We start from the raw sequence: 57,671 nt of genomic DNA on the forward strand, positions 1-57,671 counted from the left end.
CTCTCCTTCCCCCCCCGACGCTCTGCCGCTCGGGGGTGGGTGGGGCGGACCCCGTCGCGCTACCCCCCCCGGCGTACGCCGGGGGTCTTCGCGAGGACGTCGGGTCAGACGCTTACGCCGCGGGCGCGCAGATACGCGATCGGGTTCATGTCGGAGCCGTACTCCGGCGAGGTCCGGGCCTCGAAGTGGAGGTGCGGTCCGGTCGAGTTGCCGGTCGAGCCCGCTAGGCCGATCTGCTGGCCGGGCATCACCCGCTGGCCGACCGAGACGTTGATCGACGACAGGTGGCCGTACTGGGTGTACGTGCCGTCGTTCATGCGCAGCACGATGTTGTTGCCGTACGCGCCGCCCCAGCCGGCCTCGACGACGGTGCCGGCGCCCACGGCCACGACCGACGTGCCGGACGCGGCGCGGAAGTCGACGCCGGAGTGGCTGCCGGAGGACCACAGGGACCCGCCGGCCTGGTAACCGGTGGTCACGAACGAGCCGGCGACGGGCAGCCGGAAGGAGTTCAGGCGGCGGCGCTCGGCCTCACGGGCGGCGCGCTCCTTGGCCTCGCGGGCCTCCTTCGCGCGCGCCTCGGCCTTGCGCTTCGCCTCGGCCTTCGCCTTCGCCCGGGCCTTGGCGGCCGCCTCGGCGGCCTCCTGCTTCTGGACGGCGGCCTGGTCGGCGATCTCGTCGGCGATGGACCCCATGGAGACGATCTGAGTGAGGCCGGTGTCCTCGACCGAGGGCTCGGCGTCGGCGGCGAGCGCCGGGGAGGCGAGGCTTCCGATGACGCCGGTGGTGGCCAGAGTCGCGACGCCGGCGATGTTCCGGCTCCTGCGCGTCAGACGGCTCGGGGCACGGTGCTTCCCGGTGGCACGGGTGAACGCCATGAAAAGGCTGGTCCTTTCCTTCCTTCTCGCCTACCGGGTTAGCTGACGGGTTCGGAGCAGGAAGGTCTCCTACGGGCCCCTCCGCGCGGGCGAAGGCGTCCGATTCACCCCAGGGGACTGGGTCCCCGGCTCCCCGGGCTCGCGCCTGAAGGGGACTCGGCGATGACTGTCCGATGCCGCGGGTGCGGCGTGATCCAGGCGGACAGCCGGACCGACGCTAGGCAGTTCATCCGTCGATCACCAAACGGACAGCGCCTTTTGTAGCGCATGCCACAGGGCAGACAGGCCACCTCCCCAACAAACCGGACATAGGACGGAACCCCGGCATACAGCTCGAAGCCGGGGTTCCGTTTGGATGCATCGCACCCGTTCTGCGCGCTTCTTCTGATGCGCGGCTTTCGATCAGCCCGTGACGACGGTCACTTCACCGATCCCGAGCGCCCTGACCGGAGCCTCGATCTGCGCCGCGTCGCCGACCAGCACCGTGACCAGACGGTCCACGGGGAACGCGCTGACCACCGCCGCGGTCGCCTCCACCGTGCCCGTCGCAGCCAGGCGGGCGTACAACTGCGCCTGGTAGTCGTCCGGGAGGTGCTGCTCGACCTGGTCGGCGAGCGTGGCCGCGACCGACGCCGCGGTCTCGTACTTCAGGGGGGCGACGCCGACCAGGTTCTGCACGGCGACGTCGCGCTCGGCGTCGGTGAGCCCCTCCGCCGCCAGCGTGCGCAGCACCGTCCACAGGTCCTGCAGCGCGGGGCCGGTGTTCGGCGTGTCCACGGAGCCGCTGATGGCCAGCATCGAGGCGCCTGAGCCGTCCGGGGCGGACAGCAGCACCTGGCCGAAGGCCCGGACGCCGTAGGTGTAACCCTTCTCCTCGCGCAGGACGCGGTCGAGCCGGGAGGTCAGCGTGCCGCCCAGACAGTACGTGCCGAGCACCTGGGCGGGCCAGACGCTGTCGTGGCGGTCGGGGCCGGTACGGCCGATCAGCAGCTGCGTCTGCACGGCGCCGGGGCGGTCGACGATGAACACCCGGCCGGTGTCGTCGGCCGTGATCGCCGGCACGGGCCGGGTGGCCGCCTTGTCGCCCGTCCAGGCCCCGAGGGTCTCCGCGAGGACGGCGTCCACATCGATGCCGGAGAGGTCGCCGACGATCACGACGGTCGACGTGGACGGCCGAACGTGCGCCTCGTAGAAGGCCCGTACGGCCGCGGAGTCGATCCTCGCCACCGTCTCCTCGGTGCCCTGGCGTGGCCGGGACACCCGCAGGGACGACGGGAAGAGCTCCTTGGAGAGCTGCTTGGCTGCGCGGCGGGCCGGGTTGGCCATCTCGTGCGGGATCTCGTCGAGGCGGTTGCGGACGAGCCGGTCGACCTCGCCCGCCGCGAAGGCGGGGGCGCGCAGGGCGTCGGCGAGCAGACCGAGCCCCTTGGGCAGCCGGGAGGCGGGGACCTCCAGCGAGACACGGACACCGGGGTGGTCGGCGAGCGAGTCGAGCGTGGCGCCGCAGCGCTCCAGCTCGGCGGCGAAGTCCTCGGCGCTGTGCTTGTCGGTGCCCTCCGAAAAGGCGCGGGCCATGATCGTGGCGACGCCGTCGAGGCCCTCGGGCTCCGCCTCCAGGGGCGCGCCGAGGAGGATCTCCACGGCGACGACCTTCTGGCCGGGGCGGTCGCAGCGCAGCACGGTCAGCCCATTGTCCAGGGTGCCGCGCTCGGGGGCCGGGAAGGCCCAGGGCCGGGCTGTGCCGGGGGTGGGCTGCGGGTGGAAGTCCATGGTCACGGCAGCGTCGCTCACTGGTCCGCCCCCTTGTGCTCGTCGTCGTCGGCCGCCGCGGTCTCGTCGCTGATGTCGCTGTCGTCGGCGGAGATGGGCTCGTAGACCAGGACGGCCCTGTTGCGCGGGTGCAGCCTGGCCTCGGCGACCGCCTGCACCTCCTCGGCGGTGACGTCGAGGACGCGCTGCACGGCGGTCAGCGCCAGCTGCGGGTCGCCGAACAGGACGGCGTAACGGCACAGTTCGTCGGCACGGCCGGCAACGGTGCCCAGCCGGTCGAGCCATTCGCGCTCGAGCTGGGCCTGGGCGCGCTCCATCTCCTCGGGCGTCGGGCCCTCGGCCGCGAACCGCGCGAGCTCCTCGTCGACGGCGGCCTCGATCTGCGGGACCTCGACGCCGCCGGACGTCTTGACGTCCAGCCAGCCGAGCGACGGGGCACCGGCCAGGCGCAGCAGCCCGAACCCGGCGGCCACGGCCGTCTGGTCGCGGCGCACCAGGCGGTTGTGCAGCCGCGAGGACTCGCCGCCGCCGAGGACGGTGAGCGCCAGGTCGGCGGCGTCGCACTCGCGGGTGCCGTCGTGCGGGAGGCGGTAGGCGGCCATCAGGGCGCGGGCGGGGACCTCCTCGACGATCTCCTCGCGCAGCTGCTCGCCGATGACGTCCGGCAGGGAGCCGTCGCGCGGGGGCTGCTTGCCGTCGTGGGACGGGATGGAGCCGAAGTACTTCTCGATCCATGCGAGCGTCTGCTGCGGATCGATGTCACCGACGACCGAAAGCACCGCGTTGTTCGGCGCGTAGTAGGTGCGGAAGAAGGCGCGGGCGTCCTCGAGGGTCGCCGCGTCGAGGTCGGCCATCGAGCCGATCGGCGTGTGGTGGTACGGGTGGCCCTCGGGGTAGGCGAGGGCGGTCAGCCTCTCGAACGCCGTGCCGTACGGCACGTTGTCGTAGCGCTGGCGGCGCTCGTTCTTGACGACGTCGCGCTGGTTCTCCATCGACTCGTCGTCGAGCGCGGCCAGCAGCGAGCCCATGCGGTCGGCCTCCAGCCAGAGCGCCAGCTCCAGCTGGTGGGCGGGCATGGTCTCGAAGTAGTTGGTGCGCTCGAAGCTGGTCGTGCCGTTCAGCGAGCCGCCGGCGCCCTGGACGAGCTCGAAGTGGCCGTTCCCCTTCACCTGGGCCGAGCCCTGGAACATGAGGTGCTCGAAGAGGTGGGCGAGTCCTGTACGGCCCTTGACCTCGTGACGGGAGCCGACGTCGTACCAGAGGCAGACCGCGGCGACCGGGGTCAGGTGGTCCTCCGAGAGCACGACGCGCAGGCCGTTGGCCAGGCGGTGCTCGGTCGCTGTCAGGCCGCCGGAGTCGGCCTGAGCTGTGGCCGTGTGACCCATGGGCATGTACGTCCCTTCGATCGCGATGCTGAATGTGCTGCCAGACCTGCCACTGTATGCAAGCGTGCTGACACCTGGCGAAGTTCCCGGCCGCCGGTCGGCGTTGTTCGCCCGCTCGAGGGGGACGCGGCCGCGGGGCCGCGGCGGGCCCTGTGCCCGGGTCGCGGTCCACGCTGTCAGCGGGACGGTCCACAATGGTCGGCGTCAGATCCAGCCTGGTACGTGAAGGAGCAGCAGCCGCGATGGCCCGCCGCAGCACGAAGACCCCACCGCCGGACGATTTCGAGGAGAGGATCCTCGACATCGACGTCGTGGACGAAATGCAGGGCTCCTTCCTCGAGTACGCGTACTCGGTGATCTACTCCCGCGCCCTGCCCGACGCCCGCGACGGCATGAAGCCGGTGCACCGCCGCATCGTCTACCAGATGAACGAGATGGGCCTGCGCCCCGACCGCGGCTACGTGAAGTGCGCCCGCGTCGTCGGCGAGGTCATGGGCAAGCTGCACCCGCACGGCGACGCGTCGATCTACGACGCCCTGGTGCGCATGGCGCAGCCGTTCTCGATGCGCCTGCCGCTCGTCGACGGCCACGGGAACTTCGGCTCATTGGGCAACGACGACCCGCCGGCCGCCATGCGGTACACCGAGTGCCGCATGGCGGACGCCACCAGTCTCATGACGGAGTCGATCGACGAGGACACGGTCGACTTCCAGTCGAACTACGACGGCCAGGAGCGGGAGCCGGTCGCCCTGCCCGCCGCCTACCCGAACCTCCTGGTCAACGGGGCCTCCGGCATCGCGGTCGGCATGGCGACCAACATGCCCCCGCACAATCTGGGCGAGGTCATCGCCGCGGCGCGGCACCTGATCAGATATCCCCACGCCGACCTCGAAGCGCTGATGCGCCATGTGCCCGGCCCCGACCTGCCGACCGGCGGCCGGATCGTCGGCCTCGGCGGGATCAAGGACGCCTACGAGACCGGCCGCGGCACGTTCAAGATCCGCGCCACGGTGTCCGTCGAGACGGTCACCGCCCGCCGCAAGGGCCTGGTCGTCACCGAACTGCCCTTCTCGGTCGGTCCCGAGAAGGTGATCTCCAAGATCAAGGACCTGGTCTCGGCGAAGAAGCTGCAGGGCATCGCCGACGTCAAGGACCTCACGGACCGGCAGCACGGCCTGCGCCTGGTCATCGAGATCAAGAACGGCTTCATCCCCGAGGCCGTCCTGGAGCAGCTGTACAAGCTGACCCCCATGGAGGAGTCCTTCGGCATCAACAACGTGGCGCTGGTGGACGGCCAGCCGCTCACGCTGGGGCTGAAGGAACTGCTGGAGGTCTACCTGGACCACCGGTTCGACGTGGTGCGCCGGCGCAGCGAGTTCCGCCGCACCAAGCGCCGCGACCGGCTCCACCTGGTCGAGGGACTTCTCGTCGCCCTGCTCGACATCGACGAGGTCATCCGCCTGATCCGCTCCAGCGACAACTCCGCCCAGGCCAAGGAACGCCTGATCGAGCACTTCTCGCTGAGCGAGATCCAGACGCAGTACATCCTCGACACTCCGCTGCGGCGCCTGACCAGGTTCGACCGGATCGAGCTCGAGAGCGAGCGCGACCGGCTCAACAGCGAGATCGAGGAGCTCACCCGGATCCTGGAGTCGGACTCCGAGCTGCGCAAGCTGGTCTCCGCCGAACTCGCCGCGGTGGCCAAGAAGTTCGGCACCCCGCGGCGCACGGTGCTGCTGGAGTCCGCGGGCGTGCCCGCGCCCGCCGCGTCGCTCCAGGTCGCGGACGACCCGTGCCGCGTGCTGCTGTCCTCGACGGGCCTGCTGGCGCGCACCGCCACCGGTGAGCCGCTGGAGGACCACGGCACCAAGCGCACCAAGCACGACGTGATCGTCTCGGCGGTGCTCACGACGCAGCGCGGCGAGGTGGGTGCGGTGACGTCTGCCGGACGGCTGCTGCGCCTGTCCGTGATCGAGCTCCCGCAGCTGCCGGACACGGCGTCCGACCCCAACCTCGCGGGGGGTGCGCCGGTCGCGGAGTTCCTGACGCTGGAGGCGGACGAGCAGGTCGTCTGCCTCACCACGCTGGAGGAGTCCTCGCCGGGCCTCGCGCTCGGCACCGCGCAGGGCGTGGTCAAGAGGGTGGTCCCCGACTATCCGTCCAACAAGGACGAGTTGGAGGTCTTCGCGCTCAGGGACGGGGACCGGATCGTGGGCGGCACGGAGCTGCGTACGGGCGAGGAGGACCTGGTCTTCATCACCTCCGACGCGCAGTTGCTGCGCTTCCCCGCCGCGCAGGTGCGGCCGCAGGGCCGGGCGGCAGGCGGTATGACCGGTATCAAGCTGGCGGAGGGTGCCGAGGTGATCTCGTTCACCGCGGTCGACCCGGCCGGGGACGCGGTGGTGTTCACGGTGGCCGGCTCGCAGGGCACGCTGGACGAGGCTCCGACGACGGCGAAGCTCACGCCGTTCGACCAGTACCCGCGCAAGGGGCGCGCCACCGGAGGTGTGCGCTGCCAGCGCTTCCTGAAGGGCGAGGACATGCTGGTCCTGGCCTGGGCCGGCGCAGCCCCGGCGCGCGCGGCGCAGAAGAACGGCGCACCGGCGCAGTTGCCGGAGCTCGACCCGCGCCGTGACGGCTCGGGCACGCCGCTGACGTCACCGGTCGCGGTCCTGGCGGGTCCCGCGAGCTAGAGCACCTGGTCGGGGGTGCCGGTCCCGTCCGGCTCCCCCGGCTCGTCCACCCCGTCCGGCTCAGTGGGCACGTAGCGCAGGACGCCCCACATGCTGCGCTCGTCGGGGCGGTCCTCGGGTCCCCTCAGCGCGCAGGCCTCGACCTCCTTGCGGAGCCACGCGGCGTCGATGCCGGAGCCGATGAGCACGAGCTGCGTCATGGGCGGCTCACCGGCCGGCCAGGGCTGCGGGGAGAAGCGCAGGAAGCGCCCGACCGCGTGGACGGCGTACCGGTTGCGCGGATCCGCCGCGCCGAAGTCGACGAAGCCCTTGATCCGGTACAGCCCGGCGGGCCTGGAGTCGAGGAACGCCATGAGCCGTCGCGGGTGCACCGGTGCGTCGAGGGCGACGGAGACACTGTCGTACGCGGCGTGCAGATGCCCCTCGTGCCCGTGGCCGTGCTCGCGGTCGTACGCCTCCGCGTACAGGTCCTCGAAGGAGAGCTGGCGGACCTTCTCCTCCTGTTCGGGCCGTACGGCAGGGTCCAGGAGCAGGGCGGGGTCGACCCGTCCGTACTGCGCGGAGACGACGGGTGTGGCCCCGGCGAGCTCGGCGAGCGTGTCCAGCAGCCGCTCCTGTCCGGCTTCGTCCACGCGGTCGGTCTTGTTGAGGACGACGAGGTCGGCGACGGCGAGGTGCCGGTCGAGCTCGGGATGCCGGGCCCTGGTGTCGTCGAACTCGGCGGCGTCGACGACCTCGACGAGCCCTCCGTACACGATCCGCGGATTGTCGCTGGCGAGAATCATCCGCACGAGCTCCTGCGGCTCGGCCAGCCCGGAGGCCTCGACGACGATGACGTCGATCCGCGCCGAGGGGCGGGTGAGCTTGTCCAGATAGTCGTCCAGCTCGCTCGCGTCGACGGCGCAGCACAGGCAGCCGTTGCCGAGGGAGATCGTGGAACCGACCTGACCGGCGACGGTCATGGCGTCGATCTCGATCGACCCGAAGTCGTTGACGACGACACCGATGCGATTGCCGCCGTTGCGGCGCAGCAGGTGGTTGAGCAGCGTGGTCTTTCCTGATCCGAGGAAGCCCGCGAGGACGACGACGGGGATCTGGGACCTGCTCGGGCTCACTGCTGCACCTCGGACGGTTGGACTGCTCCGGCGGCCCAGGATAAGGGCGCACGTGAAGTGAACGATTGTTAGCAGCGCGCACCGGGCACACATTCGACACGGTCCCGGAAGGAACGCCTCGGCGTTCCCTCCGTGCGCCGTCGTCTCCGCCTCCCCGCCGGTCAGAGCCGCTCGGCACTCTGGGAGTCAGCAGTCATGCAGTCGACGACCGCTCACCGGTGCGCTGCGCCCGCACTCCGCCCGGTCCGGTGTCCGGTCGCCTGTCTCGGGGGTTGACATGAGCACACAGGGAAATCGGCACCAGCGGGGGGTGGCGGCGGGTATCGCGCTGGTCATCGCCTCCGCGACCGGCGTGGTGGGACTGGTCGCCGCGCTCAGCCTCGCCATCAGTTCGACGATGGAGGCGCTCGCACCCGACACCGACGTCTCCGCCGCGAACGCCGTCTTCTCCGGCCTGGCCTTCGGCGCCGTCCTCGTCGCCCTGATCATCCAGCACGGCCAGCTCCGCCGGCAGAACTCCAGCCTCGCCACCCAGCTTCAGCACATGGAGGCCGCCAACGGCTACCAGCGGCGCGCCGACATCACGAGCCAGCACCGGCTCCAGTTCGAGCTGCTGTCCAAAGCGATGGACGATCCGGATCTCGCCGAGGTGCTCAACGCGTACGGTGACCACGTCCCGCCGGTGCGCCGGCGGCAGTATCTGTACGCCAACGCTCTCTACGGCAACCTGCTGCACGCCTACCGGATCGGCTCGACCAGCGAGCGGGACCTGAACGGTCATGTGAAGGTGATCTGCCGCAGCCCTCTCTTCCGCGAGTACTGGCGAGAGACCCGTCAGCATCGCGCCGAGCTGCCGTACGAGTCGGACGAGGCGAAACTGGGGCGGATGGTCGACCGGGTGATCGACGAACGCCCGGCGGGGTGACCGAGGAGCAAAGCCGTCGTTTCACCTGTGTGTAAACGGAGGCCGCAGTGGTCCGGTCGTGGCACACTGCGCCCCAGCCGTGTCACCCCTCTCCCACACACAAGGATCGGCGCCAGTGAAGATCGTTCGTAGGATCGGAGCGTCCCCTCGCGAGCGCGGAAGCCTGTCCGGGCAGACCTGCCCGGACATTTTCGAGCTCAGCGACGGCCGCTTCGCCGTGATCGGCACCGAGGCCACGGAAGACCTCGACAAGGAGCTTCCCGCCGACGCCGCCCGCGCGGACTACGAGCGCATCGTGATCATCAGTCGCGAAACGCTCATCAGAGCCAAGGCCGACATCCCCGACGCGTAACGGCCGGCGGGGACCGCACGTGCTCGGCACCGACCGGTGCCGAGCACGTCGTCGTTCCGGCCCCGTGAACCGCCTCGGCGTTCCTAGCCTGCCGAGGCCCCCGGGGCGCGGAGAGGCTCGTGCGGGAATCGCGTCGTGCGGAGGCGTCGTGTGCGGGCCGGGTGCCGAATCGTCCATTTCGAAAAGCGGGCCGCGCCGTTTACCGTTCGTAGGCATGAGCCCCGTACCGACCGCCCCCGCCCGGCGACGGCGGTTCGGCTGGCCGCAGCGGGTCTTCTCCCAGGTCCTGCTCATGCAGCTGGCCATCGCCACCGGCGTCACCGCGCTGGCCACCGGCCTTTTCCTCGCGCCGCTCAGCTCCCAGCTCGACGACCAGGCGATGCGGCGCGCCCTGGCCATCGCGCAGACCACCGCCTCCCCCGAGCTCGCCGACGAGGTGACCGGCACCCGCCCGTCCGCCGACGGCCCGGTGCAGAAGGAGGCCGAGCGGATCCGGGTCTCCACCGGCGCCGAGTACATCGTCGTCATGGACGACAACGGCGTGCGCTGGTCGCACACGTCACCCTCCGAGATCGGGCGCATCGTCTCGACCGACCCGAGCGAGGCTCTCGCCGGCCGCGAGGTGATGGAGATCGACAGCGGCACCCTGGGACGCTCCGCGCGAGGCAAGGTGCCGCTCAAGGACGACGAGGGCCGGATCGTCGGGGCCGTGTCGGTCGGCATCGAGTACGACAGCGTCCGCGCCAGGCTGCTCGCCGCCATCCCGGGACTCATCGCGTACGCGGGCGGTGCGCTGGCCGTCGGCGCGCTGGCGGCCTACCTGATCTCCCGCAGGCTCCAGCGACAGACCCACGACCTCGCCTTCTCCGACATCTCCGCCCTGCTCGCCGAACGCGAGGCCATGCTCCACGGCATCCGTGAAGGCGTCGTGGCCCTCGACCGGACCGGCAGGATCCGGCTGCTCAACGACGAGGCGCAGCGCCTGCTGGGGGTCGGCCCCGACGTCACCGGCCGGCCGCTGGACGAGGTGCTGGGCGAAGGCCGTACCACCGAGGTGCTCGCGGGCCGCGTCAGCGGCGAGGACCTGTTGACCGTACGGGGCAGCCGGGTACTGATCGCGAACCGGATGCCGACCGACGACGGAGGCGCCGTGGTCACTCTGCGCGACCGCACCGAGCTGGAACAGCTGGGCCGGGAACTCGACTCGACCCGAGGCCTGATCGACGCCCTGCGCGCCCAGGACCACGAGCACGCGAACCGGATGCACACCCTCCTCGGCCTGCTCGAACTGGAGATGCACGAGGAGGCCGTGGAGTTCGTCACCGAGGTCGTCGGCGTGCACCGGGCCACCGCGGAGCAGGTCACGGAGAAGATCCACGACCCGCTGCTGGCGGCGTTGCTCGTGGGCAAGGCGACCGTGGCGGCCGAGCGCGGGGTGTCACTGCGCATCGCGCCCGAGACGCTGCTGCCCGACCGGCTGGTCGATCCGCGCGGACTCGTGACCGTCGTCGGCAATCTCGTCGACAACGCGCTGGACGCGGCAGCGGGCACGCCGGACGCGACGGTCGAGGTGGAGCTGCACGCGGAGGACCGCACCGTCGTCCTGCGCATCGCGGACAGCGGGCCCGGGGTCCCGCCCGAGCGGCGTGAGCTGATCTTCACCGAGGGCTGGTCGACCAAGGAGCTGCCCGCGCACGGCAAGCGCGGGCTGGGGCTGGCGCTGGTGCGCAGGTTCGCCGAGCGGCAGGGCGGCGCGGCGGTGGTGAGCGAATCCGCCGCGGGCGGCGCCGAGTTCACCGTCGTCCTGCCGGAGGCACTGACCGAGCAGCCGCTCGCGGCCATGGGAGCGGCGGAGGTGCCGACGGCCGTCGCCGGGACGATGCGAGAGACACGATGATCGACGTACTGGTCGTGGACGACGACGTCCGGGTCGCGGAGATCAACGCGGCCTACGTCGCCAAGGTGCCGGGCTTCCGGGTCGCCGCCATCGCCCACTCGGCCGCCGAGGCACTGACCCGTATCGCCGAGACGCCCGTGGATCTGATCCTGCTCGACCACTATCTGCCGGACGAGAACGGCCTCGCCGTGGTCCGGGAGCTGCGTCGTCTCGGCCATCAGACCGATGTGATCATGGTGACGGCGGCCCGTGACGTGGCGACGGTCCAGGACGCCATGCGTCATGGCGCCCTCCAGTACCTGGTGAAGCCGTTCAACTTCGCCGGGCTGCGCACCAAGCTGGAGGCGTACGCGGCGCTGCGGCGCACCCTCGAGGGAGGCGGCGAGGCGGAGCAGGCGGAGGTGGACCGCATCTTCGGCACCCTGTCGGCGCGGTCGGTCGCGCCCGAACTGCCCAAGGGGCACTCACCGACGACGGCCGAAGTGGTGCGCCAGGTCCTGCTGGCCGCCGAGGGCCCGCTCTCGGCCCAGGAGATCGCGGAACGGGCGGGGATGAGCCGACAGACCGCACAGCGCTACCTGAAGCTGCTGGAACGGGCGGACCGCGTGCGGCTGAGCCTCAAGTACGGCGAGACGGGCCGTCCCGAACACCGCTACTCCTGGACGACCAGCGGCTGAACCTGCCCCCGGTGTGCGGTACGGGCAGGCTCGGACGCCACGTCACACCGCTTCGACCGGAGGCCGGTTGATCGACAGCTCGGCTGCCGGCGGGACCGCCGGCAGGCCGCACAGGCGGCCCGCTACGCGGCACCGGCCCCGGTCAGCGCCCGTACCTCGGTCTCGGCATGCCGGGCCAAGTCCGGCGGCTCCGACGACGTGACAGTGCCGATCCAGCCCGCGAGGAAGCCGAGCGGGATCGAGACGAGCCCTGGGTTCTCCAGCGGGAAGACGTGGAAGTCCATGCCCGGGAAGAGCGCCTGCGGGCTCCCGGACACCACCGGCGACAGCACCACGAGCAGCACCGAAGGGATGAGACCTCCGTAGACCGACCACACCGCCCCGCGGGTGGTGAACTTCCGCCAGAACAGCGAGTAGAGCAGGACGGGCAGGTTCGCGGACGCGGCGACCGCGAACGCCAGCCCCACCAGGAAGGCCACGTTCAGGTCGCGGGCCAGCAGTCCGAGCCCGATGGCGACGGCGCCGATCCCGACCGCCGCGATCCTGGCGACCGCCACCTCGCTGGACCCTCCGCCCTCGCGGTCGGCCGGGCGTCGCAGGGTTGCGTACAGGTCGTGCGCGACCGAGGCAGAGGACGCCAGCGTGATGCCCGCGACGACCGCGAGGATCGTCGCGAAGGCCACGGCGGCGACCACCGCGAAGAGCACGGTGCCCCCGGTCGAGCCCGCTCCCCCGCCGAGGTCGAGGGCGAGCAGCGGCACGGCGGTGTTCCCGGCGGCGCTCGACGCCCGTACCTCGTCCGCGCCCACCACGGCCGCGGCGCCGAAGCCGAGCACGATCGTCATCAGATAGAAGCTGCCGATGAGGCCGATGGCCCAGACGACCGAGTGGCGGGCGGCTCGCGCGGTCGGCACGGTGTAGAAGCGCGACAGGATGTGCGGCAGTCCTGCCGTGCCCAGCACCAGTGCCAGGCCGAGGCTGATGAAGTCGAGACGCGCGGTCCAGTCGCCCCCGTACCGGAGCCCGGGTGAGAGGAACTCCTTGCCGTGTCCGCTGCGCTCGGCAGCGGAGTCGAGCAACTGGCCGATGTCACCGCCGAACCGCATCAGTACGAGCACGGTCATCGCGATCGCGCCCGCCATCAGCAGCACGGCCTTCACGATCTGGATCCAGGTGGTGGCTCGCATCCCTCCCATCGACACATAGATCACCATCAGGGCGCCCACGCCGACGACAGTCCACGAGCGCGCGGCTTCGCTCGTCCCGCCCAGCAGCAGCGCGACGAGGGACCCGGCTCCCACCATCTGCGCCACCAGATAGAGAACGGACACGGTGATCGAGGAAGTTCCCGACGCGATGCGCACGCGTCGCTCCTTCATCCGGGAGGCGACCACATCGGCGAGAGTGAACCGGCCGCAGTTGCGCACCAGTTCCGCCACGAGGAAGAGAACGACGAGCCAGGCGACCAGGAACCCGACGGAGTAGAGCATTCCGTCGTAGCCGAACAGGGCGATGAGTCCGGAGATGCCGAGGAAGGAAGCGGCCGACATGTAGTCGCCCGCGATGGCGAAACCGTTCTCCATCGGGGAGAAGAGCCGCCCGCCCGCGTAGAACTCCTCGGCCGACCCGTGCCTGTGGCGGCTCACCCATGTCGTGATGCCGAGGGTGACGGCGACGAACGCGCTGAACAGCAGCAGCGCCAGTGCCTGGTGGTCGCCGCTCAACGCCCGGCCCCCCGGGTCATCTCCTGGGTGTCCCACCGCAGTTCGAGCGCCGCACCGTCGCGCCGCCGACAGGCATGGCGGGCATACGCCCAAGTCAGCAGAAACGTGGTGAGGAACTGGCCGAGTCCTGCCACCATCGCCACGTTGACCGCGCCCGCGACCGGGCGGGCCATGAGATCCGGAGCGGTGGTCGCGGCCACCACGTAGGCGAGGTACCACAGGAGGAAGGCGAGGGAGGCAGGCACGACGAACCGCCGGTAGCGGCGGCGTACTTCCTGGAAAGCGGCGCTGCGCTGCACCTCCAGATAGATCTCGGCAGCGCTCGGACCGGTCTCGCCCTGCTGCGCGGACACCGGCGGGGTCACGGGGACCCGCCCACCGGTGCCGTCCACATCGCCCCAGCCGGAGGCCGGCGTGTCGTACCACGGGTCCTCGACCCGAACCGCCGACGCGCCTTGCCCTTCCTTCTCGTCCACGCTCAACTCTCCTTGTCAGCGAACCTTTTCGGCCCGCATGCACAAGAATGGACAAAGCGAGAAGATCTCGGACTCTTCTCCCAGGGCTCTTCACTCCATCAGGTGATGCCCGTCCCCGGTGGCTGAGCGAGCCCTTCCCGATAGGCGTACCGCACCGCCTGCGCGCGGTCGTGCAGACCGGCCTTCGCGAAGAGATTGTTGATGTGCGTCTTCACCGTCGCCGTGGAGATGCCGAGCCGACCCGCGATGTCCGCGTTCGCCAGGCCTTCGGCGATCAGGGTGAGCACCTCGCCCTCACGGGTCGTCAGACCGTCGGGCAGGCGGGGCGCGGCCGCCGGTGGCTCGGCAGTGACCATGTTCCAGCAGCCGCTGCTGCACGACCGGTGAGAGGCCCGCTCCGCCCGCCATGACGTCCTGGACGGCCCGGACGATCTCGTCCCCGTCCGCGTCCTTCGTGAGATAGCCGCGCGCCCCTGCCCGCAGTGCCGGGAAGAGCGAGTCGTCGTCCGCGTAGGTGGTGAGCACGACGACCTGTGTCGCGGCGTGCTCGGCGCGGATCCGGCGGGTCGCCTCCACGCCGTCGCAGCGCGGCATCCTCAGGTCCATCAGCACGATGTCGGGGGCCAGTTCGGCGACGAGCCGGACCGCTTCCTCCCCGTCCCTGGCCGAGCCGACGACCTCGATGCCGGGCAGCAGCCCCAGCAGCATCACGATGCCCTCGCGCACCACGGCCTGGTCGTCGGCGACGACCACTCTGGCGATCCGCCCGCTCATACCGGCACTCGCAGCCGCACCACGAACCCCTCCCCCTCCGGTCCCGCGTCCAGGGTGCCGCCGGCCAGTTCGGCCCGCTCGCGCATCCCCAGCAGACCGTATCCGGCGCCTGATGCCATGAGGTCACCGGTCTTCTGCCGCGCCCCGAAGTCGCGCACCTCCAGGGCGATTTCCCCCTCCAGATAGGCCAGCACGATGCGCACATCGGCTCCGTGCGCGTGCTTGCGCACATTGGTCAGGGCTTCCTGGGCGACTCTCCGTACGGCCTGCGACGCCTCGGCGGGAAGCTGCCGCCGCTCCCCCGTGACCTCGGTCCGTACCCCGTCGGCGGCTGCCAGCTCGCGCAGGTAGTCCTCCACCGGCGCCATCTCGCCCCGCAGCGCCGACAGCGCCTGCCGGGTCTCTGCCAGCCCCTCACGGGCCATGGCGCGCGCCGCGACCACCCGCTCAAGGATCTTGTCCCGGAAGGGGCCCTCGGGGCCTCGCTCGATCTGCAGCCTGGCCGCCTCCAGGTGCACGAGCTGCGCGGAGAGGCTGTGCGCGAGCACGTCGTGGATCTCCCGGGCGATACGGGCCCGCTCGGCGAGGGCCGCCGACGTCGCTTCCGCCTCGCGAGCCGCCCGTTCCTGCGCGAGAAGCCGGTACCCGGTGCCCTTGGCGTGGGCGTCGAGCCGCAGGGAGTAACCGGCGAGCACCACCGCCGCGGTGGTGACCCATGCGCCCCACCGGCTGTCGTCGGTGAGGGCGAACCCGACGAACTGCACGGCGACCGTGCCCAGCGCCGCGGCGAGCGGCATACGCGCCATGGCCATGACGCAGCAACTGATCCACAGCACCACCGCGGGAACGTCGGCACCGGCGGCGTAGGCTCCGGCCCCCACCGCGCACAGGACTGCCAGCAGCCCCAGCGAGGCAAGCAGCCGGTTGGCCAGCGTCGTCAGGTGGAAGCGCATGACGGCCGCTGCGCAGCCGGCGAGCCCGAGCGGCGGCAGCACAGCGCTCCAGCCGTGGAATGCACCGGATGCGTAGGAGCTGTACACGGCCCAGCCGGCCAGGCCGAGGAGCATGGCCATGTCCAGCGCGATACGCGCCTTCGGGATCCCGATCCGGGACAGCGCCTCGCGCGTCGGCCACTCGGTCCATCTGCTGCCGGGCACCCATGTCCTCCTCCGTCCGCGCCGATGCTACGGAGGCGATGGCCCGCGCCGGATCGGGCCGGGGGAGGAAGCGGGGGTGGAGCCCGGCTCCACCCCCGGGTGGGCGTCAGGCGTCGATGCGGGAGCGGTCGAGGGTGGCCGCCGAGCTGGTGATGAACTCCTTGCGGGGCGCGACCTCGTTGCCCATCAGCAGGTCGAAGACCTGCTCGGATGCCTCGAGGTCGCCGATGTTGATCCGGCGCAGGGTCCGGTGACGCGGGTCCATCGTGGTCTCCGCGAGCTGGTCCGCGTCCATCTCTCCGAGGCCCTTGTAGCGCTGGATGGAGTCCTTGAAGCGGACGCCCTTGCGCTGGAACTCGAGCAGCGTCTGCCGCAGCTCGTTGTCCGAGTACGTGTAGACGTACTTGTCCTGGCCCTTCTTCGGCTGGATCAGCTCGATCCGGTGCAGCGGCGGAACAGCGGCGAACACCCGGCCGGCCTCCACCATCGGCCGCATGTACCGCTGGAAGAGGGTGAGCAGCAGGGTCCGGATGTGGGAACCGTCGACATCGGCGTCCGTCATCATGATGACCTTGCCGTAGCGCGCCGCGTCGATGTCGAAGGTGCGGCCGGAGCCCGCCCCTATGACCTGGATGATCGCGCCGCACTCGGCGTTCTTCAGCATGTCCGAGACGGACGACTTCTGAACGTTGAGGATCTTGCCGCGGATCGGCAGGAGCGCCTGGAACTCGCTGTTGCGTGCCAGCTTGGCCGTGCCGAGCGCGGAGTCTCCCTCGACGATGAAGAGCTCGCTGCGCTCCACGTCGTCACTGCGGCAGTCGGCGAGCTTGGCGGGCAGCGACGAGGACTCCAGGGCCGTCTTGCGGCGCTGCGCCTCCTTGTGCTGGCGGGCCGCGATGCGCGTACGGGCGGCGGCGACGGCCTTCTCCAGGACGGCGCGGGCCTGGGCCTTCGCGTCCCGCTTGGTGGAGGTCAGGAAGGCCTTGAGCTCCTTGGCGACCACGTTCGCGACGATCCGGTTGGCGGCCGAGGTGCCGAGGACCTCCTTGGTCTGGCCCTCGAACTGGGGCTCGGCGAGCCGGACGGTCACGACCGCTGTGAGGCCCTCCAGGGCGTCGTCCTTGACGATGTCGTCCTCGGCGACGCGCAGCAGCTTGGTGGAGCGCAGGACCTCGTTGACCGTCCTGGTCACCGAGCGCTCGAAGCCGGTGACATGGGTGCCACCCTTGGGGGTGGCGATGATGTTGACGAACGACCTGACCGTGGTGTCGTAGCCCGTGCCCCAGCGCAGGGCGACGTCGACGCCGAGCTCGCGGGTGACCTCGGTCGGGGTCATGTGGCCGCGGTCGTCGAGGACGGGGACGGTCTCCTTGAAGGTGCCCTGGCCGCTCAGCCGCAGCACGTCGCAGACCGCCTTGTCCTGCGCCAGATACTCGCAGAACTCGCTGATCCCGCCGTCGAAGCGGAACGTCTCCACGCTCTTGCCTTCGCCGTCGCCGCCCGCCGGGCCGCGCTCGTCGTGCACGACGATGGTGAGCCCGGGGACCAGGAAGGCGGTCTGCCGGGCGCGCTGGTGGAGCGTCTCCAGGGAGAGCCTGGCGTCCTTGAGGAAGATCTGGCGGTCCGCCCAGTACCGCACGCGGGTGCCGGTGCGGGCCTTCGGCACGCGCTTGCCCTTCAGGAGCCCGTTGGCCGGGTCGAAGGGGGCGTCGGGGCCCGACTCGGTGAAGATGCCGGGCACGCCGCGCCGGAAGCTGATCATGTGGGTGGCGCCGCCGCGGTCCACCTCGACGTCGAGACGCGCGGAGAGCGCGTTCACCACAGAGGCGCCGACGCCGTGCAGACCGCCGGAGGCCGCGTAGGACCCGCCGCCGAACTTGCCGCCGGCGTGCAGCTTGGTCATCACGACCTCGACGCCCGACAGGCCGGTCTTGGGCTCGACGTCGACCGGGATGCCGCGGCCGTTGTCCCGGACCTCGACGGACCCGTCCTCGTGAAGGATGACCTCGATGTGGTCGCAGTGGCCACCGAGGGCCTCGTCCACGGAGTTGTCGATGATCTCCCACAGGCAGTGCATCAGGCCACGGCTGTCGGTGGACCCGATGTACATGCCGGGCCGCTTGCGGACCGCTTCGAGGCCCTCCAGGACGAGCAGGTGCCGCGCGGTGTAGTTGGAACCGTCACGGTCTGCGGTCAGCAGCGCTGTGGACGGCACGGACGTTTCGGCGGTCACGCGGTTCGCTCCTCGCTGAATTTCAGATGTGGCCAAGTGGGGTAAAGGCCGGGGCGTCGGTCGCCGCCCAGAGCCTACCGAGGCCTGGTAGAGCCGATGTAACGCCACCCTCTTGATTTCTCATGCTAGTCCAGCATCGCATACGTGTTCGATCCCTCGATGGGGTGACGTGCACATCACGTTCCCTTCCAGGCATGAACCATTTAGGCTCCGGGCACGTCCTCATGAACAACCGGCAACCCAGCCGGGAGGGCCAAACGAGACAAGCAACGCGAAATCCGTAGAGCGAAGCAATACGGCTCATTCGCCGCCAACCGGCAGCAGACAGCCGCCTCGGAAAAAAATTCGAGGGAAAGCCCCGAGCGGGAACGTTTTCGGGCTGGTTGGATGTTGCACCTGGTACGACAGCTCGTCGAGCTAGAGAAGAGGCGACGTGACTACTGTTCTGACCCCCGCGAGCCCGCTGACGGCCGCTGACCGCTGCGACCGCTGCGGCGCTCAGGCGTATCTGCGCGTCGTCCTGATCAGCGGCGGTGAACTGCTCTTCTGCGCCCACCACGGACGCAAGTTCGAGCCGGAACTCAAGAAGATCGCCGCGGAGATACAGGATGAGACGGACCGACTGACGGCCGTTCCGGCCGGAGCCGGCGAAGAGGACCACTGAGACCTCGCATCCACGACGAGCCATGAGCCGGTCGAGGACCGGCGTCGGGCGGCTGCCCCCTGGACACAGGGAGCAGCCGCCCGCTCTCATACAGGGACCGCGGGGATGAACGCGGCAGCGGTCAGTGGCCGACCAGGACGTTCCCCCCGGTGATCAAGGGGGCGACGGTCGACACCCGGGTGTAGACCCCAGGTGCTTCGGGTCGGCCGCAGCCACTGCCCCATGAGACGAGGCCGATGAGCCGCCCGCGTGCGATCAGCGGGCCCCCGCTGTCCCCCTGGCAGGCGTCCCGCCCGCCCTGCGGAGCCCCGGCGCAGAGCATGGTGGTCTTCATGTACCGGCTGCCCAGTCTGCCCGGGTACGCCCGCTCACAGGTCGCGTCCGGCAGGACCGAGACACGCGCCGCACGCAGCGTGGGCGCGTAGCCGCCCCCGCCCGTGGTGTCGCCCCAGCCGTAGACGGTGGCCTCGGTGCCGGGCGCGTACACGTCCTCGCCCGCCTTCGCGACCGGGAGCACATTGGTACCCGGCAGGGCCTCCGAGAGCGTCAGGACCGCCATGTCGGCCGTGTTCGTGGCGGGGTCGTACGCCGACGAGACCTGGCTCGAGCGGACGGCGATCTCCCGTCCGCCCTGCCCGTCCAGCGCGGACCGGCCGGCGATGACGCGCAGATCCCGTACGGCGCTCACGTCCTTGCCCAGCACGGCCCGGCTGAGGCAGTGAGCGGCGGTCATCACCTTCGTGGGCGCCACGACGACGCCCCCGCAGAACTGCCCGGCCCGCGTTGGGCCGAACCGGTCACGGCTGGACAGGGCGACGACCCAGGGACTCTCTTCGGCCTTCACCTCGAAGCCGCCGACGACCACCCGGTCGGCGGCTGCGGGCGATGGCATCGCCAGTGGCGCCAGGACTGCGGCGGCGATGAGGGCCGGAACCCCGGCCAGTCCTCGGGCTGTGGGACGACGCATACGGCCTCCTGACTCTGCGTGAATGGTGTGCACCCAGAGTGGTGCAGGGTGCCCCCGACCGCACCCGCGAGAGAACCTGGACACGACAATGGGCCCGGTCCCCATGGGGGACCGGGCCCTTTCGCGGCATTGGCCGCAGGCGCGCCGACAACCTAGTCGAGGTAGTCCCGCAGCACCTGGGAACGCGACGGGTGACGCAGCTTCGACATCGTCTTGGACTCGATCTGACGGATGCGCTCACGCGTCACGCCGTAGACCTTGCCGATCTCGTCGAGGGTCTTCGGCTGACCGTCGGTGAGACCGAAGCGCATCGAGACGACGCCCGCCTCACGCTCGGACAGCGTGTCCAGGACCGAGTGCAGCTGCTCCTGGAGGAGCGTGAAGCTGACCGCGTCGGCCGGCACGACCGCCTCGGAGTCCTCGATGAGGTCACCGAACTCGCTGTCGCCGTCCTCGCCGAGCGGCGTGTGCAGCGAGATGGGCTCGCGGCCGTACTTCTGGACCTCGATGACCTTCTCGGGGGTCATGTCGAGCTCCTTGGCCAGCTCCTCCGGGGTGGGCTCGCGGCCCAGGTCCTGGAGCATCTGGCGCTGCACCCGCGCGAGCTTGTTGATGACCTCGACCATGTGCACCGGGATACGGATGGTGCGGGCCTGGTCGGCCATGGCGCGGGTGATCGCCTGACGGATCCACCAGGTGGCGTACGTGGAGAACTTGTAGCCCTTGGTGTAGTCGAACTTCTCGACGGCACGGATCAGACCGAGGTTGCCCTCCTGGATCAGGTCCAGGAAGAGCATGCCGCGGCCGGTGTAGCGCTTGGCCAATGAGACGACCAGTCGGAGGTTGGCCTCCAGCAGGTGGTTCTTGGCGCGGCGGCCGTCCTCGGCGATGATCTCCAGCTCGCGCTTGAGCTTGGGGGCGAGCTTGTCCGAGTTCGCCAGCTTGTCCTCGGCGAACAGGCCCGCCTCGATGCGCTTGGCGAGCTCGACCTCCTGCTCGGCGTTGAGGAGCGGGACCTTGCCGATCTGCTTGAGGTAGTCCTTGACCGGGTCGGCGGTGGCACCGGCGACGGCGACCTGCTGTGCGGGCGCGTCGTCCTCGTCGTCGTCGGAGAGGACAAAGCCCTTGCTCTCGCCTTCGGGCTCCTCTTCGTCGCCCTTGGCGCCGGGCTGGACCTCGTCGAGCAGCTCTTCGCCCTCGACGATCTCGTCGTCCTTCTTGCCCGCGGTCTTCTTCGCCGCGGTCTTCTTGGCGACCGTCTTCTTCGCCGCGGTCTTCTTGGTCGCCGCCTTCTTGGCGGCGGTCTTCTTTGCGGGCGCGGCGGCCGCCGACTCGTCCGCCGTGACGTCGACGGTCTCGGGCGACGACGCCGCGGTGGCGTCGACGGTCTTCGCCGGAGCCGTCTTGGCGGCGACGGTCTTGGTGGCGGTGCGCTTTGCCGGGCTCTTCGCTGCGACGCTCTTGCGGGCGCGCTTCGGCGACTCCGCTGCACTGACCATCAGCGTCACACCCTCTTCCTCGAGGATCTGGTTGAGGCTGCGCAGAACATTCTTCCACTGGGTTGGCGGAATCTGGTCAGCCTCGAAGGCCCGACGCACGTCATCGCCGGCGATCTGCCCATCAGCCTTTCCCCGCTCGATGAGCGCCATCACAGACTCGGACTCGGCGATCTCCGGCGGGAGCGTACGGGATGTGCTGGCCGACACGAACAACCTCTCGGAACGATGGAAAACGGCTTCCGGCCCCACCCATGATCGGGCCGGAGCCGACGACCACCGGGCTGCGGATGTACCGGTGGCGCGGGCGGAACCTCGGAGCTGTCACAGCGCCGTCCCCGGCAGCTGTATTCCCTCCTCGGCTGTCACCTCTTAAGTCATCGCACGGCTTCGAGGAGCGTTACGCCCAATCCGCGTGGCCCGAGTCACACCGCATATGCCATGAAACGGCCAGATGGGGGCGTTCGCCGCACAGCGTGTCGCCGGATCCCGGCGGAATCCGGCGACACGCTGTGCGTACGCCTCCGCACTCCCGACCGCCCTGGCGGTCAGTGCTCGCGCGGGGCGGGGACCACTCGTTCCGCTTCCGGGTGAACCGTGAGCAGTTGCCGCATGGCCGATTCGGCGGCCTGCGAGTCGCCTGAGGCGAGCGCTTCGGCGATACGGGCGTGTTGGGCCACGGCGGCTTCGTTCGGGCGGTCACAGCCCGTGACCGGCCCGCCGGACACCTGGAGTGCGGCGGACACGATCCCCGACAGGTGCTCCAGCATGCGGTTGCCGGCGAGCTGGATGAGCAGGGAGTGGAACTCGGCATCCGCCCGCGAAAAGGTGAGCCCGTCACCCTGGGCCAGGGCGTGCCCCATGATCTCGACCATGTCGGCCAGCCGCTGCTGGGCGTCGTCACGGCCGTGCCCGGCGGCGAGGCGGGCGGCGAGCGGCTCGATGGTCCAGCGCAGCTCGTTCAGCTCCCGGCGCTGGTCGTCGCGCTGGGGGCCGAAGGCGCGCCACTCGATGATGTCGGGGTCGAGCAGATTCCAGTCGCTCACGGGGCGTACGCGAGTGCCGACATTGGGGCGGGCACTGACCAGACCCTTGGCCTCGAGGACGCGCAGGGACTCGCGGACGACGGTGCGGGAGACCTCGAAACGCTGGCCGATCTCCTCGGGGACGAGCGGACGATCGGCACCGAGGTCGCCGGCGACGATCATCTGGCCGAGCTGCTGGACGAGTTGACCGTGCAGACCTCGGCCGCGGCTGCCTGCCGCGCGGCGGGCGACCCGGCCCAGCTCCGCGTCCGCGCCTTCCCAGGAGGGGGGGCCGACGCGGTCGACGCCCGGCGACTCCGCGTAGGGATATCGGTCGAGTTCGCCCGGGCCTGCGAGGCCGGTCTCGGAGGGGCGGGCGGCGGTCATCATGGTGTGCGCAAGGGTACTCACGCATCCTTTGTCGGCTCCGCTTCCGGGCCCCTTGAGGTCTTTGGTGAAAAGCACACGAAAGGGTGATCGGCGCTCACGCCGCAATTGACGCCTTATCGTAAGGAATCGGGCAGTCCCAAGGGAGTTGCGGGCAGTTGGCGACCGAGCGATCGGCCTTGATCACCAAGACGCACTGCGTCGAACCGCCATGAACAGATACGCGCAGATCAGGGCCGACAACGACAACGCCAGTGCCGCTCCGACAGGTTGTCCGATCACCTGAAGGGCCGCTGCCGACCACCACTCCGCCTCGCGAGGCAGCCGCAGCCAGGCCAGGTCGGGGAACCTGCCGGAAAGTCCGGCGATCGAACGGGCGGGCGGAGCCGGCAACGCGTGCTCGACGAGCGGCGCGATCAGCACCGGTACCGCGAGAACGGCCGCGACGTCGGCGGCTGTGACGCGGAAGAGGCCCGCGGCGAGCAGCCCGGCCCAGGCGCAGCCCACGCACAGACCCACCCAACGCGCCCTGAGGGGCGGCAGTTTCGCGGGCTCGGCTCCCAAGTCGGCCCCGTAGACGAGACGCAGGGCCTGCATGTCGGGTGCCGCCACTACCGTCGCAATCACCAGGGCAGCGGCCGCGGTCACCGCGAGCTTCGCCAACGTCAGTCCCGCCCGCGGGGACCCGGTGCCCCGGAGCGCGGCCAGAGCGGGGTAGCGGAACTCCTCGCCGTGGCACGGCCGGCCGGGGGCGCGGCCGCCTCGTCGTCCGGACGCGTTGCCCGTGAGCCGGTGGTGCGGGCGGCGGGCGGGGCCGGCGAGGGCGGGCCGCAGTCGCCCACCTCCTCGGCGAGCCGGTGCACGAGCACGCCGTGCCGGTAGGCCGTCTCGCCGATCTCGGCACAGCCGCTGCTTTGGGGGACAGCGCACTGCCGCCCTCCGACACCACCTCCACCGAACGCCGAGCGGCCGTGCCTCACGGCTGACCGCATCCGAGAGCCGTGCCGCGTGCGGTGTCGCGGTGTGCGGACGGCGACCCGCGACCGGAGGCGCGTGCGGGTGCGGGTGCGGGTGCGGGAAAAGTCACCCACGTCCTGGTCCGCGACCAGGCGGCCGGCGTCGATGGTGACGACCCGGTCGGCGACATTTCAGACGTCCGGCGCAGCCGCCGCGCTCAGGGTGTCAGGCTGCCGCGTCGCCGACGGCGTCCAGGTCAGACCTCGGGGCGCAGCATGGGCGGGTTGAGCAGAGTGGCCCCGCCGGCCCGGAACAGTTGGGCGGGGCGGCCTCCCTGCCGGGTCGTCGTGCCGCCCGCAGGCACCAGGAAGCCCGGCGTTCCGGTCACCTTGCGGTGGAAGTTACGCGGGTCGAGGGCGACACCCCACACCGCCTCGTACACCCGGCGCAGCTCCCCGACCGTGAACTCCGGCGGGCAGAAGGCCGTGGCCAGCGAGGAATACTCGATCTTGGAACGGGCGCGCTCCACACCGTCCGCCAGGATCAGCGCGTGATCGAAGGCGAGGGGGCCCTGATGCTCGTCCTCGCGCGCGAAGCCGTTCTCCTGGCCGAGCAGGTCCTCCACGGGGGCCCAGCGGGCGCTGTTCGCGTCGCCGCCGGCGCGGGGAGCCGGCAGGTCGGGTGCGAGAACGAGGTGCGCGACGCTGACCACGCGCATCCGCGGGTCGCGCTTGGGGTCTCCGTAGGTGGCGAGCTGCTCCAGGTGGGCCCCGTTGGCCGGCGCCGGGGAGGCGGGGTCATGGGCGCACAGCCCTGTCTCCTCGGAGAGCTCACGCGCCGCCGCGGCCGCCAGGTCCTCGTCCACCCGTACGAATCCTCCGGGCAGCGCCCATCGCCCCTGGAACGGCGGCTCACCTCGACGCACGACCAGCGCGCACAGGGCGTGGCGACGCACGGTGAGCACGACCAGGTCGACGGTGACGGCAAAGGGCGGAAAGGCCGACGGGTCGTAGGGAGACATGCCGCGATCATAGTCGTCTGCCTGACGATAAACACACCCTTCCTGACGTGCGCCACCGGTTTCTTCGCCCCCGTCCCTGGTGGTTGCCCAAGGCCGGTCACACCGCCGACCGAAGATCCTGCGCGGCCTCCTCGACCACGCCGAGACCGCGTGTTGACGCGGACGGCGAACGGTGCGCCCGCCACGCTCGGACTGGAGATACGCAGCGCTCCGAGCGTCACGCTCCGCATCGGCGCAGCGCGACGGTCCCTCTTGGTGCATCGGGCCGGATCCCGGCCGGGAGGGGCGGGAGATACCGGGAGCTCGGCGCCCTGGTGTGCCGGACGCCCTCGTTCACGGCGTCATCGCCCGCTCCTGCTGCCGCGCTGCCCGCTACGCCTACCGACGCGCACCCGGGCACCTTCGGAGTGGGGGCGGTGACGGGAGACAGCACCCGGCCCACGGGCGGCACGGGCGGCACGGGCGGCAGAACGAACCTGGGCGCGGCGCCGACGGTGACTGGGCCACTCCTGGCCGGCGGCCGCCGCCCCCGTCAGGCGATCGGCCGATGACTGCTCGTCGCAGACGTCCCGCCGATCAGCGGCTGGACGGTCTCCATCTGCTACGGCGACTGCCGCCGAAGCACCGCTCTTCGTCGGCCAGTCCTGTTCCTGACGCAAACAGTGCCGCAACGTCTCGGGGGCGAGACCCTCGTTGCAGGCCTGGTGGAGCAGGCGCGCGAAGACGTACTCGGGGTCTGCGCGGAGCGCGAGGCCGAGGGCGACCCTGGCCGCGGGCTCGTCACCGAGGGACCACGACACCCACCCGGCGAGAGTCAGAGGCGCGGCGGCATGGCTGTCGTAGCTTCCGACGCACCGCCGGGACAGAGCGCGCCACAGCCGAAGCGCGGGAGCGGCGTCTGGGCCCTCCATCCACTGAGCCGCGCGGTCCCGGGTCCGGCGGTCCTGAAGGCCGAGGATCAGCTCGGCCGCCTCTTGGTGGGAGATGAGCCGGTCGTCCACCGCGTCGGCCTCGCCCGAGGCGTCAGCCTGCGGCGTCCGGGGAGTCTGTGCCAGCCGGTCCAGCACGCGCCGGGCCAGCTCCAGGGTGTCCGCTGCCAGGCCCCGCCGGCCCTGCTCGTCCAGAATCCGGGGCACGAGGGCTGTGCCGGCCTGGTCCAGGGCCCGCTGCTGCTCCGCTGCCTCCCCGTCGGTCCAGGGCATCAGCCGATCCTCCATCTCCCGCAGACTGCCCCGCACTTGGATGCCTGCGTAAGCGGCGGCCGCAGCCATCACCGAGGTGCCGGGGAGTGCGAGCGGCGTCCCGTCGGGCGGGCAACAGCGCGCGTCGGGACAGCAATAGGACCAGAAGCGGCCGTCGGAGATGCACAGCGCCTCGTACACGGGGACGTCGAGTGCCCCGCAGGCGGTGCGCAGCCGCTGGGCGAGCGGGCGGAGCCGCTCCATCACTCGCAGTCCGCTCTCGTCGTGGGCCGGTTCCTGGCAGAGGAAGACGACGATCCCGTCGGGGCGGGGCCCGCGGCGCTCGCTGCCGTGGATCAGACACTCGGCGAGCTGCTGCGCCACCGGCTCCCATTCGCGGGCCGAGCGGGGAATGCCGAGCCTGAGCCGGCCACCGAACCGTCCCCGCCCTCCGTGCAGGGCGACCAGCACGATCGAGTCGCTCGGGTGGAAGCCCATCATGTACGGGAGGGCATCAGCCAGTTCGGCCGGGCTGCGCAGGGTGATCTGCTGGTCGTCGGCGGATCCGGCGGCGAAGTCGTGGTGCTTGTTCATGACACGAAGGTCTCGCGGACGGGCGACCGGCCGCGACCCCTGTGGATAACGTTATCCACAGGCTGCCGGGCTCGTTCGCGCTTTGTCGGTGCCATCGGGTTGCATGGGGGCATGACCAACGCAGACCGTGCGGAGCTCAGGGCCGCCGCCGATGCCGTACTTGCACGACTCGTCAGTGACCCCTCGGGCTCCGCTCGCCTGCGCGAGGAACAGTGGCGGGCGATCGAGGCGCTCGTTGCCGACAAGCGCCGGGCCCTGGTCGTCCAGCGCACCGGCTGGGGCAAGTCCGCGGTCTACTTCGTCGCCACGTCGCTGCTCAGGGCGGCCGGGAGCGGACCCACCGTGATCGTCTCACCGCTGCTGGCGCTCATGCGCAACCAGGTCGAGGCCGCGGCCCGGGCAGGCATCCGGGCCCGCACGATCAATTCCTCGAACACGGAGGAGTGGGAGTCCGTCCAGGCCGAGATCGCTGCGGGCGAGGTGGACGTGCTGCTGGTGAGTCCTGAGCGGCTGAACAATCCGGACTTCCGTGATCAGGTCCTGCCCCGGCTCGCGGCGGCGACCGGTCTGCTGGTGGTGGACGAGGCGCACTGCATCTCCGACTGGGGCCACGACTTCCGGCCGGACTACCGCCGGCTGCGCACGATGCTCGCGGACCTGCCGACGGGTGTTCCGGTGCTCGCGACGACCGCCACGGCCAATGCCCGCGTGACGGCGGATGTCGCCGAGCAGTTGGGCACCGGCGCGGGCACGGACGCGCTGGTGCTGCGGGGCCCTCTCGACCGGGAGAGCCTCAGCCTGAGCGTGCTGCAGCTTCCCGACGCCGCCCACCGTCTCGGCTGGCTCGCCGATCATCTCGGTGAGCTGCCAGGATCCGGGATCCTCTACACGCTGACGGTGGCGGCGGCCGAGGAAGTGACGGCGTATCTGCGCCAGTGCGGTCACACCGTGGCCTCCTACACCGGCCGCACGGAGAACGCCGATCGGCAGCAGGCCGAGGACGACCTCCTCACCAACCGCGTGAAGGCACTTGTCGCGACGTCGGCGCTGGGTATGGGCTTCGACAAGCCCGACCTCGGGTTCGTCGTGCACCTGGGTTCCCCCTCCTCCCCCATCGCCTACTACCAGCAGGTGGGCCGGGCAGGGCGGGGGGTGGACCACGCAGAGGTGCTGCTGCTGCCCGGCAAGGAGGACGACGCGATCTGGCAGTACTTCGCCTCGGTCGCGTTCCCGCCCGAGGAGTTGGTACGGCGGACGCTGGATGTGCTCGCCCGGGCCGACCGGCCGCTCTCGCTGCCCGCCCTGGAACCGCTGGTCGAGCTCCGGCGCACGCGGCTGGAGACGATGCTGAAGGTGCTGGACGTGGACGGGGCCGTGCGTCGGGTCAAGGGCGGCTGGACGACGACCGGTCAGCCGTGGTCCTACGATGCGGAGAGGTACGCCTGGGTGGCCCGGCAGCGTGAGGCCGAGCAGCAGGCGATGCGGGACTACGTCCGTTCCACCGGCTGCCGGATGGAGTTCCTGAGGACGACGCTGGACGACGAGGAAGCCTCACGGTGCGGCCGCTGCGACAACTGCTCCGGCGCGCGGTTCAGCGACAAGGTGTCCGCGGCAGCGCTGGACACGGCGCGTGGGGAGCTGGGCCGGCCCGGCGTCGACCTGGAGCCGCGGAAGATGTGGCCCACGGGTCTGGCGGCTGTGGGCGTGAGCCTCAAGGGCCGTATCCCCGAAGGCGAACAGGCCTTCACGGGACGGGCGCTCGGGCGCCTCTCGGACATCGGCTGGGGCAATCGCCTGCGTCCCATGGTCTCGCCTCAGGCGCCGGACTCTCCGGTCCCCGACGACATGGTCGGCGCGGTGGTGACCGTGCTCGCCGACTGGGCCAAGGGGCCGGGCGGCTGGGCTTCCGGTGCCGACGACGCGCCTGCGCGGCCGGCGGGGGTCGTGACCGTCGCCTCCCGTTCACGGCCCAGGCTGATCGGCTCGCTCGGCAGCCGCATCGCCGAGGTCGGACGGATGCCCCTGCTCGGTTCCGTCGAGTACGCGCCGGAAGCTCTGGAGTCGCGCTTCTCCCGTACGAACAGTGCCCAGAGGGTCCGCGCCCTGCATGAGGCGTTCGTGGTGCCACCGGAGCTCGCGCAGGCCGTGTCAGGCGTCGACGGCCCCGTGCTGCTGATCGACGACTACTCGGACAGCGGCTGGACTCTGGCGGTGGCCACGCGACTGTTGCGCCGTGCGGGAGCAAAAGGCGTGTTTCCGCTGGTCCTTGCCGTTCAGTCCTGACGCTGCCGGGGCAGGGGCGCGTGGAAGTCAGGAAGAAGGGAAGGATATGAGTCTCATACCCGTCGATTCCCGTCGGTCACGCCAAATTGCTCGTTGCCGCATCCTCACGCGCCAGGAAGAATTGAACTGCTCCCCGCGCAGGCCTGTTCGGCTCTGAGCGCCCTGTTGCGGTGCGCCCTCACCCGACCCTGCCCGCACTGTGGGCGCGTATGCGAAGGGAGGACCGTGACCTTCGGATTCGCTTCGTCCGCAGCCACCTCGATCACCACTTCGGCCAACTCGGCCAGCCGCCTCGCTCGGCTGCTCGAGCCCGCCGAGTGGGCGGCGGCAGGAATCCCGCTGCTGCGCAATCCGCGCGAAGTGGTCAGTGGGTTGCACACCCGGCACCGCCCGGTGCCTGCGACCGCTGTCGTCGCCGTGCTCGATCACGAGGAGCGGCTGGCCGCGAGCGCCTCGTTCTCCCGGTGTTCGGTTCCGGTGGACGGCTGGGAGTTCCGCAATGCGCTGCTCGCCCATCTGCGTCGCGTCATCCCGCACGACCTGCGCCGCCGCACCCCGGTGCGCACCGCCGTCCTGCTCTACTGCCGTGAGGGCGACGAGCGCTGGACGGAGGAGGACGGGGCGTGGATGTGGGGGCTGCGTGACGCCTGCACGCTGCACGGGCTGCGCTGCGGCGCGTACATCACTCTGACGCGCGGCGGCTGGCAGGTGCTGGGCGAAGGACGTGGTGGCCGACAGCCCAACTCGACTTCGACGCCGGGCCGTCTGGCCGATGCCGGGGTCGAGGCCGACCCCGTTCCGCTGCGCACGGCCGGCGGAGCAGTGGACGCGCTGCGGCGCACCGCTGCTCGCTGACCGGGTCATCCACCGGCTGCCCGTGGTCAGGGCAGCCGGGTCACGACCGGACCTTCGGTCCGCGACCGCTGAGCGGTGTCAAACGCCGGCGCCGAGGGCGCTGTTGATCCTCTTCGGGTCCCCGCACACGATCAGGAGTGCGGAGGCCTTGGCCATGGCCGCGGGCAGCGCTCGGGCGGCGGAGTCGTCGCCCCCGTTCACCGCGACGACTACGACGGGGCGGGCGGATGCCCGATCCACGGAGGCCGCGGCCGCGTAGAACACGTCGTCACGGGCGTCGTGCTGGGCCCAGTAGGCAGGCTCGCCGAAGGACAGCTCGTGAGCCGCCCATGGATGCAGGTCGCCCGTGGTGAGGACCAGGATGTCTCCGGGCACGCGGCCGGAGTCGAGCAGCAGGTCGACCGCCTCGCCGGCGGCGTCCAGGGCGCCGTCCGCCGGAGCGGGGATGAGCTGGATCTGCGGCCCGGAACGATTCTCCTTCCGGGGCGGCTGGGGCTTCCCCGCAGCCGCCGACGGGCGCTGGGCGGGGGGCGCGGGCCTGGCCGGACCAGGTCCCGGGTGTCCGGGACGCGGCGAGGCCGCGGAACGCGGACCGGGTACGGGACGAGGGGTCGGCGCGGGGCGGCCTACGGCCGGTGTCACGCGGGGACCCTGGGCGCTCTCGTGAATCTGAGGCTCCTCGGGAATGAGAGGCATGGGTGGATGTCTATCAAATGCCGGTGTCGACGGCATCGGCGGGTGGGCACAAAAGTGCGACCCGGCTGTTGGCAGGGCGGGGTCAGAAGTCGAAGCCGAGCTGGCCCCCGTCTTCCAGTGCGGCCGCCTCCGGGGAGAGACGGACCTTCTTGAGGTGCCGCCACTGGGGCAGCGCGTCCAGGTAGGCCCAGGAGAGCCGGTGGTACGGGGTGGGCCCCAGCTCCCTCAGAGCCGCCTTGTGCACGGGCGAGGGATATCCGGCGTTCTCGGCGAAGCCGAAAACGGCGAACTGCTCCTGCAGTGCAGCCATCATGGCGTCCCTGCGCACCTTGGCTATCACCGATGCCGCGGCCACGGAGACGCACGACTGATCACCCTTGATCACCGTACGCACTCGCCAGGGCACTCCCAGGTAGTCGTGCTTGCCGTCGAGGATGACGGCGTCGGGGCGCACCGGCAGACCGTCGAGAGCCCGGACCGCGGCGAGCCGCAGAGCAGCGGTCATCCCGAGGTCGTCGATCTCCTCCGGCGACGCATGGCCGAGAGCGTGGGCCGTGACCCAGGACTCCAACTCGCCCGCCAGCTCCGTGCGGCGCTTCGGGGTGATGAGCTTGGAGTCGGTCAGCCCGGCGGGCGGTCTGCGCAGTCCGGTGATCGCCGCACAGACGGTCACCGGCCCTGCCCATGCCCCACGGCCGACCTCGTCGATGCCTGCGACGATCTTGGCGCCTGTGGTCGCCCGGATCGAGCGCTCGACTGAGTGAGTAGGTGGTTCGTACGGCATGGCGCCAGCAAGGGTACGCCGCCGGAGGGGCCCTGCGACACCCGGATTCCCGTCGGAGCCTCCGCACTCCCCGTCAGCGGGTGGCAGGCCGCAGCAGCGGCACCATGACCTGGTCGATCATCTGGGCGATGTCCTCGTCCGGCCATTCGCTCCCGCACACCTTGGAGCGGTACATCAGCAAGCCGGGGATGACGTCGAACACCAGGTCACACGTGGCGTCGGATCGCACGTCCCCCCGGGCGACCCCGCGGCGGACCACCTCCCGGAAGAGGCGGTCGGACGGTTCGACGACGCGGTTCACGATCACTCCGTGGAAGCGTTCGGCGGAAGCGGAGTCGCATTCGTGAAGCACCGACCGCAGCGCGATGCCCGAGCGGGAGAACATGGCATCCCGCACCCGGCGGCAGAGCTGGTAGAGATCCTCGCGAATACCGCCGTGATCAGCGGCCTCGTCCAGCGTCGGCAGCCCCGCCTCCAGCGCGTCCGCGACCAGGTCCTCCTTCGACGGCCAGCGGCGGTAGACGGCAGCCTTGCCGGTCTGGGCGCCTGCGGCGACGCCTTCCATCGTGAGCCCGCCCCAGCCGACCGTGCTGAGCTGCTCCAGCGCGGCTTCCAGGATCGCTCGTTCCAGCACGATCCCTCGCCGGCGCAGCGGGACCGGCGAGGCCTGCGCACCAGGGGACCAGCGCGAAGTGGCCATGTTCTTCTCTCCGTTGGGGACTGGAGGTCTAGTGAACGCTTGCGTTCACTGACGGGGACTCTCTACGGTTGACGGCAAAGTGAACGACTTCGTTCACTAACTCATGTGTGGGGGACTTGAAGTGACAACCTCTCAGTTGACGGCTCCAGACATACCGGGAGCGGCCCGACGGCAGGGTCGCCCCGGGATCGCTCTCACGGTGATCGCGGCTCTCCAGCTCATGGTGGTCCTCGACACCACGATTGTGAACATCGCGCTCCCGCACATCCAAGGAGCGCTCGAATTCACCACGACCCAGCTCTCATGGGTGGTGAACGCCTACACGCTCACCTTCGGCGGCCTGCTGCTTCTCGGTGGCAGGGCAGGTGACATCCTCGGCCGTCGCCGTGTCTTCGTGTCCGGCGTACTCCTGTTCACCGTCGCCTCACTGTTGTGCGGAATCGCCCAGGAGCCGTGGCAGATGCTGGCCGCACGCGCCCTTCAGGGTGTGGGTGGCGCCATCGCCTCGCCGACCGCGCTCGCCCTCATCACCACCACGTTCCGGGAAGGCCCGGAACGCAACCGCGCGTTCGGCATCTTCGCGGCCGTATCGGCCAGCGGCGCCGCCATCGGCCTGCTGGCGGGCGGCATGCTCACCGAGTGGCTCGACTGGCGCTGGGTGTTCTACGTGAACCTGCCCATCGGTGTCCTGATCGCGCTCCTCGCTCCCGTCTTCATCAATGAGTCCGAACGCCATTCCGGCCGGTTCGACGTCTCCGGCGCGCTCACCTCGACGGTGGGCATGGCGTCCCTGGTCTACGGCTTCATCCGGGCGTCCGAGGACGGGTGGCGCGACGGGCTGACCCTGGGCGCGTTCGGCGTGGCCGCCGTCCTGCTCACCGCGTTCGTCCTGATCGAGCGCAGGGCCAGGGAGCCGATCACGCCCCTGCGCATGTTCGCCGACCGCAACCGCTCGGGCACCTACCTGATCATGATGAGCCTCTCGGCTGCCATGTTCGGGATGTTCTTCTTCATCGTGCTCTTCGTCCAGAACGTCCTCGGATACAGCCCCATCACCTCCGGACTGGCCTTCCTGCCGGTCACCGTGATGATCGTGACCGCCGCCGGGACCTCCTCGAAGCTGCTGCCCGTCCTCGGCCCCAAGCCCTTCCTCGTCGTGGGCGCCGTCCTCACCGGCGGCGGTATGGCGTGGCTGACCGCGATCAGCCCGGACTCCTCCTACCTCGGAGGGATCCTGGGTCCGATGCTGCTGTTCGGCTTCGGCATGGGTCTCGTCTTCGTCACCGCGACGCTGACGGCCGTGTCGGGCGTGGCGCAGCACGAGTCGGGCGCTGCCTCAAGTCTGCTCAACGCGACGCAGATGGTCGGTGGTTCCCTCGGGCTGTCGATCCTCATGACCGTCTTCGGGACAGCCGGCCGGGCTGAGGGCGAGCGGCAGCTTCCCTCGTTCCTCGCCGAGTCGACTCCCGCCCAGAAGGAGGCGTTCGCCAAGACGCACGAGCTTCCGCCGCCGTGGGGGCACCAGGTGCTCGCCGAGGGGATCTCCACTGCCTTCTGGGCCGGGGTGGGACTGGTCGGGCTCGCGGTCCTGGCCGCGGTCGTCGTCATCCGCGTGCGCAAGAGCGACCTCGAAGCCCTGAGCGGCGCGGCCGGCCCGGGCGCGCACGCGGGTTAGACCCGGCCACCCGAACCGGTCCTGGTCGCCAGGTACGGGCCGTGCGGACGGCCGGTACCGACAGGTGCGACCGGGTCCGGTCAGGCAGGCCCTTCGGGCAACCAGTCCGGAAGCGCTTCCGTCCGCTCCAGCCAGTGCGCGGGCGGCCGGCCCGCCTTGCCCGCCGCGACCACTCCGCAGGCGATCGCGCAGGTGGTGTCGACGTCCCCGCCGACCTGGGCGGTCGTCCAGAAGGTCTGCTCGAAGTCACCGAGGGACCTGGCGGCGGACCACAGCGCGAACGGCACGGTGTCATGGGCGGTGGTACGCCGACCGCTGCCGAGCACGGCCGCCACGGTGCCTGCGTCGTCGTAGTCGAGCATGTCCCGCGCTCGCCGCAGTCCCGCGCCGACAGCACTGCGGGGAACCAGAGCGATCACACCGTCCAGAAGCTCCGTCGGCTCCGGCGGTCCGCCCGGATGAGCGGCCAGCGCGGCCGCTGCTGCCACCGCCATGGCGCCGACGACCGCCTCGCGGTGCTGGTGGGTGGTGTAGGAGGAGATCTCGGCCTGATGGGTCGCCTGCTCGGGATCGTCCGCGTACCAGGCTCCGAGCGGAGCGATCCGCATCGCCGAGCCGTTGCCCCATGACCCCTGGCCCTTGAAGAGAGCGGCGGCGAGCTCCCGCCAGTCGCCTCCCTCCCTGATCAGCCGGAGCATCCGGTTGACGGCCGGGCCGTAACCGCGGTCGAAGTCGTGGTGTTCCGCGAACGAGCGGGCCAGTGCGTCCTGGTCCACGCGATGGTGCTCGACGAGCACCGCCAGCACGGAGCAGGCCATCTCGGTGTCGTCGGTCCACTGCCAGACGGCGGGCGGCAGCTCGCGCCGCTTCAGCAGGGGATAGTTGGAAGGTACGAAGAACTGGGAGCCCAGGGCGTCTCCCACAGACAGTCCGCGCAGGCTGTCCAGGGCGCGTGCGAAGCGCCGGTCGCGAGAGGAATCAGCGGTCATCTTCCTGCCACTCTATCCCGGTGACCCCGTACGGCTCCGGGGTCCGCCAGCGCTCGAACGGGCGGTCCAGCGCGTAGCGCCCGTCCTCGCACAGCTGCAGTATCCGGGTCTCCCCGTTGCCCGGATTGGAGAGTGACTCGAATTCCGCCACCGACCAGTGGAACCAGCGCATGCAGAACAGCCGCATGGTCAGGCCGTGGGTGACCAGCAGGACGTTGGGCGGATGGTCGGGCGCTTCGAAGCTGCGGTGCAGGCTCTCCAGGAACGCCCCGACACGGTCGTACACATCGGCACCGGACTCGCCTTGCGCGAAGCGGTAGAAGAAGTGACCGTACGCGTCGCGGTACGCCTTCTGCAGCCGGACATCCTCCCTGTCCTGCCAGTTGCCCCAGTCCTGCTCCCTGAGTCTCGGCTCCTCCCGGACCCGCACAAGCTCCGGATCGAGTCCGAACGCCTGGAAGGTCTCGTGGGTCCGGCGGTAGGGAGAGACGTAGACGCTGACCCGCTCTCGACCGAAGAGCTCCCGAAGCCGCGCCCCGGTCTCCTCCGCCTGCGCCAGCCCGAGCGCCGTGAGGGGGAGCGCATGATCGGGCTCGCGCTCATAGACCGTGTCGTCGGCGTTGCCCACCGATTCTCCGTGCCGGACAAGGACGATGCGTCGCGGTCGTGCCATGGGACGACCCTAGGCCCGCCCGTCAGCGGCCGAGGAGCCGGCCCGAGTCCATCCGGCGTATCCGCCCGTCGAAGCGCCGCCGCAGCTGCCGGTCGTGGGACACCACGACCAGCGCCCCGGACCACTGGGCCAGCGCCTCTTCCAGCTCTTCGACCAGGCCGAGGGCCAGATGGTTGGCCGGCTCGTCGAGCAGCAGAAGGTCCGCGGGCCTCGCGAGAAGCCGGGCCAGGGCGAGCCGTCGGCGCTGTCCCGCGGAAAGAGAGCCGACGCGGACACCGAGATCGCGCGGGCGGAGCAGACCGAACGACAGCAGCAGCTCCGCCTGCTCCTCCTCGGTGGCGAGCGACAGGCCCCGCGCGAAGGTGCGCAGGACGGGCTCGTCGGGGCGGTTCACCGGTATCTCCTGAGCGAGGTACCCGATGGCTCCCCTCCGGGTCACCGAGCCGGTGTCGGGCCGCTGGACCCCTGCCATCACCCGCAGAAGTGTCGACTTGCCCGCTCCGTTGCCCCCATGGACCAGGACCTTCTCGCCCGCCGCCACCGCCAGCCGGTCGACGACGAGGCGGTCCGCCACCCTTACGTCCGTCAGCGTGACCACGTCGCCCTCCACGGCTCCCGCCTCCGGGCGGCCCGAGAAGCGCAGCGGCTCCGGAGGCTTGGCCACCGGCGTCTCACGCAGCCTGCGCAGACGCTCCTGGGCGTTGCGGATCCGCCCCGAGACCGATGCCTGGACACGGCCACCGGCCCGGTCGTACGCCATCTTGTTGTTGTCCTTGATGGACCGGCCCGCGGCGACACCATGGGCAGTGGTTCTTGTGAACGCCTCCAGCCGTTGCGTCTCCTCGCGCCATTGCTCGTACGCCTGCTCCCAGCGGCGCCGGGCCGCCGACTGCTCGGCGCGGAATCCCTCGTATCCCCCGCCGTACCGGACGAGCGCCCGCCGGTCGGCGTCGACCTCGATGAGGGAAGTCGCCACCCGCTCCAGGAAGGTGCGGTCGTGCGAGACGGCGACCACGGTGCCCCCGTGCGCGACCAGGGCGCCCTCCAGCCAGTCCAGAGCGGACTCGTCCAAGTGGTTCGTGGGCTCGTCGAGGAACATGACCTCCGGTCCCGCCGCGATGAGGCAGGCGATTCCCAGACGCGCCTGCTCACCGCCGGACAGGCTGCCCAGCCGCCGGCCGCGGTCGATGTGCGCGAGGCCCAACCCGTGCATCGCCTTGTCGACACGGGCGTCCGCCTCGTAGCCACCGCGCAGCTCGAATGCGGTCAGGAGGTCGCCGTACTCGCTCAGGGCCATGTCCTCTCCTGAGCCGAACGATGCCTCCAACTCGCGCAGCCGCGCCTCCATGGCCCGCACTTCGGCCAGCGCGGCGTCTATCGCGTCTCCCACGCTCTGCTCGGGAGGCAATTGCGGAGTCTGGGCCAGCAGTCCCGCGCCACGCTCGGCGACGACGACCACATCACCGACGTCCGGCGGCTCGACACCGGCGAGCAGGCGCAGCAGGGTCGACTTCCCCGCTCCGTTCTCACCGACCACACCCATCCGCTCCCCGGGGCGAACGGTCAGCGATGCACCGTCCAGTAACAACCGGTCGCCGCGGGCCACGGTCACGTCGCGCAAGGAGATCTGAGTCGGCAAGAGCACACCCCCGTGAAGAAGCGGCAGGACGCCGCGTCAACTAATGCAACTCTTGTCGCATTACAGAGATTGTGCCACGATGAAGACAGCTAACGCAACAGGAGTAGCAATTGAATGACAAGACACCGGCTCCGGGCACCCAGCGCCCCGGCGGCCGCACAGCCAGGACCAGGGCGGCCGTCCGGGATGCCGTCCTGACCGGCCTCGGCGAGCACGGCTACCCGGGCCTCACCGTCGAATACGTCGCAGAGCATTCGGGAGTGCACAAGACAACGCTCTATCGCCGGTGGGGAGGTGTCGAAGGGCTGGTGGCCGATGCGCTCGACCTCGCCGGTGAGGACAGTTGGACCCCGCCCGACACGGGCAGCCTGGAAGGAGATCTTCATGCGCTGGCACGGGAGGTCGCCGAATCCTTCGACGACCCGGCAGCGGCGGCCGCGCCTGCCGCGTTCATCGCGGCGGCCTTCCAGTCCCGGCGCGCGGCCGACGCCCTGCGCGCTTTCTACACGGAGCGATTCAGACGGTCGGCGGCCGTCGTCGAGAGAGCGGTCGCCCGGGGTGAGGCACCTGCGGACACCGATGCGGGCGAGGTCGTGCGCGCCGTGTCCGCACCGTTGTTCTTCCGGCTCTTCATCACCCGGGAGCCAATCGACCGGGCTCTCGCCGACCGGTCGGCCGCAGCGGCGATCGCGGCACTTCGCGGCGGTGTCTTCTCGGCACGCCGATCGACACAGGCATCGGCATCCACCGGAGCGCCGACAGACGCCGGAGTCTGATCAGACGGTCCAGGACCGCTCCAGGTCCACGACGTCGCCGACCAGGGCGGAGACGTCGGCCTCGGTCTGTGCGCGCAGGAGCAGCCGCTCGATGCGCTCCCTGCGGTACTTGCCGTGCTCCGCTGCGGCCAACCACATGGACAGCACCAAAAATTCGTTCTCCGGCGCCTCGCCGAACAGCCCCCGCACCATCCCCGGTGACCCGGCCATCGCGGGATTCCACACCTTCTCCTGCATGAGCGAGAAGTGCTCGACCCGGTCCTCGCGGACACGGCAGTGCGCGACCCGCACCACGTCCGCGTCCGTGAAGCGCGGCTCGAAGCCTGTCTTCACGTCGAAGCGGTAGTCGAAGAGCTTGGCCTGGATGTCCTTGTACGTGCCCGACTGCCCGGCCGCCAGCCGGTCGTGGGACCGCGCCATGAACGAGTCGTAGAAGGGGCGGCTCTCCCAGAAGGCGAACACATGGGCAACGTTGGGCCGTATCCGGCTCCAACCGCCGCCCTGCCCCCGGAATCCCGGCTCACCCAGCAGCCCCGCCCATTTCCGCTGCCCCCGCTCGAACCCTCGACGGTCCACCACGGTGCAGCGAATCCACTTGACCAGCACCGCGCCATCGTACGGCCCGGACCAGGAGGCCGTTCCCTGTCGACAGGAGTGCGTCCACCCGTGCGACAGTGCGCTGGTCATGCACCCGACCGCCATGTTGGTCGTACGGCAGCGGCCGCCTCGCCGCATCCCCGCTGAGCGACTACGGTCAACACCCGTAGGAGCGATGGACGTTACGGGGAGGGGAGATCCGGTGAGCAGCATCAGCAAGGGGGTCCGGAAGGCCGAGGTGGCACTCAGGTGGGATCCGAGTCCGATGGGCGAGCCGCCCCACGACCTCGACCTGGTGGCCGCGACGTACCGGGCCGATGCCGCAGGTGAGCCGGCGTACGTCGTCCATTTCGACAGCAGGTCACCGGACGGGACGATCATCCTGGCCCGGGACAGCAAGACGGGCCAGGGGTTCGGCTCCGACGAGGTGATGACGCTGGAGTTCGACCGGCTGGCGCCGGTTTACGAGCGCGTCGTCGTGGGGGTCGTCATCCAGCAGCGCGCCGGACGGAAGGTCTTCGGCGACGTCGCCAGCACGCGGGTGCGGGTCCTGGAAGGCCATGAGGAGCTGGCGACGTGCGACTTCGCCGCGGTCGCGCAGTCCACGGCGGCCGTCGTCTGCGAGTTCACCCGCGGTGCGGCCGGGAACTGGCAGTTCCACGACTCGGTGCGCGGCTTCGACACGGACCCGCAGTCCTTCATCGGCCTGATGAGCGGCTGACGGCGGATCCCGTCGCCGCCCGAGCCCGGGCGAGCCGCGGACATACGGAGGCTGGGAGACCTTCTGGAAGATCTCCCCGCCCTCAGCGGATCGGCCGATCCGCTGCCCGTCGTGTCACACCGGCCGTATCACGGCGCGTGCCGTACCGGCCGCGTCAGCTGCAGCCGCTGGTGGAGCCGCAGCCCTCGCAGATGTAGCAGGAGCCCGCTCGCTGCATCTTCGTTCCGCACGAGAAGCAGAGCGGTGCGTCGGCGCTGATACCGAGCTGCATCTCGACCAGCTCGGCCGAGGTGTGCGCCTGCTTCGGAGCCGGAACCTCCGCCTTAGGGGCGGCAACGGCCTTCAGCTCCTGCTGACGCGGAGCGGACTGCGCGAGCCCCTCGACGTCGACCTCGTCGTCGGCCGGCTCGTAGGAGCCGGTCTCCAGGTGACGCTGGCGCTCCTCCGCCGAGTGGATGCCGAGCGCCGAGCGCGTCTCGAAGGGCAGGAAGTCCAGCGCCAGGCGGCGGAAGATGTAGTCGACGATCGACTGCGCCATCCGCACATCCGGGTCGTCCGTCATGCCGGCCGGCTCGAAGCGCATGTTGGTGAACTTCGAGACGTACGTCTCCAGCGGAACGCCGTACTGCAGACCCACCGAGACGGCGATCGAGAAGGCGTCCATCATGCCCGCGAGGGTGGAGCCCTGCTTCGACATCTTCAGGAAGACCTCGCCGAGACCGTCGTCCGGGTAGGAGTTTGCGGTCATGTAGCCCTCGGCGCCACCGACGGTGAAGGAGGTGGTGATGCCGGGACGGCCCTTGGGGAGGCGCTTGCGGACCGGGCGGTACTCGACGACCTTCTCGACCGCGGCGCGGATCGTCTCCTCGGCCTTCTCGGTGACCTCGGCCTTCTCCTTCTCCTTCTTCTTGGCGGAGAGGGGCTGGCCGACCTTGCAGTTGTCGCGGTAGATCGCGAGCGCCTTGACGCCCATCTTCCACGCCTCGAAGTAGATCTCCTCGACCTCCTCGACGGTCGCCGACTCCGGCATGTTGACCGTCTTGGAGAGCGCGCCGGAGATCCACGGCTGGATGGCCGCCATCATGCGGACGTGACCCATCGCGGAGATGGAGCGCTCGCCCATAGCGCAGTCGAAGACCTCGTAGTGCTCGGTCTTCAGACCGGGCGCGTCGATCACGTTGCCGTGATCGGCGATGTGGGCGACGATCGCCTCGATCTGCTCCGGCTGGTAGCCGAGGCGGCGCAGCGCCTGCGGCACGGTGCCGTTGACGATCTGCATCGAGCCGCCGCCGACCAGCTTCTTGAACTTGACCAGCGCCAGGTCCGGCTCGAGGCCGGTCGTGTCGCAGGACATCGCGAGACCGATGGTGCCGGTCGGGGCGATCACGGACGCCTGGGAGTTGCGGAAGCCGTTCCTCTCGCCGAGACGGATCACGTCCTGCCAGGCCTCGGTGGCCGCGGCCCAGATCGGCGTGTCGAGGTCGTCCATGCGGACGGCCTTGGCGTTGGCGTCGGCGTGCTGCTTCATGACGCGCTTGTGCGGCTCGGCGTTGCGGGCGTAGCCGTCGTAGGGGCCGACGACTGCGGCGAGTTCGGCGGAGCGCTTGTAGGACGTGCCGGTCATCAGGGACGTGATGGCTCCGGCGAGGGCGCGGCCGCCGTCCGAGTCGTACGCGTGGCCGGTCGCCATGAGCAGGGCGCCGAGGTTGGCGTAACCGATGCCGAGCTGGCGGAAGGCGCGGGTGTTCTCGCCGATCTTCTGCGTCGGGAAGTCCGCGAAGCAGATCGAGATGTCCATCGCGGTGATGACCAGCTCGACGACCTTGGAGAAGCGCTCGACGTCGAAGGACTGGTGGCCCTCGCCGTTGTCCTTGAGGAACTTCATGAGGTTCAGCGAGGCAAGGTTGCACGAGGTGTTGTCCAGGTGCATGTACTCGCTGCACGGGTTCGAGCCGTTGATGCGGCCGGACTCGGGGCAGGTGTGCCAGTGGTTGATCGTGTCGTCGTACTGGATGCCCGGGTCGGCGCAGGCCCAGGCGGCCTCGGCCATCTTGCGGAAGAGCGCCTTGGCGTCGACCTCCTCGATGACCTCACCGGTCATCCGGGCGCGCAGACCGAACGTGCCGCCGGACTCCACGGCCCTCATGAACTCGTCGTTCACGCGCACCGAGTTGTTGGCGTTCTGGTACTGGACCGACGTGATGTCGTCGCCGCCCAGGTCCATGTCGAAGCCCGCGTCACGCAGCGCGCGGATCTTCTCCTCTTCCTTGACCTTGGTCTCGATGAAGTTCTCGATGTCGGGATGGTCGACGTCGAGGATGACCATCTTGGCCGCGCGGCGGGTGGCACCGCCGGACTTGATCGTTCCTGCAGAGGCGTCGGCACCCCGCATGAACGAGACCGGGCCGGAGGCGTTGCCGCCCGAGGACAGTAGCTCCTTGGAGGAGCGGATACGGGAGAGGTTCAGGCCGGCGCCGGAGCCGCCCTTGAAGATCATGCCCTCTTCCTTGTACCAGTCGAGGATCGACTCCATGGAGTCGTCGACGGACAGGATGAAGCAGGCGGAGACCTGCTGCGGCTGGGGCGTGCCGACGTTGAACCACACCGGCGAGTTGAAGCTGAAGATCTGGTGCAGCAGGGCGTACGCGAGCTCGTGCTCGAAGATCTCGGCGTCGGCGGGCGAGGCGAAGTAGTTGTAGTCCTCGCCGGCCTTGCGGTACGTCTTCACGATCCGGTCGATGAGCTGCTTGAGACCGGTCTCGCGCTGGGGGGTGCCGACCGCCCCGCGGAAGTACTTGCTGGTGACGATGTTGACCGCGTTCACCGACCAGAAGTCGGGGAACTCGACGCCACGCTGCTCGAAGTTCACCGAGCCGTCACGCCAGTTGGTCATGACGACGTCACGGCGCTCCCAGACCACCTCGTCGTACGGGTGCACGCCGGGGGTGGTGTGGATCCGCTCGATACGCAGTCCCTTGCTCGCCTTGGCCCCCTTGGTGCGGGACCCTCGTGCCGGGCCGCTCGTCGTCTCGGTCATGCCGCCTCCCATACATGGGCAAAAACGCCCTGAAGTGCCCAGATCTTCCCGTGGCACTGCTTGTGTCTGTTGTCCCGGAGCGCTGCGCAGCGCCCGTGACAAGTCATGTGCCGCCCGGAAGCGGGTGGAGATCCGTGACGCACGGCTCCGCCCGCTCGGCGGGTGCCGCTCAGTCGGCGGCGGTGGCGGGAACGGGGACCTCGACAGCCCCGTCGCTCCGCTCCTGTGCAGGGGGCCGTTCGTCGCGCAGCTCGGCGATGGCGGCCTCGAAGTCCTCGAGTGAGTCGAACGCCCGGTAGACGGACGCGAACCGCAGGTACGCGACGAGGTCGAGTTCCTGCAGGGGGCCGAGTATGGCCAGACCCACGTCATGGGTGGTCAGCTCGGCACTGCCGGTGGCGCGCACCGCTTCCTCGACCCGCTGGCCGAGCTGAGCGAGGGCGTCCTCGGTGACCGGCCGCCCCTGGCACGCCTTGCGCACGCCGGAGATGACCTTGGTACGACTGAAGGGTTCCGTCACACCGCTGCGCTTGATCACCATCAGCGACGCGGTCTCCACCGTAGTGAAGCGGCGGGAGCAGTCGGGGCACTGCCGGCGGCGTCGGATCGACGTCCCGTCGTCGGTGGTCCGACTGTCGACGACGCGGCTGTCAGGGTGCCTGCAGAAGGGACAGTGCATGGCTCCCAACCCCTCCTTCACAGCACGACCGAATAGCCCCAACTGGCTCACTGAGCCCCCCGAAGCAGCCACAAGCATAGGCGATGCCCCGAGCTCCGACGGACCCAGGGACCACAACTTCTGGGTGGCGGCCACAATCCAACCACTAGATCTGGGGTCTGAGTGCTTTCTCGGCCCGTAGAGCGTGTCGCGCGTCCCCTGGAGGAAGCCACCGCGCACGGGGCGTATGGCGGCCGCTCACGGAGCGCACACGACGCGTCGAGCGCCGCCGCCGCGGGTGCGGCGGCGGGCGTCACCCACGAGCGAGATGCCAGACTGGGGCGGGCCCGGTCCCCTCGCCTCCGGCGGCGGAGGCTACCGTGGGCCTTCTCGTCGGCCCACCTTCCGGCGTTCGCACATACACCCAGCTGAGCGGCCACGTCAGGCAATCCGCGATTTTTCACTCGAACGTGTGTTTGGCGCAACCTTTCGAAACCAACTACCGTTGTCCAGCTAGGGAGACCATTCGAGAGGGGCCGACGTGACCACCACCGCTGACAGTGCCGCCATCACTGCCCAGGACCGCTCCCAGAACCGATTCGAGCCGGTGCATGCCATGAATGACGCAGCCACGACCCCGGAGGGGCCCAAGCCCACCCGCTCGCTGCCCGGCCGACCTCCAGGGATCCGTGCGGACAGCTCCGGCCTCACGGACCGCCAGCGGCGTGTCATCGAGGTGATCCGCGACTCCGTGCAGCGGCGGGGTTACCCGCCGTCCATGCGCGAGATCGGCCAGGCCGTCGGGCTGTCCAGCACCTCCTCCGTCGCCCACCAGCTCATGGCACTGGAGCGCAAGGGCTTCCTGCGGCGGGACCCGCACCGCCCCCGCGCCTACGAGGTCCGCGGCTCCGACCAGCCCAGCACCCAGCCGACGGACACCACGGGCAAGCCCGCAGCCTCCTATGTGCCGCTGGTCGGCCGGATCGCCGCCGGTGGCCCGATCCTCGCCGAGGAGTCCGTCGAGGACGTCTTCCCCCTCCCCCGCCAGCTGGTCGGCGACGGCGAGCTGTTCGTGCTCAAGGTCGTCGGCGACTCGATGATCGAGGCCGCCATCTGCGACGGCGACTGGGTGACGGTGCGCCGCCAGCCCGTCGCGGAGAACGGGGACATCGTCGCCGCCATGCTGGAGGGCGAGGCCACCGTCAAGCGCTTCAAGCGGGAGAACGGCCACGTCTGGCTGCTTCCCCACAACGCTGCGTACCAGCCCATCCCCGGCGACGAGGCGACCATCCTCGGCAAGGTGGTGGCAGTGCTTCGGCGGGTCTGACGGACTCGCCGGCTCGGACCGGGCCCCGGGACCCACTGCGCCGGTCCCGGGGCCCTGCCGTGTCTCCTCCGCACCGGAACGGTCCTCCGGTGTGGTGTGCCCGGGGGAGCCTCTGCGCCTCTCCTGGTCGAGCCTGGGACGCTGCGCTTATTTGCCGTCGGCCTTGGCCGCCGCATCGATGGCAGCCAGCGACCGGCGCGCCTGATTGCGGTCCGTCGTGTACCAGAAGTCGGGCAGGGAGGCCCGCAGGTAGCTGCCGTACCGGGCGTTGGCCAGCCTGGGATCCAGTACGGCCACCACTCCGCGATCCCCCGTGGCACGCACCAGACGGCCGGCGCCCTGCGCCATCAGGAGGGCGGCATGCGTGGCGGCGACGGCCATGAATCCATTGCCTCCGGCCTCCTCCACCGCCTTCTGCCGCGCGCTCATCAACGGGTCGTCCGGCCGCGGGAACGGAATCCGGTCCATGACCACCAGCTGGCAACCGGGACCCGGGACATCGACGCCCTGCCATAGGGAGAGCGTGCCGAACAGGCACGTCTCGGGATCTCCGGCGAAGGTTTTGATCAGCTCGCCGAGCGTCTCCTCGCCCTGCAGCAGAATCGGCTTGTCGAGCCGCCCTCTCAGTTCCTCCGCGGCCGCCTTGGCGGCCCGCATGGAGGAGAACAGCCCCAAAGTGCGCCCGCCCGCTGCCTCCACCAGCTCGGCCAGCTCGTCCATCATGTCGCCGCGCGAGCCTTCACGGCCGGGTGTCGCCAGGTGCCGGGCGACGTAGAGGATGCCCTGCTTGGGATAGTCGAAGGGCGAGCCGACATCGAGCCCCTTCCACTGCGGCACCTCCTCTCCTCCGGTGCCCTCCGGGGCGAGCCCCAGGGATGCCCCCACACCGTTGAAGTCGCCGCCGAGCTTGAGCGTCGCGGACGTGAGCACGACCGACCGCTCCGCGAACAGCTTCTCGCGCAGCAGTCCCGAGACCGACAGCGGAGCCACCCGCAGGGACGCGCCGAAGCGGTCGTGCCGCTCGTACCAGACGACGTCGTACTCGGAACCGAGCGTGATGCGCTCGGCAACACCGTGGATGTTCTCGACGGAGGCAAGCGCCTGCTTGCGCACCGCGTCCTCGTCCTGGACCGACTTGTCCCGGGTGGAGCCCAGCGCGCTGATCACCGTCCGCGAGGCGTCCCGCAGAGCCAGGAGTGCGTAGCCAAGATCCTCGGGGATCTCCTCCAGGCGCCCCGGCAGCGCCAGCTCCATCACCCGCTCGAACGTCTCCGAAGCGGTCTGGAGCGCGTCCGCCGCCTTCTCGTTGACCAGTTTCGCCGCGCGGCGCACAGCCCGGTTGACCTGGCCGGGAGTGAGCTCGCCGGTGGCGACTCCGGTCACGCGCGAGACCAGTTCATGAGCCTCGTCGACGATCAGGACCTCATGCTGCGGCAGGACCGGCGCCCCCTCGATCGCGTCGATCGCGAGCAGCGCATGATTGGTGACCACCACGTCGGCGAGCTTCGCCCGCTCCCTGGCCATCTCGGCGAAGCATTCCGCCCCGTACGCGCACTTGGAAGCCCCGAGGCATTCGCGGGACGAGACGGAGACCTGGCTCCAGGCGCGGTCGGAGACACCGGGCGTGAGATCGTCGCGGTCCCCCGTCTCGGTCTCGTCCGCCCAGTCCCGCATGCGCAGGAGGTCCTGGCCCAGCTTGCTCGTCGGCGCGGCGGCCTCGAACTGGTCGAAGAGCCCCTCCTCCTCGTCCTGCGGAGCGCCCTCGTGCAGTCGGTGCAGACAGAGGTAGTTGGAGCGGCCCTTGAGCATGGCGAACTCGGGCCGCCTGCGCAGCAGGGGATGCAGCGCGTCGACCGTGCGCGGAAGATCGCGCTCCACCAGCTGGCGCTGCAGCGCGAGCGTGGCCGTGGCAACAACCACCCGCTCCCCGTGCGCAAGCGCCGGCACGAGATAGCCCAGCGACTTTCCGGTGCCGGTGCCGGCCTGCACCAGAAGGTGGGAATTGTCGTCGATGGCCTCGGCCACGGCCTCGGCCATGGTGACCTGGCCTGGCCGTTCCACTCCGCCGACGGCGGTGACGGCGGCGTGGAGGAGCTCGGGGAGGGATGACTTCGTCATAGCTCGACCAGCCTACGGGGCACCGCTGACAACAGGATCACGCATCGGGCCCATCAGGCCATGCCAGCGGGTTCGGTACGGTGCCGTGCACGGCTGCATGGGGGCGTTCGGGTCGGTCACGGTACCCGTCGAGATGGAGCCGGTTGCGGTTCAGACACAGCCGGTCGATACGTTCGGTGAGAAGATCGAACAGCTCGTAACGCCCCTTGAGCTCGGGAAAGCGGGCCTGATACCTCAGGATCTCTGCCCGTACGAGTGAGAAGAAGCGGTCCTCGGCGATTCCCAGTTGCTCCTCGAAAAGCGGCGCGAGGTAGCGGAAGACACCCACGAACAGGCCTGCATGGATGAACTGGGTGAGGAACCCGGGCTCCTCGGTCAGCAGGATCCGGCGGACGTCGTGGGGCATCGAAGCGTGCTCCGGCAGCGGCCGGGCGCTGATGTTGACGTCGTCGACGAAGTCCTTGATCGCCAGCCGCACGGGGATGTCGTGCTCGTCGTAGACGACGATCGCGTTCTCGCCGTGGGGGGAGAAGACGGTGCCGTAGCGGTAGAGGAAATGCAGCAGCGGAGGCAGGAGCGCGGCGAACAGCCGCTGGAGCCAGACCTCCGGGGCGAGCCCCGACCGCTCGACGAGCTCCGCGGCGAATGCGCGGCCCCGCGGGTCGGTGTGGAGCAGCGCTGCCAGGGTGCGGGCCCGTTCACCGGGGTCCAGGCGGGGCTGGAGCGGCTCGCGCCAGATCGCGCCGAGAAGTTCCTTGTACTGATAGGGCACATCGTCGAGGCGGTCGTACAGAGGATGCTCGACGGTGACCGAGGCGACCTCGCCCAGGAGGATCACCCGGCACTCGTCGCGGAGGAACGGGTCGCCGTCGCGCAGGCCGTGCACCCAGGCGGTGACGGCCGGCGCGGCCAGAGTCCGTTCGGTGGGCAGACCGCGCCACACCAGAGTGTTGAGAACCGACAGCGGCAGTTTGACCATGTGCCGGTCGGGGCGGTCGACGTCCACGAACGTGCGGATGGACTGCTGGGGCAACCGGAGGTCGCCGTCCTCCGGCAGCGGCACGATCTCCCGGCGCGCGATGGCCGGTGCGTACAGGGGCAGCAGCACCTCGTCCCACTGCCACGGGTGTACGGGGAGGAGGAGGTACGCCGCGGGGTCCAGCCCTCTGGCGCGCAGAGCGGCTTCGAAAGCCGCACGCACGGAGTCGTCGAGCTCGTGGCGGTAGAGGTCGTCCGGGGAGGCGAGGTGGGCGACGCCCCGGTAACGGGCGAGCGCGGAGCTGACGGCGATCCAGGGCAGTGCGGTGGGGCGCCGTGCCTCGGGGGCCCAGCGGGCGGCGTCGGCCGCGGAGAAGCCGATGCGGCCCTTGTTCAGGACGAGCCACGGATGTCCGGTCTGGTGCCCTTCGAGTTCGGCGTAGCCGAGGTCGGCCAGCTCGGCGGCGGTGACAGCGGTGTGGTCGAGCGCGGTGTCGGCGGTGAGCGTCAGGGAGAGTTCACGCAGCAAGTGGCCGAGGGTGGCTCCGTCGAGGGCGAGGGTCTCCTTGGCTCGGGCGAGGAAGGTGAGCGGGTCCGAGAAGGGCTGCCCGTCCCATTCGACGGAGGCGGCATCCACGCGCCAGCTTCCGTAGGCGCCGCGCCGCGCCAGAAAAGTCAGGTCTCCCGCGGCCCCGACGGTGAGGACATAGCGACGGGGCGGTGCGGGGCGGCCGGAGTCGGCGGGACGAGCGTCGTCGTGGCGGCCGCCCGGGCCGGCAGGTGATTCCGCGACCCTCGGCTCGATGATCTCCTCGTAGGCGAACTCGCCGAGCATCTTCGCCAGGAGACGGCCGCCGGCCCGTTCCCAGCTCTCGCGGTCGAGGCCGGGCGGCAGGTGCAGCCGGGTCGACAGCGCATCCGGTCCGGCGGCTTCGGCGCATGCGGAGCCGGGCGGATCGGTCGAGGCGGTGAGGTCGGTCGAGGCGGTGGGTTCGGTCGGCGCGGTGGAGTCGTGGCTGGCAGGCGACTTCGGCACGGGGACTCCTCGAGGGGAACCGATGCGGTTCGAGCGGTGTAAGTAAGGCAGCGAGCTGTTCACAGCAGGTCCCGCAGCCCGCGATCGCGGACCATGAGCGCGGCTCGCTTGTCGGGCAGGTCGACTTCGGCGAAGAAGCGGAAGCCCGCCCGGAGGAACGCGGATACGGAAGGGGTGTTGCGCAGGTCCGGTTCGGCGATGACGCGTGCACAGCGGGGGCGGCGGTCGAGTACGAGGTCGGCAACGGCTCTGAGGAGCACGGAGCCCAGGCCTCGCCCACGGTCGGCGACGCCGCCGAGGAGGAGGTGGATGCCTGTGTCGTGCGGTCGGGCCGGGTAGTGGCGGGCCAGAGGATCGAGGTCGGCACGGTAGATCTCGAAGTAGCTCATGGGTGTGCCGTCGAGCACGCCGAGACAGGGGAAGCTCCGGCCGGCTCCGTCGCACTGGCCGCGCAGGTGGGCGGCCGTGACGGTCTCGGGCCCGGCCAGGTCCCAGTAGGCGGCGACGGCCGGGTCGTTCATCCATCGGATGATCAAGGAGAGGTCACGCTCCGGGACGACGGGGACGAGGTGGAAGTCACCGGCGGGGGTGTTCACCGGCCCCCAGTCCGCTGGGGCGTCCAGCAGGTCCGCTGAGGTGTCCCACGGCTCCTGCGCGGCCGCAGGGACCTCGTGCGCGGGAGGAGTGCCGTTGCCGTCCTCATGGAGGGTCTCGAGGAACTCCTCTGGCAGCCGCAGGTCGAGGGTTTGCTCCGGGCCCGAGCCGGGCGGGGACGCCTCGTCCGTACCTGGGTCGGTCGCGGCTTCGCGGTGAGGCACGGCGACGGACTCCTCTCGTCGTTCGGACGTGGTCAGGGTCTTCTGCGTTCGGCGATCCGCACGGTGTTCAGGAAAGGAGCGGGTTGGTGATGGTGACGTAGACGGACTGGGTGTCGACGGGACCGACGAGTTCGTCGAGGCCGTGGAGACGGGTGAGCAGGTTGGCCTTGGCACGAAGGGTGCGGGCTTCGAGAAGCAGAGCGGGCAGCGGCGAGCCGAGGGAGGCATTTGCCGCCAGGAACCGCCGGAACGCGGCGAGGAGTACGCGTTCGTCGGCGAGGTGCTGCGCCCCGAAGGCGCCGATCAGGCCGAGCACGTTGTTGATGCCGAGGTAGTACGCGAAGCGCTCGTCCGTCACGTCGTCGGAGACGAAGGTGTCGCTTTCGGCGCCGATTCCCGGGAGGCGGCGCTCCAGTTCGTCCCGATGGGACTCACGGAAGTAGTAGCCCTGGTTGTCCCGGTAGCGGCCGCCTGTCGGCCAGCCTTCGGGGTCGAGGAGGACAAGGGTGTTCTGCTGGTGCGCTTCCAGTGCGATGCCCACGGTGGCGTCGAGCCAGAGCACGGGGCGTACGACGTGGTCCAGGTAGCGCAGGAACCACTCCGTCGCGACGGCGGGGACGGGCCGGCCTGTCCGGGCGGCGAGACGCTCGACCGTGTCGGAGAGGCGTGAGTGCGTGCCTGTGCGCCCGGGCCAGGGCCGCGGTGAGGTCAGGGCTGCGATGCAGACGGCGTCGTCGCTGTGGTGGAAGGGGTTGTGGCGCAGCATGACGTCGATTCCGGGGACGGGTTCACCGTCGGGTGTGTCGACCGCGAGCCATGCCGGATCGCGCACGATGTCGAATCCGGGGTGCGCCGCCCGCCACTGGTCGGCGAGTCCAGTACGGAGCAGCCGATGCACCTCCACCCCCCGGTGGAGTTCCTTGCGGAGGTTCTCCCGGCGGGAGTTGGTGATGCGCAGACCGAGGGACAGCTTGAGCATCGCGGATGCCCCGGGGCGGTGCACGGTGCGGACGGAGGAGGTGGGGTGCCAGGGGTCGCCGTGGGAACCGAGGTCGTGGAGCAGGCCGGCGTCCAGCAGCGCGGCCACGGTGGGCCGGTGCCGGAGGTCGCGTGCCTGCCACGGGTGCAGGGGCAGCGCGGCGCAGTCGGCAGGGAGCTGGATGTCGCCGGCGAGGCGGGAGGTGAGCTGCTCGGCGGCGAGCGTGCGTCCTTGCTCGGTCCAGGCCGAGTCGGCTGCGAGCACGGACCGGTCGACTGCCCACCAGTGCAGCGGGAAAGCACCGTGCAACTCCGGTGAGTAGAGCAGGGCTTCGGCGTCGGAGAGTCCCTCACGGCTCTTCGGTGTGGGGTGCAGCGGGTGGCCGAGCAGGAGGGACTGTTCGGCGTCGAGGAAGAGGTCCGCGTCCTCTGGTGCGACGGGGTGCCTGCGCCGGTGAGCGATGAACTGGGCTGTGCGCCGGACGGAATCGGCTACGCGGCCGACGAGGTCGGCTCCGTCCGTGCCGCCGGCTTCCCGACCGAGGAGCGCGGCCACGGTCACCGCATCGGCGGTGGTGGCGTCGTGCGGGCTGCTTTCAAGAGCCGGCGGGCCGAAGCGGTGCCATCCGGAGGGTGACCAGTAGTGGACGGGGACGAGCAGGGCGGTCCCGCTGCCGTGGAGCGGAACGCGCAGGGTGTCGCCCTCGGGCTCGGCGAGGTTGTTCTCGCGCACCCAGCAGCGGAGCAGGTTCTCGACGGCGGCGGCATCGGCCGCACGGCTGGGATCCGGATGGTCGAGCTGGTCCCCCGCTTCGGGCGCCGTGGACACGTGCCGGGCGGTGGTCGGGGTCTCGTCGTCGAATCCTCCGGTCTGCTGGCGCGGCACCGTCGCCGCCTCGGCCGTGAGCGGCCCGCTCATCGCTCCGTGGGCGCGGTGAGCGGCGGTGGGGCGGCCGTGGGACTCGGGCACTTCGGGTGCGGGGCTGGTGTTCACGGAGGCTTCCTTGTGACGGGGATCCGGGGATCAGTACGACTGCCCGCTGTCGGCGCGGCGTGGAGTGGAGCGTTCTGCGGCGGCCAGGGCGTCCGCGAAGCGGTCGAGGACGGCCACGGCCTGTTCGTCGGTGAGTGTGAGAGGAGGCAGGAGTCGGACCACGGCACAGTGGCGTCCGCCGAGTTCGACGATGAGGCCGCGGTTCAGGCATTCCCGCTGGACGGTCGCGGCGAGCGCGGGAGCGGGTGGGGGGACGAGCGCGTCGCGGGCGGTGGAGTCGGGGTCGACGAGCTCCACGCCGATCATCAGGCCCCGGCCCCGTACGTCTCCGATGCAGGAGTGAGCGGCGGCGAGACCCTGGAGCCGGGCCAGCATGCGTGCGCCGAGGGTGGAGGCCCGGTCGGCGAGGCGGTTCTCGCGCACGTACGCGAGGGTGGCCGCTCCGGCCGCCATCGCCAGCTGGTTGCCGCGGAACGTGCCGGCGTGTGCTCCCGGCTGCCACGTGTCGAGTTCGGACCGGTAGACGATGACCGCGAGCGGGAGGGAGCCGCCGATGGCCTTGGACATCACCATCACGTCGGGCACGATGCCGCTGTGCTCGACGGCCCAGAAGGTGCCGGTGCGGCCCACTCCGGTCTGCACCTCGTCGGCGATCAGAGGGATGGAGCGCGCGGCGGTGATCCGGCGCATCCGCCGCAGCCACTCGTCAGGTGCGGGAATCACGCCGCCCTCGCCCTGCACCGGTTCGAGGATCATTCCGGCGGGGGCCGGCGCACCGCCCTTGGGGTCGTCGAGGAGGTTCTCGGTCCAGCGTGCGGCGAGTTCGGCGCCGCGTTCGCCGCCGATACCGAAGGGGCAGCGGTATTCGTGCGGGTAGGGAAGTCGTGTCACGCGGACGTCGGTGGCGCCGCCCGATGCGTCGAGGGCACCTGCCGTCATGCCGTGGTAGGCGCCGGTGAAGGCGAGGACTCCGTTGCGGCCGGTGGCGGTGCGGACCAGTTTGAGTGCCGCTTCCACGGCGTCGGTGCCCGCCGGACCGCAGAACTGGATCCGGGCGTCGGAGGCGAGCTGGGGCGGAAGCGTGGCGAACAGCTCCGTGGTGAACGCGTCCTTGACCGGTGTGGCCAGGTCCAGGATGTGCAAGGGCGCCCCGGAGTCGAGGACCTTCTTGATGGCTTCGAGGACGACGGGGTGGTTGTGCCCGAGCGCGAGCGTTCCGGCTCCGGAGAGACAGTCGAGGTAACGGCGGCCGTCGGCGCCCTCGATCGTCAGTCCTCGAGCGCGTACGGGCACGATGGGCAGCGAGCGCGCATAGGTGCGGGCGGCCGATTCGCGCAGCGACTGCCGGCGCAGGATGCCCTCGTGGGCGGCGGCCGGGGCGATCGGAGCAGGTTCGGTCACGGCCACGGCTGTTGGTCCTTCCACTGTCACGGTTGCGTTTCGCATGGGTACGGCTTCGGCCCTGCGACCGCTCGCTGTTGAGCCGCCCCCGTGTTCCCGCCCCTACCAACGACGCGGCGGGCCGGCGATCACGGCCGGGAGGAAGATCCTTGCGGCGGCGGAACCGTGGACCTGGTGCACGCCGTCCCCATCGGCACCGGCATAGTTGGGGGGCCGCACCCGGCGGTGAACTCCACCGGGGCGGCGGCGGATGCGTCCGCCGCCGGAAGTACCGGCATTGCCGGAATGTGGCTCAGTTCAGACGGAACAGCAGCACCGAAGTCCCAGGGGGATCACGAGATGCGACCCATTCGCCCGACGCTGGCAGCGGCGTCCCTTGCCGCCGTGCTGGCGCTGGCTGCCACCGCCTGCGGTCCGAGCGAGGACACCGCGGGCGACAAGCCGAGTGCATCGGCCGGTCAGACCGCCGATGACAAGATCACGATTCCGGACGATCTCAAGGAGCGGCTCAAGGAGCGCGGGATCGACCTGGACAAGTGGAAGAACGGCGAGTGGAAGAACTGGGACAAGGACAAGTGGCTGCGTGAGGCCAAGGACTTCGTCAACCCGATCATCGAGGACCTGTGGGACCCGGACCGCATGCGCGACGCCGAGAAGCCGCCGGCGAAGCCCGTCGACCCGGACATCTCGGGTGACGAGGGTGTCACCGACCCGACGCCGGAGCCCGTCGACGCCGTGCCCGTGAAGGCGCCCTACCACACGAGCGCCGCCGAGGCGGGCAAGGTCTTCTTCGACGGCCCCCAGGGTTCGATGGTGTGCTCCGCGACCGTCGTGCAGGACCCGGCCAACCCCGGCAAGTCGAACATGGTGTGGACCGCCGGTCACTGCGTCCACGCGGGCAAGAGCGGCGGCTGGTACCGCAACATCGCCTTCGTCCCGTCGTACAACGACAGCGCGCTGGCCACCTCGGAGCTGGAGAAGGCTCCGAAGGAGAAGATCGCTCCCCACGGCGTGTGGTGGGGCGACTGGGCCCAGACGTCCGAGCAGTGGATCGCCCAGGGTGCGGCGACCGGCGGCCAGGGTGCGCCGTACGACTTCGCCGTCATCCACGTGACTCCGGAGAAGGGCAGCACGGGCAAGTCGCTCGAGGAGACGGTCGGCGCCGCTCTGCCGGTCGACTTCAAGGCCCCGGCCGTGCCGGACATCAAGAGCATGACCGCTACCGGCTACCCGGCGGCTCCGCCGTACGACGGTCAGAAGCTGTTCCAGTGCGCCGACAAGCCGGGCCGGCTCTCGCTGAAGGCCGAGGAGCCGACGATGTACCGCATCGGCTGCACGATGACCGGCGGTTCCTCCGGTGGCGGCTGGGTGGCCGAGGGCCAGGACGGCCGGCCCGCCCTGGTGTCCAACACCTCCATCGGCCCGGTGACGGCCGGCTGGCTTGCGGGCCCGCGGCTCGGCAAGGAGGCCGAGGGCGTCTACACGGCGGTCAGCAAGAAGTTCGCGGGCCAGTGACCTGACACGCGCCTCGCGTGGCAACAGCGTCACGTGACGGCACGGCAGTCCTCTGACAAGGCAGGGGCGTTCGGCCGGACGGCCGGGCGCCCCTTGCTCGTCACGTGGAGACTCGGTGGAGTTGCCGACCGGCCTCAACTGCGTGTCCACGCACCGGCTTAGAGTGGTGCCGCACCTGCGGCGGCTCCGGAAGGCCGCCCCTTCGCATGACACGCTCATGGCAACCGCGCACGGCGCAGACGCCGCCCGTGTGTCGCATCAGGCGCTGGTGCACCCGCGTTCATGGCACATTTCGCAAGTACTTCAGGGGGAATCGTTTCCATGCGATCCATACGTCCGCTGCTGGCTGCCGCCGGCCTCGTCTCGGCCCTCGCGCTGACGGCGACCGCCTGCGGCCCCGGCGAGGACAAGGCTGCAGACAAGCCCGCCGTCTCCGCGGAAGGCGCAGACAACAGCGGCGCAGAAGCCGCACTCCCCGCCGACCTGGCCGACCAGCTCAAGGAGCACGGTGTCGACCTGGACCAGTGGAAGAACGGCGAGTGGAAGAACTGGGAGAAGGACAAGTGGCTGCGTGAGGCCAAGGACTTCGTCAACCCGGTGATCGAGGGCCTGTGGAAGCCCGACCGCATGACGACGGCCAAGGCGCCTGCGAAGACGCTCTCCGCCGGTGACATCTCCGGTGACCAGGACGTCACCGACCCGGAGCCGCGCCCGGTGCGGGCCGAGGAGGAGAAGAAGCCCTACCACCGGAACGCCGCACCGGTCGGCAAGGTGTTCTTCGACGCCCCCGAGGGCTCGATGGTCTGTTCGGCGACGGTCGTCAAGGACCCGAAGAACCCGGGCCGGTCCAACCTCGTCTGGACCGCCGGGCACTGCGTGCACGCCGGTCGGGCGGGCGGCTGGTACCGCAACATCGCCTTCGTCCCCGCCTACAACGACAAGGGCAAGTCCCCCGCCGTGCTGGAGCACGCCCAGCCGCAGGAGATCGCCCCGTACGGCGTCTACTGGGCGGACTGGGTCGCGACCTCGGGCGAGTGGATCGACCAGGGCGGTCCGACGGGGGGCAGCGGCGCCGCCTACGACTACGCCGTGATGCACGTGAAGCCCGAGCAGGGCTCGAAGTCCCTGGAGGAGACGGTGGGCGCCGCGCTCGACGTCGACTTCGAGGCCCCCGACGCCAAGAGCATCGGCACGATGGGCGCGTGGGGTTACCCGGCGGCCCCGCCCTACAACGGCGCGATCATGCACAAGTGCCTGGACCAGCCGGGCCGGCTCTCCATCGCCCCCGGCACGCCCACGATGTGGCGTATCGGCTGCACGATGACGGGCGGATCCTCGGGTGGCGGCTGGTTCGTCCGGCAGCCCGGCGGCAAGACGGTGCTCGTCTCCAACACGTCGATCGGCCCGGTCACCTCGGGCTGGCTCGCCGGCCCGCGGCTGGGCCGGGGAGCGCAGCAGATCTTCACGACGATGAGCGAGAAGTTCGCGGGGCAGTAGGCCTCTTCGAGCCCGGCGGATCATACGGAAGGCCCGCCTCCCCTCGGGGAGGCGGGCCTTCCGTCCGGTGGCGGGCGCTGTGCCGCGTCAGTGGGTCGCCGGGACGTACGGGGCCAGTGCGGCGGCGAGCTCCTCGTGGACCCGCGCCTTGAGCAGGGTGCCCTCCGTGGTGTGCTCCTCGGAGACGACCTCGCCCTCGGCGTGCACGCGCGAGACGAGCCCGCCGTGGGTGTACGGGACGAGCGCCTCGATCTCCACTTCGGGCCGCGGCAGCTCGGTGTCGATCAGAGCCAGGAGCTCGCCGATGCCCGAGCCCGTGCGGGCCGAGACGGCGATCGCGTGCCGCTCGATGCGCAGCAGTCGCTGCAGCACCAGCGGGTCGGCCGCGTCCGCCTTGTTGATCACGACGATCTCGGGCACGTCCAGCGCGCCCACGTCGCGGATCACCTCGCGCACGGCGGCCAGCTGCTCCTCCGGAGCCGGGTGCGAACCGTCCACCACGTGGAGGATCAGGTCGGAGTCGCCGACCTCCTCCATCGTGGAGCGGAACGCCTCGACCAGGTGGTGCGGCAGGTGCCGTACGAATCCGACGGTGTCGGCGAGGGTGTAGATCCGGCCGCCCGGCGTCTCGGCCCGGCGGACGGTCGGGTCGAGGGTGGCGAACAGGGCGTTCTCCACCAGGACACCGGCGCCGGTGAGGCGGTTGAGCAGCGAGGACTTGCCGGCGTTGGTGTAGCCGGCGATCGCGACCGACGGCACCCTGTTGCGGCGGCGCTCCCGGCGCTTGATCTCGCGGCCCGTCTTCATCTCCGCGATCTCCCGGCGCATCTTCGCCATCTTCTCGCGGATCCGTCGCCGGTCCGTCTCGATCTTGGTCTCACCGGGACCACGGGTGGCCATGCCGCCACCGCCGCCGCCACCCATCTGACGGGACAGCGACTGACCCCAGCCGCGGAGCCTGGGCAGCATGTACTGCATCTGCGCCAGAGCGACCTGCGCCTTGCCCTCTCGGGACTTGGCGTGCTGGGCGAAGATGTCGAGGATCAGGGCGGTGCGGTCGACCACCTTGACCTTGACGACGTCCTCGAGGTGGATGAGCTGGCCGGGGCTGAGCTCACCGTCGCAGACGACGGTGTCGGCTCCGGTCTCGAGCACGATGTCGCGCAGCTCGGTCGCCTTGCCCGACCCGATGTAGGTGGCCGGGTCCGGCTTGTCGCGCCGCTGGATGACTCCGTCGAGCACCAGGGCGCCCGCGGTCTCGGCGAGCGCCGCGAGCTCCGCGAGGGAGTTCTCGGCGTCCTGCACGGTCCCCGAGGTCCAGACGCCGACCAGCACGACGCGCTCCAGGCGCAGCTGTCGGTACTCGACCTCGGTGACGTCTTCGAGCTCGGTGGAGAGGCCCGCCACGCGCCGCAGAGCGGCACGCTCGGAGCGGTCGAACTGATCGCCGTCCCGCTCGGTGTCGATCTCGTAGCTCCAGGCGACGTCCTCTTCCATCAGGGCATCGGCCCGAAGGCTCTCGGTGCGCGTCTCCGCGAAGCTCTGCTCGTCCTGGGAAGGGGATGAAGAGGAGGTCATTGGATCCTTACGTCGATGGAATGAGCGGTTGCGGGGGGACGCCCGCAAGGGCATTGTGCCCCCGTACGCCAGTCACAACGTGTGACAGCCCCGGAAGATTCCCCCAGGGGGTCCCGGGCCCGGCCCCGTCGTCGGCCAGTCGATCGTCCCACGGGGCCGCCGGGGCCGTCACTCCGGTTTTCAGCGGGCGGCGCGGGCCTTCGGGGCCTCGCTGCGCCAGTCCGCGTGGCCGGGCATGGGCGGGGTCTTCTTCCCGTACAGCCATTCCTGGAAGAAGTCGCCGAGGTCACGCCCCGCGACATGGGATGCGAGCTGCGTGAAGTCCTCGGTGCTCGCCGTGGAGTCGCGGTGCTCGGTGACCCACTCGCGCTCCAGCCGTTCGAAGGCGGCCTCGCCGATCGTCTGCCGCAAGGCGTACAGGACGAGGGCGCTGCCGTCGTAGACGACCGGCCGGAAGAGACTGAGCTTCTGTCCGGGCGCCGGTGCCTGCGGGGCCGCGGGCGGCCCGCCGGCCGCTCGCCAGCCGTCGGAGAGGCGGTAGGCCTTCCTCATCCGTTCGACCAGTGGCTGCTTGGCCTTCTCCTCGGCGTACAGGGCCTCGTACCAGCTGGCGTGGCCCTCGTTCAGCCACAGGTCGGACCATGTGCGGGGGGAGACACTGTTGCCGAACCACTGGTGGGCCAGTTCGTGGACCATCACCGAGTCGACGTACCACTTCGGGTGGGCGGCGTTGGTGAACAGGGAGCGCTCGAAGAGCGACAGCGTCTGCGTCTCCAGCTGGAATCCGGTGTCGGCGTCGGCGACCAGCACTCCGTACGTCTCGAAGGGGTAGGCGCCGACCTTGTCCTCCATCCACCGGACATGGCCGGGGGTCTTCTTCAGCCACGGTTCGAGCTTCGCCTTGTCGGCGACGGGGACGACGTCGCGAAGGGGCAGTCCGTGCGGGCCCTGCCGCTTGACGACGGCGGAGCGCCCGATGGCGACCTGGGCGAGTTCGGTG

The 57,671-nt window shown here is 70.4% G+C and carries 44 protein-coding genes, 1 pseudogene and 1 riboswitch (1 of these 46 running past the window's edge); of the genes and pseudogenes, 14 read left to right on the top strand and 31 right to left on the bottom strand.

The features are described from left to right. Positions 1-104 precede the first annotated feature (104 nt). The 3 genes from ACWD0A_RS26675 to ACWD0A_RS26685 all read right to left on the bottom strand — a co-directional run bounded on the left by ACWD0A_RS26675 (position 105) and on the right by ACWD0A_RS26685 (position 4,039). A complete protein-coding gene (locus tag ACWD0A_RS26675) occupies positions 105-878 on the bottom strand; it encodes a M23 family metallopeptidase (RefSeq protein ID WP_451302063.1) in 774 nt (257 codons plus the stop codon). A 13-nt stretch (positions 879-891) separates the two neighbouring features. Then, positions 892-1,050: riboswitch (cyclic di-AMP (ydaO/yuaA leader) on the bottom strand. Between the two features lie 230 nt (positions 1,051-1,280). Then, the gene (locus ACWD0A_RS26680; RefSeq protein WP_451302149.1) at positions 1,281-2,648 is read right to left on the bottom strand and encodes a M16 family metallopeptidase; all 1,368 of its coding nucleotides are present in this window, start codon (positions 2,646-2,648) and stop codon (positions 1,281-1,283) included. 17 nt (positions 2,649-2,665) lie between these two features. After that, complete coding sequence (locus ACWD0A_RS26685; RefSeq protein WP_451302065.1) at positions 2,666-4,039, bottom strand: M16 family metallopeptidase; 1,374 nt, start codon at positions 4,037-4,039, stop codon at positions 2,666-2,668. Between the two features lie 236 nt (positions 4,040-4,275). On the opposite strand from ACWD0A_RS26685, the gene ACWD0A_RS26690 reads away from it, so the two are divergent. Then, the gene (locus ACWD0A_RS26690; RefSeq protein ID WP_451302067.1) at positions 4,276-6,726 is read left to right on the top strand and encodes a DNA gyrase/topoisomerase IV subunit A; all 2,451 of its coding nucleotides are present in this window, start codon (positions 4,276-4,278) and stop codon (positions 6,724-6,726) included. Here the strand turns inward: ACWD0A_RS26690 and ACWD0A_RS26695 are convergent. Then, the gene (locus tag ACWD0A_RS26695; RefSeq protein ID WP_451302069.1) at positions 6,723-7,841 is read right to left on the bottom strand and encodes a CobW family GTP-binding protein; all 1,119 of its coding nucleotides are present in this window, start codon (positions 7,839-7,841) and stop codon (positions 6,723-6,725) included. The genes ACWD0A_RS26690 and ACWD0A_RS26695 overlap by 4 nt on opposite strands. Before the next feature lie 277 nt (positions 7,842-8,118). Between ACWD0A_RS26695 and ACWD0A_RS26700 the strand changes: the two genes are divergently transcribed. The 4 genes from ACWD0A_RS26700 to ACWD0A_RS26715 all read left to right on the top strand — a co-directional run bounded on the left by ACWD0A_RS26700 (position 8,119) and on the right by ACWD0A_RS26715 (position 11,692). Continuing rightward, positions 8,119-8,766: a DUF6082 family protein gene (locus tag ACWD0A_RS26700; RefSeq protein ID WP_451302071.1), complete on the top strand. Its 648-nt coding sequence runs from the start codon at positions 8,119-8,121 to the stop codon at positions 8,764-8,766. A gap of 115 nt (positions 8,767-8,881) precedes the next feature. Further along, positions 8,882-9,118, top strand: coding sequence for a hypothetical protein (locus ACWD0A_RS26705; RefSeq protein WP_177151644.1), 237 nt, complete (start codon positions 8,882-8,884; stop codon positions 9,116-9,118). 214 nt (positions 9,119-9,332) lie between these two features. Beyond that, positions 9,333-11,015 carry a sensor histidine kinase gene (locus ACWD0A_RS26710; protein ID WP_451302073.1) on the top strand — a complete coding sequence of 561 codons (1,683 nt, stop codon included), beginning with the start codon at positions 9,333-9,335 and terminating at the stop codon, positions 11,013-11,015. Then, positions 11,012-11,692, top strand: coding sequence for a DUF7342 family protein (locus ACWD0A_RS26715; protein ID WP_451302075.1), 681 nt, complete (start codon positions 11,012-11,014; stop codon positions 11,690-11,692). Before ACWD0A_RS26710 ends, ACWD0A_RS26715 begins: the two co-directional genes overlap by 4 nt. Positions 11,693-11,814: 122 nt before the next feature. Here the strand turns inward: ACWD0A_RS26715 and ACWD0A_RS26720 are convergent, their stop codons facing one another. The 5 genes and pseudogenes from ACWD0A_RS26720 to ACWD0A_RS26740 all read right to left on the bottom strand — a co-directional run bounded on the left by ACWD0A_RS26720 (position 11,815) and on the right by ACWD0A_RS26740 (position 18,056). After that, positions 11,815-13,416 carry a solute symporter family protein gene (locus ACWD0A_RS26720; RefSeq protein WP_451302077.1) on the bottom strand — a complete coding sequence of 534 codons (1,602 nt, stop codon included), beginning with the start codon at positions 13,414-13,416 and terminating at the stop codon, positions 11,815-11,817. Beyond that, complete coding sequence (locus ACWD0A_RS26725) at positions 13,413-13,892, bottom strand: DUF485 domain-containing protein (protein ID WP_451302079.1); 480 nt, start codon at positions 13,890-13,892, stop codon at positions 13,413-13,415. Before ACWD0A_RS26725 ends, ACWD0A_RS26720 begins: the two co-directional genes overlap by 4 nt. A gap of 98 nt (positions 13,893-13,990) precedes the next feature. Further along, a pseudogene (locus ACWD0A_RS26730) lies at positions 13,991-14,666 on the bottom strand (response regulator). After that, positions 14,663-15,823, bottom strand: coding sequence for a sensor histidine kinase (locus ACWD0A_RS26735; protein WP_451302081.1), 1,161 nt, complete (start codon positions 15,821-15,823; stop codon positions 14,663-14,665). Before ACWD0A_RS26735 ends, ACWD0A_RS26730 begins: the two are co-directional and overlap by 4 nt. Positions 15,824-15,929: 106 nt before the next feature. Beyond that, on the bottom strand, positions 15,930-18,056 hold the full coding sequence (locus ACWD0A_RS26740; protein ID WP_451302083.1) for a DNA gyrase/topoisomerase IV subunit B: 2,127 nt from the start codon (positions 18,054-18,056) through the stop codon (positions 15,930-15,932). A gap of 433 nt (positions 18,057-18,489) precedes the next feature. Between ACWD0A_RS26740 and ACWD0A_RS26745 the strand changes: the two genes are divergently transcribed. Beyond that, positions 18,490-18,720, top strand: a complete 231-nt coding sequence (locus ACWD0A_RS26745) for a DUF7455 domain-containing protein (RefSeq protein WP_100109587.1) — start codon at positions 18,490-18,492, stop codon at positions 18,718-18,720. 121 nt (positions 18,721-18,841) lie between these two features. Here the strand turns inward: ACWD0A_RS26745 and ACWD0A_RS26750 are convergent, their stop codons facing one another. From ACWD0A_RS26750 to ACWD0A_RS26775, 6 genes are all read right to left on the bottom strand, one after another. After that, positions 18,842-19,687 carry a S1 family peptidase gene (locus ACWD0A_RS26750; protein ID WP_451302085.1) on the bottom strand — a complete coding sequence of 282 codons (846 nt, stop codon included), beginning with the start codon at positions 19,685-19,687 and terminating at the stop codon, positions 18,842-18,844. A gap of 152 nt (positions 19,688-19,839) precedes the next feature. After that, positions 19,840-21,393 (bottom strand): RNA polymerase sigma factor, encoded by a 1,554-nt coding sequence (locus ACWD0A_RS26755; RefSeq protein WP_451302087.1) that lies wholly within the window; start codon positions 21,391-21,393, stop codon positions 19,840-19,842. A 338-nt stretch (positions 21,394-21,731) separates the two neighbouring features. Continuing rightward, a complete protein-coding gene (locus ACWD0A_RS26760; protein ID WP_451302089.1) occupies positions 21,732-22,619 on the bottom strand; it encodes a FadR/GntR family transcriptional regulator in 888 nt (295 codons plus the stop codon). 159 nt (positions 22,620-22,778) lie between these two features. Beyond that, positions 22,779-23,258 (bottom strand): hypothetical protein, encoded by a 480-nt coding sequence (locus tag ACWD0A_RS26765; RefSeq protein WP_451302091.1) that lies wholly within the window; start codon positions 23,256-23,258, stop codon positions 22,779-22,781. Positions 23,259-23,808: 550 nt separating this feature from the next. Beyond that, positions 23,809-24,573 (bottom strand): NUDIX hydrolase, encoded by a 765-nt coding sequence (locus tag ACWD0A_RS26770; RefSeq protein ID WP_451302093.1) that lies wholly within the window; start codon positions 24,571-24,573, stop codon positions 23,809-23,811. Between the two features lie 341 nt (positions 24,574-24,914). After that, positions 24,915-26,348 (bottom strand): DUF4192 domain-containing protein, encoded by a 1,434-nt coding sequence (locus ACWD0A_RS26775; RefSeq protein ID WP_451302095.1) that lies wholly within the window; start codon positions 26,346-26,348, stop codon positions 24,915-24,917. A gap of 111 nt (positions 26,349-26,459) precedes the next feature. Here ACWD0A_RS26775 and ACWD0A_RS26780 point away from each other — a divergent pair, with 111 nt between their 5' ends. Together ACWD0A_RS26780 and ACWD0A_RS26785 are read left to right on the top strand one after the other, a co-directional pair. Beyond that, the gene (locus tag ACWD0A_RS26780; protein ID WP_451302099.1) at positions 26,460-28,631 is read left to right on the top strand and encodes a RecQ family ATP-dependent DNA helicase; all 2,172 of its coding nucleotides are present in this window, start codon (positions 26,460-26,462) and stop codon (positions 28,629-28,631) included. Between the two features lie 225 nt (positions 28,632-28,856). Continuing rightward, entirely contained in the window at positions 28,857-29,486 is a 630-nt protein-coding gene (locus tag ACWD0A_RS26785) for a hypothetical protein (protein WP_451302101.1), read from the top strand. A gap of 78 nt (positions 29,487-29,564) precedes the next feature. Here the strand turns inward: ACWD0A_RS26785 and ACWD0A_RS26790 are convergent, their stop codons facing one another. The 3 genes from ACWD0A_RS26790 to ACWD0A_RS26800 form a co-directional block, all read right to left on the bottom strand. Next, a complete protein-coding gene (locus tag ACWD0A_RS26790) occupies positions 29,565-30,182 on the bottom strand; it encodes a hypothetical protein (protein ID WP_451302103.1) in 618 nt (205 codons plus the stop codon). An 82-nt stretch (positions 30,183-30,264) separates the two neighbouring features. Further along, positions 30,265-30,966 carry a ribonuclease HII gene (locus ACWD0A_RS26795; protein WP_451302105.1) on the bottom strand — a complete coding sequence of 234 codons (702 nt, stop codon included), beginning with the start codon at positions 30,964-30,966 and terminating at the stop codon, positions 30,265-30,267. Positions 30,967-31,039: 73 nt separating this feature from the next. After that, positions 31,040-31,666 carry a TetR/AcrR family transcriptional regulator gene (locus ACWD0A_RS26800; RefSeq protein WP_451302107.1) on the bottom strand — a complete coding sequence of 209 codons (627 nt, stop codon included), beginning with the start codon at positions 31,664-31,666 and terminating at the stop codon, positions 31,040-31,042. A gap of 121 nt (positions 31,667-31,787) precedes the next feature. Here ACWD0A_RS26800 and ACWD0A_RS26805 point away from each other — a divergent pair, with 121 nt between their 5' ends. Further along, complete coding sequence (locus ACWD0A_RS26805) at positions 31,788-33,341, top strand: MFS transporter (RefSeq protein WP_451302109.1); 1,554 nt, start codon at positions 31,788-31,790, stop codon at positions 33,339-33,341. An 80-nt stretch (positions 33,342-33,421) separates the two neighbouring features. Here the strand turns inward: ACWD0A_RS26805 and ACWD0A_RS26810 are convergent, their stop codons facing one another. The 3 genes from ACWD0A_RS26810 to ACWD0A_RS26820 are packed head-to-tail and all read right to left on the bottom strand — an operon-like array spanning position 33,422 to position 36,642. Continuing rightward, complete coding sequence (locus ACWD0A_RS26810) at positions 33,422-34,330, bottom strand: ADP-ribosylglycohydrolase family protein (RefSeq protein WP_451302111.1); 909 nt, start codon at positions 34,328-34,330, stop codon at positions 33,422-33,424. After that, positions 34,320-35,003: a histidine phosphatase family protein gene (locus ACWD0A_RS26815; RefSeq protein WP_307713092.1), complete on the bottom strand. Its 684-nt coding sequence runs from the start codon at positions 35,001-35,003 to the stop codon at positions 34,320-34,322. Before ACWD0A_RS26815 ends, ACWD0A_RS26810 begins: the two co-directional genes overlap by 11 nt. A gap of 22 nt (positions 35,004-35,025) precedes the next feature. Then, positions 35,026-36,642: an ABC-F family ATP-binding cassette domain-containing protein gene (locus ACWD0A_RS26820; RefSeq protein WP_451302113.1), complete on the bottom strand. Its 1,617-nt coding sequence runs from the start codon at positions 36,640-36,642 to the stop codon at positions 35,026-35,028. 110 nt (positions 36,643-36,752) lie between these two features. Between ACWD0A_RS26820 and ACWD0A_RS26825 the strand changes: the two genes are divergently transcribed. After that, positions 36,753-37,418 (top strand): TetR/AcrR family transcriptional regulator C-terminal ligand-binding domain-containing protein, encoded by a 666-nt coding sequence (locus ACWD0A_RS26825; RefSeq protein ID WP_451302115.1) that lies wholly within the window; start codon positions 36,753-36,755, stop codon positions 37,416-37,418. Here the strand turns inward: ACWD0A_RS26825 and ACWD0A_RS26830 are convergent, their stop codons facing one another. Then, entirely contained in the window at positions 37,419-38,024 is a 606-nt protein-coding gene (locus ACWD0A_RS26830; RefSeq protein WP_451302117.1) for a YdbC family protein, read from the bottom strand. Between the two features lie 193 nt (positions 38,025-38,217). Here ACWD0A_RS26830 and ACWD0A_RS26835 point away from each other — a divergent pair, with 193 nt between their 5' ends. Continuing rightward, the gene (locus ACWD0A_RS26835; RefSeq protein WP_451302119.1) at positions 38,218-38,736 is read left to right on the top strand and encodes a TerD family protein; all 519 of its coding nucleotides are present in this window, start codon (positions 38,218-38,220) and stop codon (positions 38,734-38,736) included. Positions 38,737-38,890: 154 nt separating this feature from the next. Here the strand turns inward: ACWD0A_RS26835 and ACWD0A_RS26840 are convergent, their stop codons facing one another. Together ACWD0A_RS26840 and nrdR are read right to left on the bottom strand one after the other, a co-directional pair. After that, a complete protein-coding gene (locus tag ACWD0A_RS26840; RefSeq protein ID WP_451302121.1) occupies positions 38,891-41,773 on the bottom strand; it encodes a vitamin B12-dependent ribonucleotide reductase in 2,883 nt (960 codons plus the stop codon). Between the two features lie 169 nt (positions 41,774-41,942). Beyond that, positions 41,943-42,452: a transcriptional regulator NrdR gene (nrdR, locus tag ACWD0A_RS26845; protein WP_307713098.1), complete on the bottom strand. Its 510-nt coding sequence runs from the start codon at positions 42,450-42,452 to the stop codon at positions 41,943-41,945. Positions 42,453-42,972: 520 nt separating this feature from the next. Between nrdR and lexA the strand changes: the two genes are divergently transcribed. Then, positions 42,973-43,758, top strand: a complete 786-nt coding sequence (gene lexA, locus ACWD0A_RS26850; RefSeq protein ID WP_177151673.1) for a transcriptional repressor LexA — start codon at positions 42,973-42,975, stop codon at positions 43,756-43,758. 147 nt (positions 43,759-43,905) lie between these two features. On the opposite strand, the gene ACWD0A_RS26855 is transcribed toward lexA, so the two are convergent. The 5 genes from ACWD0A_RS26855 to ACWD0A_RS26875 all read right to left on the bottom strand — a co-directional run bounded on the left by ACWD0A_RS26855 (position 43,906) and on the right by ACWD0A_RS26875 (position 52,087). Further along, positions 43,906-45,876 carry an ATP-dependent DNA helicase gene (locus ACWD0A_RS26855; protein WP_451302123.1) on the bottom strand — a complete coding sequence of 657 codons (1,971 nt, stop codon included), beginning with the start codon at positions 45,874-45,876 and terminating at the stop codon, positions 43,906-43,908. 37 nt (positions 45,877-45,913) lie between these two features. Next, positions 45,914-47,890 carry an IucA/IucC family protein gene (locus ACWD0A_RS26860; protein ID WP_451302125.1) on the bottom strand — a complete coding sequence of 659 codons (1,977 nt, stop codon included), beginning with the start codon at positions 47,888-47,890 and terminating at the stop codon, positions 45,914-45,916. A gap of 59 nt (positions 47,891-47,949) precedes the next feature. Further along, complete coding sequence (locus tag ACWD0A_RS26865; protein ID WP_451302127.1) at positions 47,950-48,708, bottom strand: GNAT family N-acetyltransferase; 759 nt, start codon at positions 48,706-48,708, stop codon at positions 47,950-47,952. Between the two features lie 67 nt (positions 48,709-48,775). Then, positions 48,776-50,680 (bottom strand): IucA/IucC family protein, encoded by a 1,905-nt coding sequence (locus ACWD0A_RS26870; protein WP_451302129.1) that lies wholly within the window; start codon positions 50,678-50,680, stop codon positions 48,776-48,778. Positions 50,681-50,710: 30 nt separating this feature from the next. Continuing rightward, positions 50,711-52,087 (bottom strand): diaminobutyrate--2-oxoglutarate transaminase family protein, encoded by a 1,377-nt coding sequence (locus ACWD0A_RS26875; RefSeq protein ID WP_451302131.1) that lies wholly within the window; start codon positions 52,085-52,087, stop codon positions 50,711-50,713. Positions 52,088-52,420: 333 nt separating this feature from the next. On the opposite strand from ACWD0A_RS26875, the gene ACWD0A_RS26880 reads away from it, so the two are divergent. Together ACWD0A_RS26880 and ACWD0A_RS26885 are read left to right on the top strand one after the other, a co-directional pair. Continuing rightward, positions 52,421-53,596, top strand: coding sequence for a trypsin-like serine peptidase (locus ACWD0A_RS26880; RefSeq protein ID WP_451302133.1), 1,176 nt, complete (start codon positions 52,421-52,423; stop codon positions 53,594-53,596). Between the two features lie 321 nt (positions 53,597-53,917). Next, positions 53,918-55,093, top strand: a complete 1,176-nt coding sequence (locus ACWD0A_RS26885; RefSeq protein WP_451302135.1) for a trypsin-like serine peptidase — start codon at positions 53,918-53,920, stop codon at positions 55,091-55,093. Positions 55,094-55,180: 87 nt separating this feature from the next. Here ACWD0A_RS26885 and hflX read toward each other — a convergent pair whose 3' ends face one another. After that, positions 55,181-56,671: a GTPase HflX gene (hflX, locus tag ACWD0A_RS26890; protein WP_451302137.1), complete on the bottom strand. Its 1,491-nt coding sequence runs from the start codon at positions 56,669-56,671 to the stop codon at positions 55,181-55,183. Between the two features lie 180 nt (positions 56,672-56,851). Beyond that, positions 56,852-57,671: the 3' portion of a M1 family metallopeptidase gene (locus ACWD0A_RS26895; RefSeq protein ID WP_451302139.1), read on the bottom strand. 644 nt of this gene lie beyond the right edge of the window; only the last 820 of its 1,464 coding nucleotides appear in the window; its start codon lies off the right edge, out of view; it ends in the stop codon at positions 56,852-56,854.

Source organism: Streptomyces sp. NPDC002867 (genome assembly GCF_053591895.1).

Bases quoted from the DNA above. Each gene is read 5' to 3' on its own strand.
- ACWD0A_RS26840 (WP_451302121.1), bottom strand. From the start codon at position 41,773: ATGACCGAGACGACGAGCGGCCCGGCACGAGGGTCCCGCACCAAGGGG.
- ACWD0A_RS26800 (WP_451302107.1), bottom strand. From the start codon at position 31,666: ATGGCCACTTCGCGCTGGTCCCCTGGTGCGCAGGCCTCGCCGGTCCCG.
- ACWD0A_RS26880 (WP_451302133.1), top strand. From the start codon at position 52,421: ATGCGACCCATTCGCCCGACGCTGGCAGCGGCGTCCCTTGCCGCCGTG.
- ACWD0A_RS26685 (WP_451302065.1), bottom strand. From the start codon at position 4,039: ATGCCCATGGGTCACACGGCCACAGCTCAGGCCGACTCCGGCGGCCTG.
- ACWD0A_RS26775 (WP_451302095.1), bottom strand. From the start codon at position 26,348: ATGAACAAGCACCACGACTTCGCCGCCGGATCCGCCGACGACCAGCAG.
- ACWD0A_RS26680 (WP_451302149.1), bottom strand. From the start codon at position 2,648: ATGGACTTCCACCCGCAGCCCACCCCCGGCACAGCCCGGCCCTGGGCC.
- ACWD0A_RS26795 (WP_451302105.1), bottom strand. From the start codon at position 30,966: ATGCCGTACGAACCACCTACTCACTCAGTCGAGCGCTCGATCCGGGCG.
- ACWD0A_RS26815 (WP_307713092.1), bottom strand. From the start codon at position 35,003: ATGGCACGACCGCGACGCATCGTCCTTGTCCGGCACGGAGAATCGGTG.
- hflX (WP_451302137.1), bottom strand. From the start codon at position 56,671: ATGACCTCCTCTTCATCCCCTTCCCAGGACGAGCAGAGCTTCGCGGAG.
- ACWD0A_RS26690 (WP_451302067.1), top strand. From the start codon at position 4,276: ATGGCCCGCCGCAGCACGAAGACCCCACCGCCGGACGATTTCGAGGAG.
- ACWD0A_RS26710 (WP_451302073.1), top strand. From the start codon at position 9,333: ATGAGCCCCGTACCGACCGCCCCCGCCCGGCGACGGCGGTTCGGCTGG.
- ACWD0A_RS26790 (WP_451302103.1), bottom strand. From the start codon at position 30,182: ATGCCTCTCATTCCCGAGGAGCCTCAGATTCACGAGAGCGCCCAGGGT.
- ACWD0A_RS26885 (WP_451302135.1), top strand. From the start codon at position 53,918: ATGCGATCCATACGTCCGCTGCTGGCTGCCGCCGGCCTCGTCTCGGCC.
- ACWD0A_RS26780 (WP_451302099.1), top strand. From the start codon at position 26,460: ATGACCAACGCAGACCGTGCGGAGCTCAGGGCCGCCGCCGATGCCGTA.
- ACWD0A_RS26770 (WP_451302093.1), bottom strand. From the start codon at position 24,573: ATGTCTCCCTACGACCCGTCGGCCTTTCCGCCCTTTGCCGTCACCGTC.
- ACWD0A_RS26750 (WP_451302085.1), bottom strand. From the start codon at position 19,687: ATGCGTCGTCCCACAGCCCGAGGACTGGCCGGGGTTCCGGCCCTCATC.
- nrdR (WP_307713098.1), bottom strand. From the start codon at position 42,452: ATGCACTGTCCCTTCTGCAGGCACCCTGACAGCCGCGTCGTCGACAGT.
- ACWD0A_RS26675 (WP_451302063.1), bottom strand. From the start codon at position 878: ATGGCGTTCACCCGTGCCACCGGGAAGCACCGTGCCCCGAGCCGTCTG.
- ACWD0A_RS26810 (WP_451302111.1), bottom strand. From the start codon at position 34,330: ATGACCGCTGATTCCTCTCGCGACCGGCGCTTCGCACGCGCCCTGGAC.
- ACWD0A_RS26855 (WP_451302123.1), bottom strand. From the start codon at position 45,876: ATGACGAAGTCATCCCTCCCCGAGCTCCTCCACGCCGCCGTCACCGCC.
- ACWD0A_RS26700 (WP_451302071.1), top strand. From the start codon at position 8,119: ATGAGCACACAGGGAAATCGGCACCAGCGGGGGGTGGCGGCGGGTATC.
- ACWD0A_RS26715 (WP_451302075.1), top strand. From the start codon at position 11,012: ATGATCGACGTACTGGTCGTGGACGACGACGTCCGGGTCGCGGAGATC.